Origin of the sequence: Gottfriedia acidiceleris (assembly GCF_050457485.1) — a bacterium.
Lineage (GTDB): Bacteria > Bacillota > Bacilli > Bacillales > Bacillaceae_G > Gottfriedia > Gottfriedia acidiceleris_D.
Genome location: NZ_JBCMJM010000006.1, coordinates 57672 through 115342, shown reverse-complemented (window position 1 = coordinate 115342; position 57671 = coordinate 57672). Strand labels below are relative to the sequence as shown.

At 33.3% G+C, this 57671-nt stretch carries 46 protein-coding genes, 3 pseudogenes and 1 riboswitch (2 of these 50 cut by a window edge); of the genes and pseudogenes, 37 read left to right on the top strand and 12 right to left on the bottom strand.

The annotated features are described in order from the left end of the window. From ABEY15_RS05960 to ABEY15_RS05925, 8 genes are all read left to right on the top strand, one after another. On the top strand, positions 1 to 531 hold the 3' portion of the coding sequence (locus ABEY15_RS05960) for a TMEM175 family protein (RefSeq protein ID WP_429889075.1). 48 nt of this gene lie to the left of the window's left edge; the window shows 531 of its 579 coding nt (coding positions 49–579); its start codon lies off the left edge, out of view; it ends in the stop codon at positions 529 to 531. A 50-nt stretch (positions 532 to 581) separates the two neighbouring features. Beyond that, positions 582 to 929: a VOC family protein gene (locus ABEY15_RS05955; RefSeq protein ID WP_387328834.1), complete on the top strand. Its 348-nt coding sequence runs from the start codon at positions 582 to 584 to the stop codon at positions 927 to 929. A gap of 143 nt (positions 930 to 1072) precedes the next feature. Next, a complete protein-coding gene (locus ABEY15_RS05950; protein ID WP_429889074.1) occupies positions 1073 to 1261 on the top strand; it encodes a hypothetical protein in 189 nt (62 codons plus the stop codon). A gap of 280 nt (positions 1262 to 1541) precedes the next feature. Beyond that, positions 1542 to 1683: riboswitch (cyclic di-AMP (ydaO/yuaA leader) on the top strand. An 88-nt stretch (positions 1684 to 1771) separates the two neighbouring features. Then, complete coding sequence (locus tag ABEY15_RS05945; RefSeq protein WP_069032852.1) at positions 1772 to 1951, top strand: hypothetical protein; 180 nt, start codon at positions 1772 to 1774, stop codon at positions 1949 to 1951. A gap of 187 nt (positions 1952 to 2138) precedes the next feature. Then, positions 2139 to 2822 carry a response regulator transcription factor gene (locus tag ABEY15_RS05940; protein WP_429889073.1) on the top strand — a complete coding sequence of 228 codons (684 nt, stop codon included), beginning with the start codon at positions 2139 to 2141 and terminating at the stop codon, positions 2820 to 2822. Further along, the gene (locus ABEY15_RS05935) at positions 2819 to 4144 is read left to right on the top strand and encodes a sensor histidine kinase (RefSeq protein ID WP_429889072.1); all 1326 of its coding nucleotides are present in this window, start codon (positions 2819 to 2821) and stop codon (positions 4142 to 4144) included. Before ABEY15_RS05940 ends, ABEY15_RS05935 begins: the two co-directional genes overlap by 4 nt. A 111-nt stretch (positions 4145 to 4255) precedes the next feature. Further along, positions 4256 to 7357 (top strand): efflux RND transporter permease subunit, encoded by a 3102-nt coding sequence (locus ABEY15_RS05930; RefSeq protein ID WP_429889071.1) that lies wholly within the window; start codon positions 4256 to 4258, stop codon positions 7355 to 7357. A 396-nt stretch (positions 7358 to 7753) separates the two neighbouring features. Further along, positions 7754 to 8905 carry an SLC13 family permease gene (locus ABEY15_RS05925; protein ID WP_429889258.1) on the top strand — a complete coding sequence of 384 codons (1152 nt, stop codon included), beginning with the start codon at positions 7754 to 7756 and terminating at the stop codon, positions 8903 to 8905. 231 nt (positions 8906 to 9136) lie between these two features. Here ABEY15_RS05925 and ABEY15_RS05920 read toward each other — a convergent pair whose 3' ends face one another. Next, positions 9137 to 9427 (bottom strand): HesB/YadR/YfhF family protein, encoded by a 291-nt coding sequence (locus ABEY15_RS05920; protein ID WP_429889070.1) that lies wholly within the window; start codon positions 9425 to 9427, stop codon positions 9137 to 9139. Between the two features lie 173 nt (positions 9428 to 9600). Beyond that, on the bottom strand, positions 9601 to 10299 hold the full coding sequence (locus tag ABEY15_RS05915) for an FTR1 family protein (RefSeq protein ID WP_429889068.1): 699 nt from the start codon (positions 10297 to 10299) through the stop codon (positions 9601 to 9603). A 154-nt stretch (positions 10300 to 10453) separates the two neighbouring features. Here ABEY15_RS05915 and ABEY15_RS05910 point away from each other — a divergent pair, with 154 nt between their 5' ends. The 6 genes from ABEY15_RS05910 (at position 10454) to ABEY15_RS05885 (ending at position 16453) form a co-directional block, all read left to right on the top strand. After that, the gene (locus ABEY15_RS05910) at positions 10454 to 10789 is read left to right on the top strand and encodes an MGMT family protein (protein WP_429889067.1); all 336 of its coding nucleotides are present in this window, start codon (positions 10454 to 10456) and stop codon (positions 10787 to 10789) included. Positions 10790 to 11018: 229 nt separating this feature from the next. Next, complete coding sequence (locus ABEY15_RS05905) at positions 11019 to 11636, top strand: DUF4004 family protein (protein WP_429889066.1); 618 nt, start codon at positions 11019 to 11021, stop codon at positions 11634 to 11636. A 20-nt stretch (positions 11637 to 11656) separates the two neighbouring features. Beyond that, on the top strand, positions 11657 to 12469 hold the full coding sequence (locus ABEY15_RS05900; protein ID WP_069032861.1) for a polymer-forming cytoskeletal protein: 813 nt from the start codon (positions 11657 to 11659) through the stop codon (positions 12467 to 12469). 251 nt (positions 12470 to 12720) lie between these two features. After that, complete coding sequence (locus tag ABEY15_RS05895; protein WP_429889064.1) at positions 12721 to 14397, top strand: glycoside hydrolase family 13 protein; 1677 nt, start codon at positions 12721 to 12723, stop codon at positions 14395 to 14397. Positions 14398 to 14952: 555 nt separating this feature from the next. Beyond that, positions 14953 to 15411, top strand: a complete 459-nt coding sequence (locus tag ABEY15_RS05890; RefSeq protein WP_098231151.1) for a C40 family peptidase — start codon at positions 14953 to 14955, stop codon at positions 15409 to 15411. A gap of 280 nt (positions 15412 to 15691) precedes the next feature. Next, positions 15692 to 16453, top strand: coding sequence for a prepilin peptidase (locus tag ABEY15_RS05885; protein ID WP_429889063.1), 762 nt, complete (start codon positions 15692 to 15694; stop codon positions 16451 to 16453). Between the two features lie 62 nt (positions 16454 to 16515). Here the strand turns inward: ABEY15_RS05885 and ABEY15_RS05880 are convergent, their stop codons facing one another. Beyond that, complete coding sequence (locus ABEY15_RS05880) at positions 16516 to 17070, bottom strand: thioredoxin family protein (protein WP_429889061.1); 555 nt, start codon at positions 17068 to 17070, stop codon at positions 16516 to 16518. Positions 17071 to 17216: 146 nt separating this feature from the next. Here ABEY15_RS05880 and ABEY15_RS05875 point away from each other — a divergent pair, with 146 nt between their 5' ends. Beyond that, positions 17217 to 19595, top strand: a complete 2379-nt coding sequence (locus ABEY15_RS05875) for a penicillin acylase family protein (RefSeq protein ID WP_429889256.1) — start codon at positions 17217 to 17219, stop codon at positions 19593 to 19595. A gap of 260 nt (positions 19596 to 19855) precedes the next feature. Further along, complete coding sequence (locus ABEY15_RS05870) at positions 19856 to 20728, top strand: patatin-like phospholipase family protein (RefSeq protein WP_429889059.1); 873 nt, start codon at positions 19856 to 19858, stop codon at positions 20726 to 20728. 603 nt (positions 20729 to 21331) lie between these two features. On the opposite strand, the gene ABEY15_RS05865 is transcribed toward ABEY15_RS05870, so the two are convergent. Then, complete coding sequence (locus ABEY15_RS05865; RefSeq protein ID WP_429889057.1) at positions 21332 to 22633, bottom strand: NCS2 family permease; 1302 nt, start codon at positions 22631 to 22633, stop codon at positions 21332 to 21334. Positions 22634 to 22820: 187 nt separating this feature from the next. Here ABEY15_RS05865 and ABEY15_RS05860 point away from each other — a divergent pair, with 187 nt between their 5' ends. Continuing rightward, a complete protein-coding gene (locus tag ABEY15_RS05860; protein ID WP_429889056.1) occupies positions 22821 to 23687 on the top strand; it encodes an SDR family oxidoreductase in 867 nt (288 codons plus the stop codon). Positions 23688 to 23735: 48 nt separating this feature from the next. Here ABEY15_RS05860 and ABEY15_RS05855 read toward each other — a convergent pair whose 3' ends face one another. Then, positions 23736 to 23948 (bottom strand): DUF1540 domain-containing protein, encoded by a 213-nt coding sequence (locus ABEY15_RS05855; RefSeq protein WP_056471273.1) that lies wholly within the window; start codon positions 23946 to 23948, stop codon positions 23736 to 23738. A 172-nt stretch (positions 23949 to 24120) separates the two neighbouring features. Between ABEY15_RS05855 and ABEY15_RS05850 the strand changes: the two genes are divergently transcribed. Then, entirely contained in the window at positions 24121 to 25845 is a 1725-nt protein-coding gene (locus tag ABEY15_RS05850) for a phospho-sugar mutase (RefSeq protein WP_429889054.1), read from the top strand. A 42-nt stretch (positions 25846 to 25887) separates the two neighbouring features. Here ABEY15_RS05850 and ABEY15_RS05845 read toward each other — a convergent pair whose 3' ends face one another. Further along, entirely contained in the window at positions 25888 to 26145 is a 258-nt protein-coding gene (locus ABEY15_RS05845; protein WP_069032872.1) for a YhdB family protein, read from the bottom strand. Between the two features lie 641 nt (positions 26146 to 26786). On the opposite strand from ABEY15_RS05845, the gene ABEY15_RS05840 reads away from it, so the two are divergent. Continuing rightward, positions 26787 to 28208 (top strand): SpoVR family protein, encoded by a 1422-nt coding sequence (locus tag ABEY15_RS05840; protein WP_429889052.1) that lies wholly within the window; start codon positions 26787 to 26789, stop codon positions 28206 to 28208. Positions 28209 to 28361: 153 nt separating this feature from the next. Here the strand turns inward: ABEY15_RS05840 and ABEY15_RS05835 are convergent, their stop codons facing one another. Together ABEY15_RS05835 and ABEY15_RS05830 are read right to left on the bottom strand one after the other, a co-directional pair. Beyond that, on the bottom strand, positions 28362 to 30518 hold the full coding sequence (locus tag ABEY15_RS05835) for a GerAB/ArcD/ProY family transporter (RefSeq protein WP_429889255.1): 2157 nt from the start codon (positions 30516 to 30518) through the stop codon (positions 28362 to 28364). A 26-nt stretch (positions 30519 to 30544) separates the two neighbouring features. Further along, on the bottom strand, positions 30545 to 32008 hold the full coding sequence (locus ABEY15_RS05830) for a spore germination protein (RefSeq protein ID WP_429889050.1): 1464 nt from the start codon (positions 32006 to 32008) through the stop codon (positions 30545 to 30547). Positions 32009 to 32318: 310 nt separating this feature from the next. Between ABEY15_RS05830 and ABEY15_RS05825 the strand changes: the two are divergent. The 15 genes and pseudogenes from ABEY15_RS05825 to ABEY15_RS05755 all read left to right on the top strand — a co-directional run. Continuing rightward, a pseudogene (locus ABEY15_RS05825) lies at positions 32319 to 32927 on the top strand (SpoVR family protein); the annotation flags it as partial. A gap of 395 nt (positions 32928 to 33322) precedes the next feature. Further along, positions 33323 to 33529, top strand: a pseudogene (locus ABEY15_RS05820) (S8 family serine peptidase); the annotation flags it as partial. 130 nt (positions 33530 to 33659) lie between these two features. Beyond that, a complete protein-coding gene (locus ABEY15_RS05815; protein ID WP_429889049.1) occupies positions 33660 to 37838 on the top strand; it encodes a S8 family serine peptidase in 4179 nt (1392 codons plus the stop codon). Positions 37839 to 38143: 305 nt separating this feature from the next. After that, positions 38144 to 39043: a LysR family transcriptional regulator gene (locus ABEY15_RS05810; RefSeq protein WP_429889047.1), complete on the top strand. Its 900-nt coding sequence runs from the start codon at positions 38144 to 38146 to the stop codon at positions 39041 to 39043. A 214-nt stretch (positions 39044 to 39257) separates the two neighbouring features. Beyond that, positions 39258 to 39660 (top strand): annotated as a pseudogene (locus ABEY15_RS05805) (SpoVR family protein); the annotation flags it as partial. Positions 39661 to 40139: 479 nt separating this feature from the next. Further along, on the top strand, positions 40140 to 41384 hold the full coding sequence (locus ABEY15_RS05800) for an efflux RND transporter periplasmic adaptor subunit (RefSeq protein ID WP_429889046.1): 1245 nt from the start codon (positions 40140 to 40142) through the stop codon (positions 41382 to 41384). Further along, positions 41384 to 42103, top strand: a complete 720-nt coding sequence (locus tag ABEY15_RS05795; protein ID WP_335485826.1) for an ABC transporter ATP-binding protein — start codon at positions 41384 to 41386, stop codon at positions 42101 to 42103. The genes ABEY15_RS05800 and ABEY15_RS05795 overlap by 1 nt, the downstream gene beginning before the upstream one ends. After that, entirely contained in the window at positions 42069 to 43232 is a 1164-nt protein-coding gene (locus ABEY15_RS05790; RefSeq protein ID WP_286133925.1) for an ABC transporter permease, read from the top strand. The genes ABEY15_RS05795 and ABEY15_RS05790 overlap by 35 nt, the downstream gene beginning before the upstream one ends. A gap of 271 nt (positions 43233 to 43503) precedes the next feature. Continuing rightward, the gene (locus ABEY15_RS05785) at positions 43504 to 44805 is read left to right on the top strand and encodes an amidohydrolase (RefSeq protein WP_429889044.1); all 1302 of its coding nucleotides are present in this window, start codon (positions 43504 to 43506) and stop codon (positions 44803 to 44805) included. Between the two features lie 27 nt (positions 44806 to 44832). Continuing rightward, positions 44833 to 45666 carry an EamA family transporter gene (locus ABEY15_RS05780; RefSeq protein ID WP_429889042.1) on the top strand — a complete coding sequence of 278 codons (834 nt, stop codon included), beginning with the start codon at positions 44833 to 44835 and terminating at the stop codon, positions 45664 to 45666. An 11-nt stretch (positions 45667 to 45677) separates the two neighbouring features. Next, positions 45678 to 46979, top strand: coding sequence for an ArsR family transcriptional regulator (locus ABEY15_RS05775; protein ID WP_429889040.1), 1302 nt, complete (start codon positions 45678 to 45680; stop codon positions 46977 to 46979). 143 nt (positions 46980 to 47122) lie between these two features. Beyond that, entirely contained in the window at positions 47123 to 48352 is a 1230-nt protein-coding gene (locus ABEY15_RS05770) for a Zn-dependent hydrolase (protein ID WP_429889038.1), read from the top strand. Positions 48353 to 48366: 14 nt separating this feature from the next. After that, a complete protein-coding gene (locus ABEY15_RS05765; RefSeq protein WP_429889037.1) occupies positions 48367 to 49542 on the top strand; it encodes a M20 family metallopeptidase in 1176 nt (391 codons plus the stop codon). Between the two features lie 112 nt (positions 49543 to 49654). Then, positions 49655 to 49849, top strand: coding sequence for a DUF3311 domain-containing protein (locus tag ABEY15_RS05760; RefSeq protein ID WP_056471596.1), 195 nt, complete (start codon positions 49655 to 49657; stop codon positions 49847 to 49849). A gap of 1 nt (position 49850) precedes the next feature. Further along, positions 49851 to 51323: a sodium:solute symporter family protein gene (locus ABEY15_RS05755; protein ID WP_429889036.1), complete on the top strand. Its 1473-nt coding sequence runs from the start codon at positions 49851 to 49853 to the stop codon at positions 51321 to 51323. Between the two features lie 79 nt (positions 51324 to 51402). Here ABEY15_RS05755 and ABEY15_RS05750 read toward each other — a convergent pair whose 3' ends face one another. The 3 genes from ABEY15_RS05750 to ABEY15_RS05740 form a co-directional block, all read right to left on the bottom strand. Continuing rightward, positions 51403 to 51978: a VanZ family protein gene (locus ABEY15_RS05750; protein ID WP_429889035.1), complete on the bottom strand. Its 576-nt coding sequence runs from the start codon at positions 51976 to 51978 to the stop codon at positions 51403 to 51405. A gap of 347 nt (positions 51979 to 52325) precedes the next feature. After that, positions 52326 to 53141 carry an SPFH domain-containing protein gene (locus ABEY15_RS05745; RefSeq protein WP_429889034.1) on the bottom strand — a complete coding sequence of 272 codons (816 nt, stop codon included), beginning with the start codon at positions 53139 to 53141 and terminating at the stop codon, positions 52326 to 52328. Then, entirely contained in the window at positions 53138 to 53287 is a 150-nt protein-coding gene (locus ABEY15_RS05740) for a hypothetical protein (RefSeq protein ID WP_175403458.1), read from the bottom strand. Before ABEY15_RS05740 ends, ABEY15_RS05745 begins: the two co-directional genes overlap by 4 nt. Positions 53288 to 53884: 597 nt before the next feature. On the opposite strand from ABEY15_RS05740, the gene ABEY15_RS05735 reads away from it, so the two are divergent. After that, a complete protein-coding gene (locus tag ABEY15_RS05735) occupies positions 53885 to 54196 on the top strand; it encodes a LysR family transcriptional regulator (RefSeq protein ID WP_429889032.1) in 312 nt (103 codons plus the stop codon). Between the two features lie 92 nt (positions 54197 to 54288). Here the strand turns inward: ABEY15_RS05735 and ABEY15_RS05730 are convergent, their stop codons facing one another. Further along, positions 54289 to 55176: a LysR family transcriptional regulator gene (locus tag ABEY15_RS05730; RefSeq protein WP_429889031.1), complete on the bottom strand. Its 888-nt coding sequence runs from the start codon at positions 55174 to 55176 to the stop codon at positions 54289 to 54291. A 654-nt stretch (positions 55177 to 55830) separates the two neighbouring features. On the opposite strand from ABEY15_RS05730, the gene ABEY15_RS05725 reads away from it, so the two are divergent. Beyond that, positions 55831 to 57069: a hypothetical protein gene (locus ABEY15_RS05725; protein WP_429889029.1), complete on the top strand. Its 1239-nt coding sequence runs from the start codon at positions 55831 to 55833 to the stop codon at positions 57067 to 57069. 153 nt (positions 57070 to 57222) lie between these two features. Next, positions 57223 to 57671, top strand: partial view of a S8 family serine peptidase gene (locus ABEY15_RS05720; protein ID WP_429889028.1) — the start only. 3712 nt of this gene lie beyond the right edge of the window; the window shows 449 of its 4161 coding nt (coding positions 1–449); the start codon lies at positions 57223 to 57225; its stop codon lies beyond the right edge, outside the window.

The window sequence follows — 57671 nt, the reverse complement described above, 5'->3', positions numbered from 1 at the left end:
ATTATTACAATTATGGTCCTAGAAATTAGGATTCCTCACAGTCCGAATATACAAGACTTATTACAACTTTTCCCAACCTTTCTTAGTTATTTACTTAGTTTCATTTATGTAGGTATTTACTGGAACAACCATCATCATATGATACACACTTTACAAAAGGTGACAGGATCAATAATGTGGGCAAATCTTCATTTGCTTTTCTGGTTATCCTTAATTCCTTTTGCATCTGGTTGGATGGGAGAAAACCATTATAAGCCTTATCCAACAATGCTTTATGGTGTAATCCTCTTAATGGCCGCAATAGCTTACTTCATATTACAAGGTATAATTATCCAAAAAGAGGGAAAGAATTCAAAATTAAAACAGGCAGTAGGTAATGATTGGAAAGGAAAAGCTTCAGTGGTTTGTTACTTAACTGCAGTTTGCACGTCTTTAATCTGGCCTTGGTTCGCTCAAATAATTTATGTAATCGTTGCAATTATGTGGTTATTACCGGATCGCCGAATAGAGAAGGTTATGCAAAGTAAATAAACAAAAAGTATTTTTTAATAAATTTATAAAAAGAGAGGGAGTAGATTATGATGATAAAAGGTTTCGGGGGAATATTTTGGAGGACTAAAAATCTGGATGCTTTAAAAAAATGGTACAGTAAAGTGCTAAATGTTGAAATAGAAAATTGGAATGGGACTATTATTAAACCCGATTCTGAAAATGAAACGATCTTTTCTTTCTTTACGGAAGAAGACAATTATTTTCCAACAGAACAGCAAGTGATGTTAAATTTTCAAGTTTATAATCTAGACGAGACGATTAAGCATCTTGAACAAGTCGGTATACCTCTTGCAAAGGAAAAAGAGATTAGTGATTATGGTAAGTTTGCATGGATTAAAGATCCTGAAGGTAGATTAGTTGAACTTTGGGAGAAATAAACAGGACTAAGAAAGGGTTGCTGCGGCGATCCTTTTTTTTATTTGTACTAGTGCATTTTAGTTAACAGGAATAAAAAGATTCTCCATAGAATATTAGTTTTTTAGTAACTCTGTATTAAGTGAATACAGAAGGAGAATAAACTATGTCAGACTTATTTATTTTTTTGCCACTATTAATTCTTATTTTAGTAATAGCTATTATTGTCTTCTTAATTACCAAATTTGCAAAGAAAAAGAATAAAAGCACAGGAAGAATTGTTGGAACCATCTTATTGTTATATGTCACTTTTAATTTAATAATGGGGGTTATTACTTATTTTAAAGGACCTTAGTCAACGATTACATACATTAGAACTGTGAATTTGAGGTCCATAACAAAGATGGACTTATGCCCCCTTAAGAGTAAGTAATATTGCAGATTTTGCTTTCCAAAAATCAACTAGGAAAGATTATCCTAATGGTCATTTATTGGCCCAGCATTTTTAATCAAAAGACATATTAGTTTCTTTAAGTAGTAAAATAGTTTACAATTTAGTAGTTGAATTGTAATTTAAGTAATATACATAAAATTAAATGACCATAGATCGCTGAGTTTTAGTTGAGTGTTTCTTCTATTATTGAGGGACATTTCAATTTTGAAGCGGGGGAACCAATTTTTGTGCAATTGTACTTTGGGGTGAATCCTTTTTATAGGTAGGGCTACTTTTTAGGTCCGAATCCGACAGCTAACCTCGTAGGCGTGTAGGGAGAAGGTTTCCAAAATGATGTCTTATTAAGGCACTGGAGATTTTCCTAGTGTCTTTTTTGCATTCAATTTTGATAAAGTAAGTGGGGGTTAGGTAGTGCTAGAAATGTATATATTTGGCGGGATTCTTATTTTAACTATGTTAATAGCAGTATTTATGACTCGTAAGGATTCTGTAGTAGATGATGAAAATGGAAAATATAAATGTGGAAAGTCTGGGAATAGGAAGAGAATCGTTAGAGAGAGAAAATCAGGTAAAGTCGTGAGAATAGATTGATTAGTCTTGTAGAAAATCATGAATTTAAAATAGGTCGAAAAAATATTTAAAACTTCCTAAAGAGAGTGGTCAATTAAGCCATTCTCTTTTTTATATAGTTAGTCTTGGTTTCATAATTCATATTTAGTTCATAATGAGTTTATATAATATGTACATAATTATTTGTAAATGTAAGTAGGTGAATTTATTGAATCAAGTAAAAGTATTAGTTGTCGATGATGATCCAAATATTCGGGAGTTAATCTCTATATTTTTAAGTGGTGAAGGCTATACAGTTATTGAGGCTGAAAATGGTCAAGAAGCATTAACGTTACTGGAAGAAAATAATATTCAAATAGTAGTAGTTGATGTGATGATGCCTGAAGTAGATGGATACGAGCTGACAAAAGAGGTTAAAAAGTATTATGATATTCCGATTTTAATGGTTACAGCAAAAGGTGAATCTCAAGACAAATTAAAAGGTTTTGATCTTGGGGTAGATGATTATGTTGTTAAGCCGTTTGATCCTTTGGAAATCGTAGCCCGTGTAAAAGCTCTATTAAGAAGGTTTCAATTACTATCTGATAAAAATATTTTTGTAGGTAATTTAACGATTAATCAAGTTAAATATGAAATTTCGACGAATGATCAATCGATTACATTACCATTAAAGGAATTCGAATTATTGTTGAAGCTTGCAAGCCAAGCTGGAAGAATTTTTACGAGAAATGATTTGATTGAGCAAATATGGGGAGTGGATTATGAAGGAGATGAACGCACAGTTGATGTGCATATAAAGAGAATACGAGAGCGTCTAAGAGAGTTAAAGGCTACAGTCGAAATCGTTACAATAAGAGGTTTAGGCTATAAATTAGAGGAAAATCACACATGAAAAGCATGTACACAAGATTGGTTTTAATCTTTATTTCGGTTATTTTGTTGAGTTTAGTCATTACTTTTTTTATTGCTTCAAAATACTTTATAAAACATGTTGAAACAGAAGTACAAAGTGATTTAATTGATGTTGGAGAAAATTTTATTTCCACCTATTCTAAACAAGATAATCAAAATGGAGTAGATGCGACCTTACAAATTCTTAGTAAAAATTTTTATATATCACTGTATGATGAGTCGGGTAAAATCGTTTTGAAAAATACAGCACTAAAAAAGAAGAATATAAAAAAAGAACAAGTATTAAATGTACTAAACAAAAGTGATATACAAACAAAAGGATATCTCATCGGTCTACCTTTTAAAAAAGATGGGCACCAATATGCTTTATTTATTCAGCCCAATATTGATCGTGGGTTTTTTAAAATGCGTAGAGTTTTATTTTTTAGTTTGCTGACAACACTAATCATTGGATCAGTGACATTTTTATTTGTTGCTAAGTTATTAGTAAAGCCTGTAAAAGAGCTAATTCGTGCCACAAAAGAACTGGCTAAAGGTAACTATGACGTTCAAGTAACGATTAAACGTAAGGATGAAATAGGACTACTAGCTTCAAATTTTAATCTGATGACGAATAAATTAAACAAGCTAGAAGAGATGAGAAGTGAATTTGTTTCGAATGTTTCTCATGAAATTCAATCACCGTTAACATCTATTAAGGGATTTGCAAAGGTTTTAAGAAATAAGCAATTAACAGAAGAGAAAAAGGAACATTATTTATCCATTATTGAGGCAGAGAGTGAACGTCTTTCTATGATGAGTGAAAGATTATTAAAGCTAGCTTCATTAGACTCTGAGCAACATCCATTCCAGCCTACGACTTACAAATTAGATGAACAAATTCGAAAAATTATTTTGGCATTAGAGCCACATTGGGAAAGTAAAAAGCTTCAATTAGTTTTAAATTTACCACAAACAGAAATAGTAGCAGATCGTTTACTACTTGAACAAGTCTGGATTAATTTACTTCAAAATGCGATCAAGTTCTCAAGTATAGCTGGGTACATTAAAGTAGATATTTTGGAATTGGATCATACTATTCACGTCATCATTAGCGATAGTGGACTAGGAATAAGTAAGGATGATATTGAGCGGATATTTGAACGTTTTTATCAAGCAGACCGTTCTAGAAATAAAAAAGGAACCGGGCTTGGTCTTTCGATTGTACAAAAAATTATCGAAATGCATCATGGAAAAATAGAAGTTGAAAGTGTTGTTGGAAAAGGAACTAGCTTTACGATTATCCTACCGAAAAACTTGTAAAATTAAATAGTTCAAATTATGTTCTTAATTGTTCATATTCTGTTCATATTGATTTGTTAAACTAGTCACGTATTAGAATTGTAACCAATCGAAAGGGGAAATAGATACATTATGTTTGCAGGCTTAACGAAATTAAGTTTGAAGAACACAATATCAGTTATTATATTAAGTGTTCTTGTTTTAATTGGGGGAATTTATTCTGCCCAAAAAATACAAATTGAAACATTTCCTGATGTTTCATTTCCAGCAGTTGCAGTACAGGTAGTATACCCTGGTGCATCATCTGAGGATATAGAAGCTGAAGTCACAAAACCAATCGAATCAGGTTTAATGAAGCTTGAAAACTATGATCAGTTAACAAGTACTTCAAGTGAAAATATGGCTTCAATCTTTTTAATTTATCCTTTTGGATCGGATATGGATAAAATTGAAAAAGACGTTGATAATGTAATCAATAAAACAAAGTTACCTGATAAAGCAGAAGCGACAGTTCAACGTATTGCGATGGATTCTGCTCCTATTTATCAAGTTGCAATTGCAAATAACGGTCAAGTAAAAGACTTACAACAATCAATTGAAAAAGATTTACTTCCTCAAATTAAAAAAATCACTGGTGTTAGTGATGTAAGTCTTCAAGGAACAAAAGATGAAGAAATTCAAATTGTTGTAGATAATAAAAAAGCAGAAGAAAAAGGGATATCTTTAGATACAATTAAAACGGCAATTCAAGGTCTAGATTATGCAGTGCCATTAGGATCTGTTGAGAATAATGGAAAAACAGTTTCTGTTCGAATGAAAGGTATGTTAAACTCAGTCGATCAAATCAAAAAAACAGTTTTATCTAGTGCAGCTGCTCAAAGTACACAAATGGGTACGATGACTCAAGGAGCACAACTAGGTAGAGGTGCGGGACAAGCACAAACAGTAACGCCAAAAAATGTTACTGTTGCTGACATTGCAGATGTAAAAGTAGTTTCGGTTCAAGACCAAATTTCTAGATATAACGGTAAAGAAAGTTATATTTTATCGGTTTCTCAAACACAAGATTCAAATACAGCGGATGTAGCAACATCAGTTAAAAAAGAAATTAAATCATTTAAGAAAGACAATAATGTAGAAACGCATGTCATTATGGATAACGGTAAAGAAATCGAGAAATCCGTTAGTTCTTTAATTAAAGAAGGTCTATTAGGTGCGTTATTTACAGTAGTCGTTATTCTGTTATTCTTAAGAAACATTAGAGCGACAATAATTTCAATTTTATCATTACCAATTTCAATCTTTGCAACAATATCAGTTTTAAATTCATTAGGTTACACATTGAACATTATGACTTTAGGTGGACTAGTTGTTGCGATCGGACGTATTGTTGATGATAGTATCGTTGTAATTGAAAATATATACAGGTGGAGACAACAAAAAGGTAATCAATATAAGAAAAAAGAGATGGCATTATATGCAACCAAAGAAGTAATTGGTGCCATTGCATCATCTACATTTGCAACTGTAGTAGTATTTTTACCTTTAGCATTTGTAAGTGGTATTATTGGAGAATTCTTTAGACCATTTGCTATTTCAGTAGTAGTTTCGATTTTAACTTCTCTAATTGTTGCGATCATTTTAATTCCAACATTAGGAGCAAAATTCTTATCAAAACCATTAAAAGAACACAGTAATGATACTCGTTTTATGAGAGGTTACGAAAAGTTACTTCGTTCGGCATTAAAACGTAAATGGATTGTTATCTTATTATCAATCGTTTTATTAGCTGGCTCATTATCGATGATTCCTTTATTAGGATTCTCATTCTTACCAGGTAGTGTAAATAAAACACTTCAAGTGACAGCAACTCTTCCATCAAATAGTACTGTGGACCAATCAAATTTAGTTGCTAAAGAATTAGAAAAATACTTCGCAGATTCAGACCTAATTGACAGTGTACAAGCTACTGTTGGTGGTAAACGCGATTTTATGATGAATATGGATGGTGGCAAAAATAAAGCAATCTTCCAAATCAATCTAAAAGATGGAAAGAACATGGATAAAGAACTTTCAAAAATCAATAAAGAAGTTCCTTCAATTGTTGATGCGAAAGTAAAAGGTACAACAATTACAGCAAAAGAACTTTCTCAAAATGGTCCTCCAACAGGCAACAATATTGATGTAAATTTATATTCTGCAAACTTTAATGATTTAAAAGATGCAGCATCTAAAATTGAAAAAGAATTAAATAGTGATGATCGTCTGAAAAATGTTTCTAATAATTTAAAAGATGTACAACCTAAATTAGAAATTACATTAAACGATAAAGCACGTGATGAAAATATTTCAATGTTCCAAGTTATGGGAGCCATTAATGAAAAAATTAACGACGTTGAAATCGGTGATTACGATTTAAACGGCGAAACAAATAAGCTTACTGTAGGTTATAAAACTAAAGCAACTTCAAAAGAAGATATTGAAAAAATTAAATTTATGACTGCAACAGGTCCGAAAGAAATTAAAGACTATGTAACTATTTCTCAAAAGGATGCACCAGTTTCAATCAACCATGATGATGGAAAAATGTTTGCATCAGTAAGTGCAGAAGTAAAAGGTAAAGATACTGCAGCAATTACAAAAGATGTAACTAATCATTTAAATAAAATTGATTTACCAAAAAGCGTCGATATGAAAATTGGCGGCGGTTTAGATATGATTTCAGATGGATTTAGCAGTTTGGGAATAGCAATGGTAGTTGCTGTTGGATTAGTATTCTTAATCATGAGCATGACATTTGGTGGTTTAAGAACACCGTTTGTTATTTTAACATCTTTAATCTTCGTACCAGTCGGAGCCTTCTTAGCGCTATTTATTGGTAAGCAAACACTATCAATGAGTGCAATGATCGGACTATTAATGTTGATCGGTATAGTAGTAACGAATGCGGTTGTATTATTAGACCGTGTCGAACATAACCGTAAAAATGGATTAGATGTAACTGACGCATTAATTGAGGCTTCAAAGACAAGATTACGTCCAATCCTAATGACAGCATTAGCGACAATTCTTGCATTAGTACCAATGGCCCTTTCAAATTCAACATCTGGCTTAATTTCGAAAGGATTAGCAGTAACTGTAATTGGTGGTTTAACAACTTCAACATTCTTAACACTAATCATCATTCCAGTTATTTATAAGTTAGTAAGCAAAAAGAAAAAGACTGAAGAATAATTGAAGAAGAGTGCCTCACATAAATAGTGGGGCACTCTTTTATATTTAAAAAAAAAAGAGGTTATCTAATAAGACATAAATTACTCAACTTTTACCTAATTATTTACAATTTGTTCCCAATGATATCTTAAATATTTTCTTCTAATATAAATTCTATTACCTGCTAATTGAATTACCAAACCTAATTGTTCGATTAAAAAAGTCGTATTTGCGACTTGTGATCTAAGGGGTATCGCCACATGCATATCAAGTCAAAAACAAATCATTACCTACTTATCAAAAAACGCCAATTTTTCTGTAATTTAATGGAAAAGATGGTATTTTTTAAGTGGAATGAGGATTCAAATGCAAGAAACGGGTGTGTGTAGTAGAATTGATAGTACTGGAGGGGGATTGATGAAAGAATATATTTATGTGGAAAACGAAAAAAAAGTGAAATTGAAATTTGGAATTTTAAAAAAAGACATTGTACTTACCATATCACTCTTGTTAGCAATCGTAAGCTGTTTATTCCATCCACCAAAACTAGAATATATAAATTTTAAAGTATTAGTCAGTTTATTTAATCTTATGCTCGTAGTTAAGGCTCTGGAAGAACTTAAGTTATTGGATAAATTCGCCATTGCTATACTGAGTAAATGTCATAATAGTAAAAGTGTTTCAGCAATCCTAATTTTATTATGCTTTTTTAGTTCCATGCTTGTAACGAATGATGTTGCATTAATAACATTTGTACCATTAACACTTATAATTAGTAAGATTATACAAACTTCTATGTTAGATACTATTATACTAGAGACAATTGCAGCTAACATCGGAAGCAGCCTAACTCCAATGGGAAATCCTCAAAATCTTTTCATTTTTACTTACTACGGAATAAGGCCTATACAATTTTTTACAACAATTCTTCTATTAGTGGTTCTAGGAATTGTTCTCTTATTCTTTCTTAATCAAAGATTGCATAGTAAAACATTGGAAATGGATCTTCCATATATTCCTATTAAGAATAAAAAAAAGGCAACATTATGGGGAATACTATTTGGCATCATAACTGTATCCATACTAGGGGTTATAAGCTACAAACTTGCGTTCATCATTGCACTTTCAACCGCATGTATACTTGATATAAAATTATTGAAGAAAATTGATTATTTATTGCTTATTACTTTTATCTGTTTTTTTATATTTATAGGAAACATATCGGAATTAAAGGTAGTACACACATTTGCCAGTGAAAATCTCAAAAGTCCCACATCAATCTTTTTCAGTTCCATAATTTTAAGCCAACTGATAAGCAATGTACCAGCTGCAATCTTTTTATCAAAATTCTCCGTGAATTGGCAGCCTTTATTAGTAGGTGTGAATTTAGGTGGTCTTGGTACGATTGTTGCTTCACTCGCAAGTGTAATTTCATTTAAACTTTTTATTAAGAGAGATCCACAAAAAAGTAAAATGTACCTTATAAGGTTTAGCTTTTATAATTTTTCGATTTTAGCTCTTTTAACTCTTGTTTATTATTTTGCGATGAAATATCAAAATTTCTTTTAATACAAAGTTATAGGTTTAAATAACATTGGGTCATATCTATATAAAAAAACAAATTTCTCAAATTTTAATACTGATATTATCCCCTTATAGTAGACTACCTATCCAGTTGGTTAGATAGTCTACTATAGGGAAGGTTTTTTTATGGTAGTTGAATTAAAAAATCTACAGTCTACTTCAGCACCAAAAATAAAAAAATAGCTTAGGCACAAACGCTACCTAAGCTCCTTTTTATTATTTAGGTTCATAATCAAAATGTAATTCATTATTTTCATTTACAATTACACTTAAATTATAATCTTTAAAATACCATAAATCTGTTTCGTTTATAAAATAGACTACGTTATCAATCGTAATGGATTCTCCGATGTCTACAGGTTGTTCTTTAGTAACACCTAAAGAATAGCCTTTATGTATTGTACTATTTCCACCGTATCGCGCGAAAAAACGAATTGTATCTCCTTCTTTTACATTCATCTCATCTTGAAACCATTTTAATGCATCTTCGGAAATTGTAATTTTCATTGTATCCGACCTTTCTTTATCTTATAAAAATATTATAGTATGAATGTGAAAAACTATACAGAAAAGTGATGTTTAGTGCAAAAGTGTAACTAGAATAAAGAAGAAAACCCAGAGCAAACAGGTTTTCTTCTATAATTGAAGTATTTTAGACAGGCGCATTAGACAAAGCTATCTTATTTTTTGAAAAAAGATAGTATGTTGTTTTTAAATAAAATAAATAGTGAAATGACGACAAATCCATAATAGACGATTTGTTCAACTAGTGGGGTAGCATCGATAAAGGAGAAAAGACCTTCAGAGAATACTTTACCGCCAAAGAAAATTAATAGAATACCTAGTAAAGTGAAAATTACTTTAATATTTAAATTAATTGTAGTTTTGATAAATAAATATGCAATTAAGATAGCTGCAATAATTCCTAGTAAGATCGAGATCATACCAACAAAGGCGATTGTTTGTGCATTTGATAAAACAAACAGAACAAGCTCTAAGCCTTCGCGGATCACAAACACGCTTGCCATTAAAAATAATGAAATACTACTATCCTTAATTTTAACTTCAGATTTTAGCTTATCTGAAATATTAATGCTACTTTGATCACTTAACCAGTAAATAAAGTAGAAGATTAGCAATGCTGCAATTAATTGGATTACACCTTCAATAGTATGTTCAACATTTCCATCTAGTTCACCGAATGTAGTAAATAAGAAAAATCCGGCAAAGATACTAACTACTACTCCAAGTAATGTACCGTAAATTACTGACTTGATTAAATGCTCTTTTTTACTCTGTATTAAAGTGATGAATAAAAAACCGATTACTAAGGAAACCTCAAGGCCTTCTCGTAAAGCTATTAAAAAATTAGCATTCAACTCACTATCATCCTCCCTAATATTTTTAAATCTACTAACTAGACTATTCTTTAATAGTAGAAACGGACACTATTTTATTAATAAATAGGCATAATAAATTTTGTGGTAAAATTAATATAAAATAGCCCAAAATGTGAATTTAGAAGGGGAAAAAATGGAATCTTTTACAAATAGAGCGATTGAAATTATTAAAAATATACCACCAGGAAAAGTAATGACATATGGTCAAGTTGCAAAATTGGCAGGAAGTCCAAGAGGGGCTAGACAGGTTGTAAGAATCTTACACTCGATGGGCCAAAAATACCAATTGCCATGGCATAGAGTTATAAATGCTAAAGGTGAAATAGGAATCCAAGATGAAGAAGGATTTTTAAGACAAAAGCGTTTCCTCCAAAACGAAGGGGTCAAATTTACGAGCGAGAGAACCATTAACTTGAAGGAATATCAAGTAAGTGTAGTTCTTGAGAAAGAAGATGTGGATTTAATTTAGGATATAAGAAAAGGCGCATTCTAACTAGATAGATTTAGAACGAGATTGCTACTCAAAATTCATTAATTAATGGATTTAGGGTATTTTTTTTTCGAAAATGACTATAATTAAAACATTGTTACGCACAATATTGTTGTGAAATTGGATAAATGTTGTGTCGAAAGTGTTACGAGGGAATACTTTACAATGAAACATTGTTTTGTTATACTCGTGTCAGGAGGAATGTCATATGAGTGAAGAATTAATTTCCAAAAAAGATTTACTACAACTTACAGGCATATCGTACGGACAGCTTTATAGATGGAAAAGGAAAAACATCATTCCTGAAGAGTGGTTTATGAAAAAATCAAGCTTTACTGGGCAGGAAACGTTTTTTCCAAAACAGAGAATTTTGGATCGGATTGAAAAAATAAAAGAGTTGAAGGATGATCAATCATTAGATGATATTGCTAGAGTGTTTTCAATCAATGAAGAAATCGTTTCTGATCGTGGGAATGCTACTTTATCTTTGGAGCAAGTCCCTAAACAAGTCGTACAAATATATCAATCACTTTTTCCAAATACTAAATTAGAGCATTTAGGTACGGTTCAACTATGTTCGTTACTTTTTGTAAACGAGTGGCTTTCAAATGGGAGTGTAACAATAGAAGAAATAAAGCAATTTTTAAATTTGGTGGAAACGCATAAAAACCAAATTAACATGGATGAAGCGACTGTCATTTATATTCGAAAATTTGGCATGGGTACATGGATTATAGGAAATCAACATGAAACGTTTGTTGATCAAAAGGATTCGATCTTAATCAATGTTACTCTCTCGAGCTATTTAAATAAATCAATTAAATAAATTATGGAGGAGAGATTATTGTGAGCGTGCAATCAAAGCAGAATGCAATTATTAACGGTTCAGGAACAATTGGTACTGGCAAATATGATGACGTTAGAATTAGTGGAAGCGGACGAATACTTGGTGATATTTTTTGTCATGAAGTGAAAGTAAGTGGCTCAGCAAAATTCAATGGAAAAGTCGAAACTGATTATTTTAATTGCAGTGGGAGCGCTAAATGTCTAAGTGATGTTGATGCAAAAAAAATGAGTGTCAGTGGTTCAGCTTCGATTGATGGAAAAGTTTCTGGTGGAGATGTGAATGTTAGCGGTAGCTTTAAAACAAAGGGCGATTTAAATGTTCAAAGTATTAATGTTTCAGGCTCAATGAAAACAACAGGAATTGTAAAGGCTGAAGTAATTACTGTAAAAGGATCGCTTTCTACAGAAAAAGGATCTGAATGTGAAGTATTTACAGCAAAAGGTCACTTATCAATGAATGGTTTATTAAATGCTGAAAACGTAAAAATTACCCATGGGGGATTCGGCTATTTACCTCATAATGGATTTAGTTATATACCTGAAATTGGTGGAGAAACAATTGAAATTAGTCGATTCGATGACAATAATATTTTTTCACGTGTTTTTACTAAACTATTTAACAATCGATTGAACTTCAAATCAGATGTAATTGAGGGAAGTGCTGTAAAGATTGATTATACAACAGCGAGTGTAGTACGAGGCGATGCTGTAACAATTGGACCAAAATGCGTAATTGACCTTGTTGAATATACAGAAGATGTTCAAATTCATCCTTCAGCAAAGGTAAAGGATGTAAAAAAATTAGAACTATAAGCGGCTTAAGGGATATCCTAAGTTGCTTTTTTTTTGCTTTTTATAAAAAGCGGTTTTTAAATAAGGCAGTTAGTATAGAAAGTTCTAATAAAGTGCAACCTGGCTCTTAATTTCAGTTATTGAACTATAGTTAGTTGAATGTTAAGATAATAATGTGCAAACGGTTGCAATGAAATTGTACTTAATTTTTTTGAAGGCTTCTAATATAGTCGATAATGAAAACGCTTTTATGCATTTGGAGGAGAGAGATTATGACAAATCAAAGTTGGTGGAAGGAAGCGGTTGCCTACCAAATTTATCCACGTAGCTTTATGGATTCAAATGGTGATGGAATTGGTGATTTAAGAGGTGTAATTTCGAAATTAGATTATTTAAAAGAACTCGGTATAGATGTAATTTGGATTTGTCCATTTTACAAATCACCAAATGATGATAATGGTTACGATATCTCAGATTATCAGGACATTATGGATGAGTTTGGCACAATGGCTGATTTTGATGAGTTATTAGAGAATGTTCACGAAAGAGGAATGAAGTTAATTTTAGATTTAGTAGTCAATCATACAAGTGATGAGCATCCTTGGTTTTTAGAATCTAAAAAATCTAAAGATAATCCTTATAGAGACTACTATATTTGGAGAGAAGGAAAAAAATCAGGCCATGAGCCAAATAACTGGGAAAGTATTTTCGGTGGATCTGCATGGGAATATGATGAAGCATCAGATGAATATTTCTTACACTTATTCTCAAAAAAGCAGCCTGATTTAAATTGGGAGAACAAAGAAGTAAGACAAAAAGTCTATGACATGATTAATTGGTGGTTAGATAAAGGTATCGACGGTTTCCGAGTAGACGCGATTAGTCATATAAGAAAGAGACCAGGTTTTCCAGATATGCCAAATCCAAAGAAAGAAAAATATGTGGCAAGCTTTGATATGCACATGAATCAAAAAGGAATTCACAAATATTTGGATGAACTAAAACGTGAAACATTTGATAAATATGACATCATGACAGTCGGAGAAGCAAATGGTGTAACAACGAAAGATGCACACCTATGGGTTGGAGAAAAAGAAGGTAAGTTCAATATGATTTTCCAATTCGAAAGTTTAGATCTTTGGAAGAAAACCGATGAATCTGAAACTTCGATCGCTGATTTAAAAGAAGTACTTACTAAATGGCAAACTGGATTAGAAGGATATGGATGGAATGCACTATTTATAGAGAACCATGATATACCTAGAGCGGTCAGTACATTAGGTAACGATGAAGAAGCATTTTGGAAAATTTCAGCAAAAGCTATTGGAGTAATGTATTTCTTTATGCAAGGAACGCCATTCATTTACCAAGGGCAAGAAATTGGAATGACAAATGTTCATTACACATCAATCAACGATTATAATGATGTAAGTGCAAAAAATATGTATAATACAATGATTGAAAATGGTTCAACTGAACAAGATGTTCTAGACATTTTATGGAAAACAGGCCGAGATAATTCTCGCACACCTATGCAATGGAACAGTACAAAGAATGCTGGATTTACAACGGGTAAACCTTGGCTTAAAACGAATGAAAACTTTAATGAAATAAATGTTGAAATCCAAGAAAAAGATGCAGACTCTATTTTATCATTCTATAAAAAGATGATTACATTACGTAAAGAAAATAAGGCACTAGTTTATGCACCGTATGAATACCTAGACGTTAAAAATGAACCTGTTTATGCATACACTCGAAAGGGTGAAAAAGAAACATTCTTAGTCATTACTAATTTATCATCAGAGAAACAAACATTTACTTTACCGAAAGAACTTACGAAAAAGAATGCACAATTAAGCTTAACGAACATTGAATTAACAGATCACCAATTAGTTGAAAATATGGAATTTAAACCTTTTGAAGCTAGAGTTTATCGCTTAATTTAATTTTTTATAGGGTATTTACTGAACAGACTGTCACATGACAGTCTGTTTTCATTTTGTACAGGATGATTGCTTTCCATGGTGGGGATTTGTGGTAGTGCAAATAAAAAAGCCGAAACTGAAATATAAACTATGAAAACCGCAAATAGGGCTACGAAACACAGGGTAATAAAATAAAATAATCAAAAAAATAGAGAAAATAACATTAAATTAGACTTTGTAACAACAAAAATTAAACATAATCCAGTAAAAACAAATGAAATCTTTTCATTAATTGTTAAAGAATGATCCGACCTAGATTTCACCGTTAAATCAAGTAAGTGCAGTACTATATAAAGGGCTCACAACTTGATGGATTAGGGGCAATTAGTGTTCGTATTTCTCAATCCCCTTAAAAAAGACTGTCGAATGATAGTCATTTTTTGCTGCATATTTTTGGCAAAAATCTACAATGTTTTATAGTATTACAAACACTTCGACAATTTGTAACACTCCTGTAATGGCTTTCAAAATTGTATTTTGTTAGACTAACATTAATCAATGAAGGGGGAGAAAGAGATGAAAAAGCAAGTCCTTATAGCTTTCGTATGCTTACTGAGCATGGTATTTTTTACGACTAAATCACAAGCAGCATCTACATATAACCCATACTCAAAGAAAAATCAGGTAACAAAAATCGCTAAACAATATACTGGAGTACCATATCGTTTTGGTGGTACAAGTACTAAAGGTTTTGACTGCTCAGGTTATGTAGGGTATGTATACAAAAAAGTAGGTACTACATTACCTCGAACTGCTTCGTCAATGTATACTGTTAGCTCAATTGTTAAAAAGCCTGTACCTGGTGATTTAGTTTTCTTCAAAAATACATACAAAAAAGGTATTAGCCACGTAGGAATTTTCATGGGAAATAATAATTTTATTTCAGCGACTTCAAGTAAGGGAGTAGCTGTTGTAAGTCTTTCTAATTCATATTGGAAACCGAAATTCGCTGGCTCAGGTAGTGTAATTAAATAAACATAATAATAATAATAATAATAACTGCAATTTACTTTTCTTAAGAATGGTAGATTGCTTTTTTTTGTACTTTAAGAAATTATAGATTAGCAGAGAGGAGGAGTATTCGACGCAATTACCAATTTTAAGAATAAAGTATAAGTGCAACTACGCCTCTGTCTCCGTCAATCGGCAAGTTTTCTTTATCTTTTCATAAAGTATTCTTTTTTAATAAATAAGTAGATTATGTTCCAATGATATAATGACCTTTAACTAAACTAGTTGAATGACTATATAGGGGTTGGTAATCATAGCAGTAGTCTACTTTATTTTTTTTGTACTAGGCCTAGTATTTGGTTCTTTTTTTAATGTAGTTGGGTTAAGAGTACCTATCGGGAAATCAATTATTTCACCGGGTTCCTCGTGTTCAAATTGTGGACATAAATTGAGTTCCATAGAATTAATACCGGTATTTTCTTTTTTACTCCAAAGAGGAAAATGTCGAAGTTGCGGGATGCTAATTTCCAAACAATATCTATTAATTGAAATATTAACAGGTATATTATTTGTTTTTTCCATCTATGAAACTGGTTTTCATAAAGAGTTAATGATCGCTCTTTCGATAATATCTTTATTAATCATTATTGTTGTTTCGGATGTGAACTATATGATTATCCCTAATCGGATTCTACTATTCTTTTTATTTATTTTTAGTTTTGAGCGAATCTTATGTCCATTGGATCCATGGTGGAGTAGTATAGTAGGAGGGTTAGGAGCATTCGTGGTTTTGCTTCTAATTAATCTGATTAGTAAAGGTGGTATGGGAGGGGGAGACATAAAGTTATTTAGTGTGTTAGGAATCATTTTAGGTTGGAAACTAACCTTCATTGCATTTATGCTTGCATGTTTTTCAGGCAGTATTTACGGGTTAGTTGTAATATTGTCCGGAAAATTAAAGCATCGAAATCCGATTCCTTTTGGTCCATTCATTGCAATGGGTGGATTAGTTAGTTATTTTTATTTTGAAAATCTATTAGAATTTTACGATATAATTTTTTATTAAGCCCATAAATAAAAAGGCTATTTAATTGAAAAATTCATCAACTAAATAACCCGTACTTTTTCTTATGAGAATAATTTCTCTTCTACGCTATTAATAACCGAATTCCAGTATTTTTTGTCTTCAACGAAGTTTGTTCGAATCGCTTTAAAAACAGCAGTTTGTTTTTCTTGGAAATTTGGATCTTCTTTATCTGGAAGCTCTTTTTTCATTTCAACTATAATTTCTTCAATCTCCGCAGAACGTGGACCCCATACTTTTACTTCATTCCCTTTTTCATCCATAAAAACAAAAATTGGAATAGATCGAGATTTACCATTCGTTAAATATTTGTCCATTAATTCTAGGTTTTCATCTCGAATTAGGAATCTAGTATCTATATTTGCTTTTTCCATCATTTTCTGAATAACTGGTACATTAAGTAATGCATCTCCACACCAATCTGCAGTTAAAGTAACAACTTTCCAATGACGATTCTTTAATTGTTCAAGTTTTGCTTGTGTACTTTCAGGAATCGTAACTTCATTATAGATTTTTAGAAGTTCTTCTTTATTTACATTCATTGCTTCTACATATTCTTGAAAAGTCATGCCTTTTTCGAACCAAGAATTTAATGACATTTCCATACACTCCTTTAATGTTAATAAATAGTATTATACCCCATTCGTCATAAGAAGGAATGCAATAAGACTTGCAGAATTAATATACAGTATATGATTTAAATACAGTTTAATCAGGAGGGAGAAAATTGAGTGCGCCTATTGAGATGTCAAAAAATCGGAAGAGCTTTCCGAAGTGGATTAAAGTTACATCTACGATCTTAATCGTAATCGTCTTAATCGTTGCAGGCACCGGCTTGTACTTAACCAAAAAATCATTACCAAGCATTAAAGGAAATTTAACAATCAGTACGTTAAACCATAAAGTAGAGGTAGTTAGGGATGGTAAAGGAGTACCTCATATTAGTGCTAAGAGTTTGCATGATTTGTATGTTGCGCAAGGCTTTGTAACTGCACAAGATCGATTATTTCAAATGGATTTAAGCAGGAGACAAGCGTCCGGACAATTAAGTGAAATAATTGGTGATGCTACAGTGGAGCGCGACTCATATTTTCGAACGCTTGGTTTAAGAAGAGCTGCTGAAGCTTCTTACAGTAAATACGATAAAAATGGACAAAATGTTTTAAATTGGTATGCAGAAGGAGTAAATGCGTACATAAAATACGCAATGAAGGAAAATAAACTACCAGTTGAATTTAAAATTTTACAATATAAACCAACTAAATGGACGGCAATTGACTCACTAGTAATTGGTAAATATATGGCATTTGATTTAGGCGGTCACTGGAATGAGCAAGCATTTCGTTATTATGCTATGAATAAATTTCCAAAGGATAAGGCTTTGGAGCTATTCCCTGCTAATAATGATATAGATCCGTATATTATTCCAAGTAATACTTCAAAAATAGACGTAGAAAAGAGCTTTGCAAGCGCAATTATTCCACCTGTTTGGAATGGAAGTAATGATTGGGTTGTTAGTGGATCTAAAACTAAGTCCGGTAAACCGTTATTAGCAGATGATCCTCATTTAGGATTAGCGACACCAGCAATTTGGTATGAAACTCAATTAAAATCTGGTGATATGAATGTAAGTGGTGTAATTTTTGCAGGGGTGCCGGGAATCATCGTTGGTCATAATGAACATATTGCCTGGGGAGTAACAAACGTAGGTCCGGATGTACAAGATTTATATATTGAAAAACGAAATCCAAATAGTGCAGACGAATTTTTATATGATGGTCAATGGGAAAAGGCACAGGTTATAAATGAAACGATCAAAATTAAAGGTAAAAAGAATAAGGTTTTAGCTGTTATGATTACGAGACATGGTCCAGTGATTTCGGAATTTGCAAGCGATGCTGGAAAAGATACTGTATTCTCTTTACAATGGACAGCACTACAACCAACAACGGAGTTAGAAGCCGTTTTAAAATTTGATGTTGCAAAGGATTGGAATTCGTTTAAAAAAGGATTAGCTTTATTTGAAGCTCCTGCTCAAAATTTCGTTTTTGCATCGGATGACGGAACAATTGCCTACCGAGCGAATGGAAAAATTCCAATCCGTAAAAAAGGTGATGGGCTAATGCCAGTGCCAGGTTGGACTAGTGATTACGGTTGGAAAGGATATATTCCATACGATGACCTACCAACAATCGTAAATCCAAAAGAAAGATTTATTTCATCTGCAAATAATAAAGTAGTGGATGATTCATATCCATACCATATTTCAAATTCATGGGCACAGCCTTATCGTCAATTACGCATTCAGGAAGTATTAAAAAAGAATGACAAACTGACTGTTAAAGATATGCAAAAGCTACAAATGGACGAAATGAACTTACAGGCGAAGGAACATGTACCGAAGTTCATTAAATCAATCAAACAAAATAAAGATCAATTATCATCTGTTGAAAAATCAGCTTTAAAGGAACTTGAAAAATGGAATTTTATAGATGATAAAGATAAAGCTTCTCCTCTCATTTTCCAAATGTGGATGACTGAAATAAATAAAGCATTGTTCGATCAACAAATCTCAAACGATATGATGGATTTATTTGGAGACCGAAAAGTCGTAGTCGATGAATTACTACGTGACAGCTTAAATGGGAAAAAAGTAATCTGGGTTGATGAACAAGGCGGAATTGATAAACTTTTATTAAAAACCTTCAAAACAACAATTAAAAATATTAGCAAAACTGACGGTGAAAATGCAGCTAAGTGGAATTGGGGTGATCACCATAAAGTTGCTTTCGAACACCCATTATCCAGTATTAAAATCTTAAGCTATTTCTTTAATGCAAGAGATCCAATCCCAGTAGGAGGTAGCGCAACTACAGTTAAAGCAGCAGGATACGATGACCAAGGAATCGTAGACCATGGTGCGTCATGGAGAACTGTTGTAGACTTTACAGATTTAAGTAAATCAGTAAACGTAGTTGGACCAGGACAATCCGGAAACCTCGGAAGCAAATGGTATAGTGATCAAATGGAAGATTGGGCAAAAGGAACATATCATACTACTTCTTTGAAAAATGTTAAAGGTGTTAAAGAAATGTTCGAACCGGGAAAAACAAAGAAGAAGTAAGAAGGAAGTATAGAGAACAGACCTTTATGAGGTCTGTTTTCTTTGTTTGAGAAGTAAAAATGTAGTAATTTAATTGTGATTCGCGATTTCAAATTGCAGCTTCAAGGAATTTAATATCACCTTAAAGGTTAAGTCAAGCTAACTAAGATTTGCACACCTTGTCTCGCAATCAACTCTAATTTCTTCCCTTTCGTCACCTCATATAATAAAATATTTAAATAGATTGTCCTAAACTAATTGAATAAAGGGGGGCTGTGAAAATGAATGGAATGGGCTTAGTTCTTGAAGGTGGAGGAATGAGGGGGATTTATACTGCCGGTGTTCTTGATTATTTTCTTGAACAAAATATAGAAATTCCTTATGTGATAGGTGTTTCTGCGGGTGCTTGTATGGGTAGTTCTTATCTATCAAAACAACATGGTCGTAATAAACGAGTAAATACGGAATTTTTACAGCATCCAGATTATATTTCTTTTAAAAATTTAATTCGTAATAAGCAACTTTTTGGCATGGACTTATTATTTGATATTATTCCTAATGAGTTAGATCCATTTGATTTTGATTCTTTTTATAATGCGGAGCAAAAATTTGTAGTTGGTACGACTGATTGTGTTACAGGTGAACCTGTCTATTTTGAGAAAAATCAAATTGTCGAATCAACAGATATGTTAAATATAATTAGGGCATCAAGCTCTTTGCCATTAATGGCTCCAATCATTAAGTTTAATGATCATTTCTTGATGGATGGTGGCATTGCAGATCCGATTCCGATCGGTAAATCTGAAGCGGATGGCAATCTTAAAAATATAGTTGTTTTAACTAGAAATGCTGGTTATCGTAAAAAGCCTTCAAAAGGAACTTGGTATTTGCAAAGAAAGTATAAAGATTATCCAGGACTTGTTCAGGCCGTACTAAAGAGATATGAAGTTTATAATAAGCAGTTAGAATATATAGAAGAGCAAGAAAAAGCTGGAAATATATTAGTCATTCGTCCTGTACAAAAGTTAAAGGTTGGACGAATTGAACGGAATAAAGGGCGTTTATTAGAGCTTTATAAAGAAGGTTATGAAGATGCTAAGCGACTTCGTGAACAAATTTTAGGTTTTATATCGTATGAAAAAACGACCTGTTAGTCAGGTCGTTTTAATATGTTAAAAATTAATTAAACTATTTAGACTGATTGAAAACGCTTGTCTTTTAAAGTACGAAGCGTATTATAAAAGCGAAACAACTAAGAAAGCGAGCGTTTGCATCAGTTTGATTAACCTGATAAATTCAGGTTTTTTTTATGGGGGAGGGAGAAAATAGATTAATCCTTATCATTATTATTATTTTTGTTATTATTGTTCATCATGTTTTTCATCATCATTTCAAACATTACCATATCGACACCTAAACACGGATTCATACAGCCACAGTTACTTCTTCTTCTAAGGCAACAGCATCTGCAATTGCAGTGACAATCATGGCGACGGCAATCGCAACGATCTCTATCACAATCATCAAAATCACAGCGTCTTCTTCTGCAATCGTCACAATCACAGTCATTACGTCTACATCTACTTGAGTTCATATTGACTTGATCTTGGTTGTTCCACATCGTAGAACACCTCCTTGAATAATCTACATAAACAAAGTATGCAGAGATGTCCTATCAAGGAAAGGCTAGTACCTAAATAAAAAATAAAAAAGCACATTAATCTTTTTAAAGATCATGTGCCTTAAAATATTTATTATTAATGTGGGAAAAAAACCAATTGGATTAAGAATAAAATACCAAATATATAAATAACTGGTTTAACATTTTTTGCTTTCCCTTTAACGACTTTTAATAATGGATAGGTAATAAACCCAAGAGCAATACCTGTAGCAATACTTGATGTAAGTGGCATTGTGATAATAACTAGAAATGCAGGGAATGCTTCTTCAAAGTTATCCCACTCAATATGACGAACACTACCCATCATTAAGCAACCTACTACGATTAATGATGGTGATGTAATTGCCGCTACATCAGAAATTGAATTAACAAGTGGGCTAAAGAATGCTGCAAAAACGAAAAGTAATGCAACAACAAGTGCCGTTAAACCTGTTCTACCTCCAGCTGCAACACCTGCAGTAGATTCGATATAAGCTGTTGTAGGTGAAGTACCAAACATAGCCCCAATTGTTGTACCAAATGAATCAGAAAGCATCGCACGCCCAGTACGTTTTTCATCTTTCTTATCTAATAAACCAGCTTGTGAAGCTACACCTAAGAATGTACCTGTCGTATCAAAAATTGTAACTAATAAGAATGAAAAGACAACTGAATAGAGCCCATAATGAATGACATCTGAAAATGCAGTTATTGGATTAGCAACAATAATATGCTCAGGTAATTTAGGTAAAGAGAAAATACTTCCTTTAATGTGTAATTTACCGGCTAATCCTGCGATGATTGCTGTTGAAACCATTCCGAAGAATAATGCTCCGTTTACATTTAAGGCAAATAAGATCACTGTAATGGCAATTCCGATTAAAGTAAGAACTACTCCAGGCGAATGAAGATCACCTAAGCCTACAAGATTATCTTTGTTAGCAACGATTATACCTGAAAGACGTAAACCTATAAAAGCGATAAATAATCCAATTCCAACACTAATTGCATGTTTTAATGTATTTGGAATTGCTTCTATTAAATGAGTTCTAAATTTAGTTAAAGATAGAATCACGAATAAAATACCTGTAACAAATACAGCTGAGAAAGCCAATTGATATGAAATACCATGTGCTTTTGAAACAACTGAATAAGCAAAATATGCATTCATTCCCATTCCGGGAGCAATTGCAATTGGGTAGTTTCCGAACAATGCCATAAATAATGTTCCGACTAAAGTTGCAATGATTGTTGCAGTAAATGCTTGGTCAAATGGAACGCCAGCAGCAGATAAAATTATAGGATTAACAATTATTATATAAGCCATTGTTAAAAAAGTGGTAAAACCAGCAATAACTTCTGTTTTAACTGAAGTGTTAGCTTCTTTTAATTTAAACATAATAGTTCTCCTTGTTAAAAAATACGAATGATATACTCAACAGTTATTAATATTATTCGTTTTATTGTAAAAGTGCAATAGTTTTTGTGAATTTTACAGCTTTTAACAAATTCAATCATGTTTAGTATTCCTAAAAGTATGATTTGGGTATGCTAAATCTGAATTATTTTAAAGGAGGATGTAGTAAATGAGTCAAAAACAGTTTCCGACTAAATTTATTCCACAACATCAAAATAAGCAACCAGGTATTGAAAAGGAAATGACACCAATACCTATATCGGATGATCCGAATTACACTCCAAGTGGAAAATTAAAGAATAAAGTAGCCATTATTACTGGAGGAGATAGTGGGATAGGTAGAGCAGTTGCGATACTATTTGCGAAAGAAGGGGCATCGGTCTTTATTCCATATTTAGATGAAGATGTCGATGCGCAAGACACAAAGAAATACATAAATGATTTAGGTGGAAATTGTGAAATAATGAGATGTGACATTAGAACAGAGGAAGTTTGTAAACAAATCGTTCAAAATGCGATTCAAACCTTCGGAAAAATTAACATTTTAGTAAACAATGCTGCTGTTCAATATCCACAAAAAAATTTGGAAGACATTACGGAAGAGCAATTAAGACGAACATTTGAAACGAATATTTTTTCAATGTTCTTTTTATCAAAAGCTTGCCTTCCACATCTGAAGCAAGGGGACTCTATTATAAATACTGCGTCAATAACTGCTTATAAAGGACATGATCAATTATTGGATTACTCTGCAACGAAAGGAGCGATTGTCACATTTACTCGCTCACTTTCTACAAATCTTGCTCAAAAGGGAATTCGTGTTAATGGTGTAGCTCCCGGGCCGATTTGGACACCATTGATTCCAGCAAGTTTTGACGAACAAGAAGTAGCCAAGTTCGGTAGCACAACTCCAATGAAACGAGCTGGACAACCAGTAGAGCTCGCACCAGCATATCTTTATTTAGCCAGCAATGAAGCTTCCTATATTACAGGACAAATGATTCATGTTAATGGTGGAGTAATTGTGAACGGATAAACTAATAAAATGGTGCCAGATACAAAAAATGTAAATGGCACCATTTTATTAATATTTAGGTCGAAACGTGTGACAGCAAGTTTCACCACTATGTACAGCAGAAGTAGTTATCTCACCATCTAAGACTGCATTTTGAATCGTTAAATCAAAGTCATTTGAGTATTCGTATGCTTCGGTTTGAACAAGAATTGAGTCTGCTTGGCAAAAGTTTCCCTGCCCCCAAAAATTACAATTTGCAACACTACATCTAATTTCTGGCATGAACTCACCCTCCTTTTTTTTATTTTCTACATACTTTTAAATCTCATGCAGATTTAAAGTAGTAGCAATGTAGAATTTTTAGAGAGAATATTGTAAACTTTTATCAAGATAGAAGGAGTTAGGAAGACTTTTATCGAATAAAACTCTGATTAAGTATAGGAGGAGAACAAATATGAATTGGGAAACAACTTATGAAAAATGGATTCAATCACCGACATTAGATCAAGAACTAAAAGAACAATTAATTAAACTTGAGAATAATCAGCTTATACTTAAGGAAAGTTTTTATCAAAATTTAGAATTTGGAACTGGTGGAATGCGCGGGGAAATCGGACCTGGAACGAATCGTATGAACATTTATACAATTCGTAAAGCATCTGCTGGTTTTGCAAAATATATTGAAAGCTTTGGAGAAGAAGCAAAAAACCGTGGAGTTGCAATTGCTTTCGATTCTCGTCATAAAAGTCCTGAGTTTGCAATGGAAGCAGCTAAAACACTTGCGACCCATGGTATTAAGGCGTATGTATTCAATGAATTACGTCCTACACCAGAATTATCATTTGCAGTACGTGAGTTAAACTGCTTCGGTGGAATTGTCATTACGGCTAGTCATAATCCACCTGAATATAACGGGTTTAAAGTTTATGGTGATGACGGTGGTCAATTACCTCCAGCTGCTGCTGACCAAGTAATTGAATACGTTAATTCATTTGAAAATGAGTTAGAAATTGAAGTATCTTCAGAAAAAGAATTAGTTGAAAAAGGCTTAATACATAGATTAGATGAAGAAATGGACAAATTATATGTAGAGCAACTAAAAACTGTTGTTGTTAACAATGAATTAGTTCAAGAACATGGTAAGGATTTAAAAATTGTCTTTACTCCATTACATGGCACAGCATTACTACCTGCAACGATGTCATTAAAAGCAGTTGGCTTTGAAAATGTAACAATTGTTGAGGAACAAGCAAAAGCAGATCCGAATTTTACAACTGTAAAATCACCGAACCCTGAAGAACACGCAGCGTTTGAATATGCAATTCGTTACGGTAAAGAGATTGATGCAGATGTATTAATTGCAACTGACCCTGATGCTGACCGATTAGGAATCGCTACAAAAAATGAAAAAGGCGAATATGTAGTCTTAACTGGAAACCAAACAGGAGCATTAATGCTTCATTATTTATTAAGCCAACAAGATGTACCTTCTAATGCACTATTACTTAAAACAATCGTTACATCTGAATTTGGTCAAGTAATCGCATCAAAATTCGGTGTTAAAACAATCGATACACTTACTGGATTTAAGTTTATTGGTGAAAAAATTAAAGAATATGAGCAAACGAACGAATACTCATTCTTATTTGGTTATGAAGAAAGCTATGGCTATTTAATTAAACCATTTGTTCGTGATAAAGACGCAATCCAAGCAACAGTACTTGCTGCAGAAATAGCTACTTATTACAAAACAAAAGGTATGACTTTATATGAAGGCCTAAATAGCCTATATGAGCAATATGGCTATTATTTAGAAGGACTAAAATCATTAACATTAAAAGGGATTGAAGGTACAGAAAAAATTCAATCGATTTTAACAAATTACCGTCAAAATCCACCAATGGATATTAATGGCTTAAAGGTTGTTACTGTTGAAGACTATAAACTTCAAGAGAAAACGACTTTAGAATCAGGAGAAAAAGAACAAATCCTTCTACCTAAATCAAATGTATTAAAGTATCAACTTGAAGACGGTTCTTGGGTATGCTTACGCCCATCTGGAACTGAACCAAAAATCAAGTTCTACTTTGGAATTGTTGGACAATCTCGTCAAGATAGCATCCAAAAATTGGATAGTTTACAACAAGCATTTATGGAAAAAATTGAAGTATTAGTCTAAAAAAAGAGCGACTATTTAGTCGCTCTTTTCATTTATTTTTAGTTAAAGCTCTAATGATGAGATAAAAGATTGTTCTTCGGCGCTTTCTTCCCTAGTGGCATGCTCAATATGTTGGAACATACCTTTTAGTTTTTCATCAATGATCGCTAAGTCCCTCTCGTATTTAAAGGCATGTAGAAAATGTTCGATACGCTTTGAAAAAAGTTCGTCTTTCGTATTTACCATTAACACGAGAAGCTTATCCCATTGACAACAATAAGTGTAATACAATGCTAAATCATAATCGGATTGTACTTGCATTGTGAACCTCCTTTTTAGAGGGTACACATAGTTTATGGCGAAAAAAATTAATTAGCCATGAGAGAATTTAACAAAAGGTTACGGTAGAGGTTAGGTAAAAAAAGGATGATTAGGTACAGTAACAGTAGGGAAAACAGGAAGAGTAGTGAGATAAGTCGTATAAAAAGAATATTTTATTGATTTTGATCAAATTATGAAAGAAATAACTTCATTCAAAATGGGATAAAATTAGTCTAATCAAAGTTTAATTGCGTCCCTAATTTAGTTTATAAACGATAAAAAAATCTTTTCCTACACTTAAGTATACTTCCATAAGAAACAGGAATAATAATATTAATTCAATGGTTGATAGAAATACTGGAATAATTGTGGTTTCCTAAAACGCAAAATACAGGTCTTAATAACAATTAGTATTAAGAGATAAAAAATAATGGAATTTAAAAAAGAAGTTATATCAATTGAATTGTACAAATAAAATTAACTACCGTATGAATTTGAATTTTTTTCATACGTTTTTTTGTGTTTATGATTTTTTAAATAATTGAATTAGTCATATGAATATAGTAGAGATATGACTATTTTTACATTAATTCAATTTTCAGTTCATAGAATAATATAAGAAGAGACAGGAGGAGAGTGTGATGAAGGCGAGTGATTATAGAGCGTTGGAATATGCTATTGACGAAATTACAGAGATTGCGAGAGGATTTGGGCTAGACTTTTACCCAATGCGCTATGAAATCTGTCCAGCAGATATCATATATACATTTGGCGCTTACGGTATGCCTACAAGATTCTCCCACTGGAGCTTTGGAAAACAGTTTTATAAAATGAAGCTTCATTACGATTTAGGGTTAAGCAAAATTTATGAATTGGTAATTAACTCTGATCCTTGTTATGCATTTTTATTAGATACAAACTCTCTCGTTCAAAATAAATTAATCGTTGCACACGTTTTAGCTCATTGTGACTTCTTTAAAAATAACATTCGTTTCTCAAACACGAAGAGAGATATGGTTGAAAGTATGGCAGCTACTGCTGAAAGAATTAAACACTATGAACATATATACGGAAAACAAGAAGTAGAAAATTTCCTAGATGCAGTACTCTCAATTCAAGAGCATATTGATCCATCATTAATGCGACCAAAACTGGCTTATGATTTAGAAAGTGACTTCCCAATAAAAGAGAAAAAAAGAGTTACACCATATGATGATTTATGGAATATGGATCAAAGTAAAGAAAAGAAAAATGATTCAAACTTGATCCCAATTAAACGTAAACAATTCCCACCACAACCCGAAAAAGATATCTTATTATTTATCGAAGAATATTCTAGAGAACTAGAAGAATGGCAACGTGACATCCTAACTATGTTACGAGAAGAAATGCTTTATTTCTGGCCGCAGCTTGAAACGAAGATTATGAATGAAGGCTGGGCAAGTTTTTGGCATATAAGAATTATGCGAGAACTAAATCTCGACTCAAACGAAGCAATTGAATACGCAAAACTAAACGCAGGCGTAGTTCAGCCATCGAAAACAAGCATTAACCCGTATTATTTAGGACTAAGAATGTTTGAAGATATTGAAGAGCGATATAACAATCCAACAAAAGAAATGAAAGAATTAGGTGTTAAACCTGGCAGCGGTCGAGAAAAAATGTTTGAAGTACGTGAGCTAGAATCTGATAGTTCATTTATACGAAACTACTTAACTAAAGAACTCGTAATGAGAGAAGATATGTACTTATTCCAGCGACAAGGTAAAGAATATAAAGTCACTGATAAAGCATGGGAAAATGTTAGGGATCAACTTGTAGTTAGTCGGGTAAATGGAGGATTCCCTTATATTGTTGTTCAAGAGGGCGATTATTTAAAAAATGGAGAGCTTTATTTGAAGCATTCCTATGAACATATGGAACTTGATGTGAAGTATGTTGAGAAGGTTATGCCTTATATTCATCAGTTGTGGGGTAGAGGCGTTCATTTAGAGACGAATATTGAGAATAAGTCTGTGTTGTTTAGCTATGATGGGAAGAATATTCATCGGAAGTATATTTGAGAACGCCTTTTATAGGCGTTCATTTTTTTTTTTGATGAATTTTTAGAAAAATATGAACAACTCCCATTTCAAATCAACGATTAGAAATGGAGATTATCCACAATCTAGAAGACACCACTTTATAAACATGGTGTCTTTTTTCATATTGCCCCGTTAATCAATAGTTCCAGTTTGTCGGATTTCAACATCTGCCTTTACAAAAACTTTTACGTGAGGATAATACATTTCCCATTTTTTCTCATTAAATCCTGGATAATGTTCTCTATATTTTGCTCCTAAACCTAGAGGGTCTACTTGATGGTTCTTAAATTGGGTAACGATATTTAAGGCATCTTTTTCTAATATCTGTTCAATCTGTTTTTGAATCTTTTTTTTATCAACAGCTACCCTTTGTTTCTTTGAAGGAGCGAACTCTTTAAGACTTGGTCTCATTTTTAGATGAATTATAAATTCTGGTCTACCATGTACAATTTTTACTTTATACTTTACGTTTGAACCGAGAGTTTCAATAACGACCTTATCACCATTTTCTAAAATAAATTGGTGCAAAGTATTTTTGGAGCTTTCAACCAAAGCCTTAAATATGAAAAGATCTTTAAGTGAAATAGATGTAACATATTGATCATTTTTAAAAAATGCTATTCCGGTGATCCCGATGTTATCGTTTTCATTTTTAATTAAAGGTAAATATGGATCCTGTCCAATTTGAAATAATTGAAATAAAAAGGTATGTAAATCAGTTCGGGGAAGTTGGCCAAATTCCATATTTTGCACCAGCATATTATTGACATGAATTGAAACATTCTCTTTTTTATATTTCTTTGATTTAAATAATTGATTAGCATCGCCATCAACAATTCCCAATTGAATAAGGCTCCCAATTGAAGGGTCACGATGTAAGGTGTCTACAAAATCATTAATCCCTATTTTTGCCAGTTTTTTGCCATAAAGAGCTACACGAACCTGACCACTTACTAATGGATTTTGAGTTTCGTTATTTAAGATCGAACGAATCTCTTTACTGGATTTCCCTATAGCTGTTCTGACTTCTGTAGAAGAAGCTTTGTCTTTTTTGAAAATGGGATATACAATAGTTCCCTTTATGTCCTTTTTTTCTGTCAGATCATACCCTAACCCTTGTGACATATCGATTTTATTGACAATGTAGGAGGTAGGGAAAAGGGTGCACCCTGACAATAATAAAATAAGAAACAACAAAAGTGCTGACCGATTAATCATTTTGATTACCCATTTTTTAAAAGTAAAAACAAATAAGAGTATTGGAATATAGCCGTAAAATATCCATAAATTCATTTGAGTGATATATTTATTAAGCAGATCTTTGAAGGGATCGTTTATTATTTGACAAATGACTACACTTAATAGGCTAAGAATGATTAATATATGCTTTTGCTTACTACTAAAAATTTTTTTAAAACCTCTACTGGAGCACCATAATAAAAGTGCGATTAATGTACTAACGATAATCAAATACATGGATATATATAAGTATTCAAATCGCTCCAAGAAAGGCAGTGTAATTACTTTTGTTAAAGACAGTTCTGGCCAAATTGTCGTTTTTAACAGTCTTTCACTATAGAAGGTAAAGGTAACAATAGCAGAAAAAGTATATAGTAAAGTAGTAAATAGTACTCCTAAATGAGCGAATTTTTTTGAGGCTTTAGGATTCCTTATAAATGGATAGAACATCAGTAAAGTTTCAGTTCCAGCCGTTGTGGACATTGAGCTTTTAATAGAATCCGACAATTCTATTAATGAATGGTTCATTATTGGCAGTAAATTTGAAAAGTGAGCCATTTTTAACGGGAAAAAATAAAGGAAAATTAACAAAATTTGCGGAAAAATAAACGATAAAAGAGACATCCCGACAACAACCCGAAATCCTCCAGAAACACAATAATAAACTGATATTAAAATTAAAGTAGAAAGAATCCATGATGGTATGGTAGGAAACATCCATACTTGAATGATCTCTATAAACTTAAGTAAAACATAAACGCTTGCTAACCAATAATATATCATAATAAAAAAACTAAAAAATTTGCCTAGTACATTTCCGAAAATATTTGAATGAACATCGATAATATCTCCATCGACTTTTCCTAAAAGTTTATACATCACCCATATTAACACTTGTACTAAACAACCTGCAGCTAATACACCAATCCAGGCATCATATCCTGCTTTCGTGGCAATGCTTCTTTGAAAACTTAAAATGCTAACACCAACCTGCGAATTATAAATAACAAAGAAGACTAAATAAGGAGAAATCTGATGTCTTATATTCACTTTCAATTTAATTTCTCCTTTACGGTTTATTCATAAAAATCGCTCAATGGCTCTGGGTTTTTTCCATCTCCAGTTGACTTTCTCTTTTTTTGTGGACTCAATGATGTTGGGTTTTCTTTTTGCATCGAAAAAGGGAGCCTGACCCATAAATCTTGAAATGAAGTCTTACGTATTGGATACTGGCTTAAATAGGGACGCCCGAGTGAGGTTAGCCGCAGTAAATGAAGCAATGCAAATTGGTAGCCTAAAAACACTCCAAACAAACCTAGCCATTGAGCAAGTAAAATGACTGGAAACTTAATAAATCGAATAGTATTACTAAATTTATACACAGGAGCCGTGTACGAAGTTAAAGCTCCAAGTCCTACTAAAATAAGCAAAATATTACTTGTTAATCCAGCTTCCACAACAGCCTGCCCAAGCACAATACCACCCACTACACCAAGGGACATTCCAATTTTAGGTGGCAGGCGGATTCCAGCTTCTTTTACCATTTCAATCATTAATTCTAAAAAAAGGGCCTCACCGAATGGGGGAAAGGGAACTGTTGCCCTTGATCCGACAAGCGTTTCAAGTAAACTGGCAGGAATCAACTCATAATGATAAGTCATAATTGCTACATACAGCGGACTTACGAATATCGAGATATAAATAGCACCGAATCGTAATAAACGAAAGAAATTTGAAATAATCCAGGAATAACTATAATCTTCCATTGCAATAAAGGATTCCATAAAGGTAACTGGAAGAATTACTAGATTGGGTGATCCATCTACTGCAATGATAATTTTACCTTCTGTAAGACCCGCAGCAACTCGATCTGACCTTTCGGTTGAGATCGATTGAGGAAATAAGGAATTAGAATTGTCCTCAATCATGGAAGAGATATAAGAACTATCCAGAATATGGTCATATTGAATATCATTTATTCTTTGTATTACGGTGTTTACATTTTCCTGATCGGCAATCCCATCCATATATAAAACCGCTACTCTTGTTTTTGATAGCTTTCCAACCTTCATTTCTTTGATGAGCAGTTCAGGTACAGGCAATCTCTTTCGAATAAGATTAATATTAATGTCTAATTCTTCAATAAATCCAATTTGAGGTCCTATGGCAGATACTTCCATAGTCGTTATGCCAACATCACGAAATTTACTGTTTGCTATATTAATTAATAAACATTCTTCGTCATGTTGATGTTTTTGAATAGCTACTGCCCCAATTAATATGTTTTGGATAATTTTATTTTTATCCTTAGTCAAAATAATCTCTTGAACGGGAATTTTATTCTTTAATCCTTCGAGTGATAACCAGTCCTGCAAATAAGGCAATACATCTTTATGTAAAATGTCTGATGAGATAAGGGTGCGATAATAAGAAAGCCAAAAAGGTGCATTGTCACTTAATGAAGTATGCTCATGAACAAAATCATTTGATTTAGATAATTGTTCAACCCAAGTTTGTTCAATTAAATTATCTGGTTCCATTGCCTTATCTCCCTCAAAACTAATTTTTTCTAATTATGTGTAAAAAAGGGAATTTTATACAAATTTCACTCGATAAATGCTTACTTTAAATATTTGCTTCTTTTTCTTGTTTTAGATGATTTCCCTTTTCCAGTAAATTCGTTATGATCAAGACCTAGCCCCGCCTAGGAACACATATGAACTACAATTGGAAATTGTACCTTAAAATTGTTTCTTAGTTCAGCCAGCATTTGTTCCGCCATTCGAGTAGCGATACCAGGGATGGAATCAAGTCGTTCTCTTTCTTCTTATTTGAGATCTTTAAGAGAAACAAGGTTGGGCAAGTTACTGGCACATCCGCATCATGCGTGAACTAAACCTTGATTCAAATGAAACAATTGAATACGCAAAGCTTAATGAAGGAGTAGTTCAGCCGTCGAAAACAAGCATTAACCCGTATTATTTAGGACTAAGAATGTTTGAAGATATTGAAGAGCGATAAAATAATCCAACAAAAGAAATGTGTGAGTTAGGTGTTAAACCTGGCAGCGGTCGAGAAAAAATGTTTGAAGTACGAGAATTAGAGTCTGATAGTTCATTTTTCCGAAACTATTTAACTAAAGAACTCGTAATGCGTGAAGATATGTATTTATTCCAGCGACAAGGTAAAGAGTATAAGGTCACTGAAAAAGCATGGGAAAATGTACGAGATCAACTTATAGTTAGTCGAGTAAATGGAGGATTCCCTTATATCGTTGTTCAAGAGGGCGATTATTTAAGAAATGGGGAGCTTTATTTGAAGCATTCCTATGAACATATGGAACTTGATGTGAAGTATGTTGAGAAGGTAATGCCATATATTCATCAGTTGTGGGGTAGAGGGGTTCATTTGGAGACGAATATTGAGAATAAGTCTGTGTTGTTTAGTTATGATGGGTAGAATATTCATCGGAAGTATATTTAGGACCACCTTTTTTAGGTGGTTTTTATTTTGCCAATTATAGGAATTAAAGTGGAACTACGCCTATGACTTCGCCAATCGGCGAGTTTTTCTGTATAAATAAATAAGTTTACCATCGGAAATATAAGAAAATCTTATATATTGCTGTTATTATCAAAAAATCTAATTATATTCGAAAATTCTGATAATGTATACTGATAATAGCAAATGGGGAAGGAGCTCGAATGAGGTCGAAATTTGATAGATTTTTAGTTCAGTAAGTTTCAGCTAGAACACATAAGAACCTGATCAATTTCTATCAAAATCTTATATTTTGTTTTTCTTCTGAAATCAAAAGCATTAAAAGCAATCTATAGTATTACAGTTTTAAAAGCCGAACAGAACATGGAATACATGCATCCGGAAAAATTATTGGACAAGGTAAAAATGATAGTGATTATGCTACGAATGGAATTGCTCCAGATGTAGATCTTTATGTATACCGAGTTTTAGGTCCTGGTGGAAGTGAAACGTCGGGTGAAATCGTTACAGGAATCGAACAAGCAGTATTTAGATGGTGCAGATACCATGGACCTATCTAGGTATTTATGAAGCTTATATCGTTTATACGAACCAAGATAATTCATCGGAAAGTATTGGTGCGTAACGAAAGAGTTATAGAAAGCAATTAGTCATCTTATAAAAAAATAAATGGATGGGGAGAACTGGGGAATGAAGAAAAAGCAAACTAAATTACTAGTTGGCGCGCTTACTACTAGTATCGTATTTTCACAATCACAAATGGTTAACGTATTTGCACAAAGCCCAACAAAATTAGATGAAGCTGTAGCAAACCTTAACACTAATAGTGACACTAACACTAACGAAGATAGCAAATTGAATCTAACTGCAGAACAACGTCAAGCTCTTAAGAATATTGACAAGTTCAATGCAAGAGGACTTCATTTATCGGACGACGTGGACTTAGATAGTTCAAAGACTGTATCAGTTATCGTAGAGTTCAATAACAAACCGAAGAAAGTTGCTTTACTTGAAGCAGCTGTAAATGGACAAAATCTATCTCCTACAGAAGCACAAAGCAATGTAGATGATGATCATGCAACATTTCAAACTGATTTAGAGAATACTGTAAAAAATGGAACGTACAAAGTAAAACGTTCATTCAAAACTGCATTCAATGGAGTATCACTACAAGTTCCTGCTAACAAACTACAAGAATTAGTCCAATCAGGAGCAGTAAAAGCAATCTACAGTAACCAAACTGTACAGTTAGATGAACCTAAAACACCTGACGCACAAGCTACTTCAACTGAGGCAGATACCCATGGAATGGCAGCAGAACGTTCTTACCTTAAAATAGACCAATTACACAAAGAAGGTTTTACAGGTAAAGGTATTAAAGTAGGTATCCTTGATACAGGGATTGACTACAATCACCCAGATTTAAAAGACGCTTACAAAGGCGGTTATGATTTCGTTAACAATGATAATGATCCAATGGAAACAACTTATGATGATTGGGTAAAAGCTGGTAAGCCAAGTATTAATGGCGGTGCTGAACCTTACTACACTGAACATGGTACTCACGTAGCTGGTACAATTGCAGGTCGCGGAAAGGCTGACAGTCATCTTTCAACTACAGGTGTTGCTCCGGATGCTGATATCTATGCTTATCGTGTACTTGGACCAGGCGGTGGTGGTACAATGGACGCAATCATCAGTGGTATTGATCGAGCAGTTACAGATGGCATGGATGTAATTAACCTATCTCTAGGTGCACCATATAATGATCCATTAACGCCTCAAAGTATGGCACTCAACTATGCAGTATTAAGTGGTGTAACAGCTATCGTTGCTGCAGGTAACTCTGGAGATGCAATGTACACTGTTGGAAATCCTGGAAATGCTGCTTTACCATTAACGGTTGGTGCAAGTGATGTTCCAACGATCATTCCAACAATCAAAGGTAATGACGATGGTGTGAGCTATAGCATGCAATTATTAGCAAGAGGATTTGATGATAAAATTTCGGATTTGCTAACAAAATCATACCCAATTGTAAACGTTGGATTAGGACAATCTTTTAATTATTCTGGTGCAAACACTCGAATAGATGGAAAAATCGCATTCATTCAACGTGGTACAAATACGATTAACGATAAGATTTTACAAGCGAAAAACCGTGGCGCTGCTGGAGTAATCATTTACAACAACGTTGATGGTTTAATGCCTTTCTATTTATCAGAAGGTGAAGATTTCATCCCATCATTTAATTTAACAATGGCAGATGGACTTGCATTAAAACAACAAATCGCAAGTGGTAAAACAACATTCTCTTTTAGTGATTTAAGTTCAATCACAACAAAAGGTGATGAGTTAGCATCATTCAGTTCACGTGGACCATCTCGAGTAAATTATGATATTAAACCAGAAGTTACAGCACCAGGTGTAAGCGTGCTATCAACTGTTCCTGGATTCATTCATAGTCCGAATAATCCAACTGATTATAATCATGCATATGATCATATGTCAGGAACTTCAATGGCAACTCCGTTTGTAGCAGGTGTTGCAGCATTATTAAAACAAGCTAACCATAACTTACAACCAGAAGATATCAAAGCTTTATTAATGAATACAGCTGACCCATTAAGCAAGACTTACTCTGTATATGAAGTTGGTGCTGGACGAGTTGACCCGTACCAAGCTTTACATTCTTCAATTGAGATTAAGGTGAAAGACACAACACCAGTTGTTGTTAATGGAGAAACAAATGATATCGAAGAAATTACAAGCGCACTAAGTTTTGGTAACGTAGCTTTCACTGGTAAGGATTTAGTTGAATCTCGTTCTTTAACATTTGAGAACAACGGTTCTAAATCTAAAACGTTTGATGTAAAAGTTTCTTATCAAACAAACGTAAGAGGCTCAAAGGATGCAGAAAAGAATGGAGTAACAGTTACTACAGACAAAACTGTTAAGGTTCCTGTAAATAGTAATGTGACAAGAAAAGTAGACCTTTCAATTCCAACGACAGCTGAAAAAGGTATTTACGAAGGATATGTAACTTACACAAACCAAGATGATCCATCTGAAACATATCGTGTTCCATTCGGAGTGCATTTTGTTGAAGAAGGCATTAAAGACTTTACTCTTTCTCGTAACTCAATCACGAATGACCGAAATCAATTAAAGAGTCCAATTATGCAACCAGCTTTAACTGCAACAATGACATTAAATTCTCACATGAGATCTTTATACGTAGTCCTTTCTGATGCAAAAACAGGTGAAGATTTAGGTATAGCGAATACGTTTGATGGAATGGGTTTTGAAGAAGGTAAAACATATTTCTTCCAGCCGTTCGTAGGAGCTATCTATCCGTTTGCTGATAAAGAACATAAAACGATCAGCAAAGTTGCAACATTACCAAGAGAAGGTCATTACAAATTAAAACTTGTTGGTGTAAATGATGATGGTAAAGAATTTGTTAATGCTCAAGATTTATTCATTGATAATACTGCTCCTGATAAGTTCGAAATGAAAGTACAAGGGGAAAATGAAAGAAGTCCTTTCGTTGAATACAAGAAAGGTGTAACGGCAATCCCTGTTACAGCTTCTCTCCATGACCAAATGGTTGATCAAATGAGAGCAGTTGGTATCGATGTTAACCAAGGTACAGTGGGTATTCCTTACGCTTGGAACAGTAACTCAATCAACGGAAAACTAACATTAGATGAACACGGGAACGGGTCAGACAGTGTTGCAGTAACGCCAAATTCACCAATTACACAAGTACTATTTGTTGGTGGAGACCAAGGAACGAATGCAAATGCTCAAGAACTGTACTATCTTGTTGAAGACAATTATTCATATGTATATGGTGATCCACAAGGTCCACTTAGACACAAACAAATGATTACACATGTTGGAGATACAAGATCTTCTACACTAACTGCTTATAATGTAACAAAAGTAAAATCGGCTGTTTATACTTTCTCTGCTAATACACTTGATACAAATTTTGAAAGCATTAAGTTAAATCCTGCAGCTGAGGCTTTAGGTGGAGTTTTATCAACAACAACAACTACTGCTAATACAGTTAATGGTCCAGTCGTTACAGTCGTTGCAACAGTTACGTTTGACGGAACTAAAGAAGTAACGGGCGACATCCCAATGGTTGATGTAGCAGTTAAAATTCAAGATATCCAAAAGCCTGTTAACGGTTCAAGCTTATCACTTGCTTCAACAAAAATTACAAGCGTTGATGGTGTCGTGACAAGACCTTGGGGAACATTCCCGACAATCGTTATTTTACCGAAGTTCTCTTCTCTAGGTGGTTATGTATATGCTCAAGGCTTATTCAAGAATGGCAAGTTCGATGAAACTGTAGGTAGAGATTATACTTTAACTGGAATGAAAGCGTTCGTTCAAGACAAAGACGGAAAGAGATACGATGGTGCAATTGCTAAGAATGGTCAATATGTAGTAAATGGATTACCACTTACTCATGATGACATGTCAATCGTATTTGATGTTCCTGGTCACTTTAATACGTACACTAGCTTCCATGGTATGTACCAAACTTTAGATGGTGAAGAGTATGGAGTAGCTGGTTACATTGGTAGAGATGTTTATACAGCTACTGCAGGAGACGTTAATAAAGATAATGTAATCGACATCATGGATGCACTGGCTATCCAAACATATTGGGGAACAAATAAACGTAGTGCAGATATTAACTTCGACGGAAAAGTTGACGTAAATGACTTTGCATATGTGTATTACAACTACGGACTTGGTAACCCAACAAATCCAAATGCAAATCCAAAAGCTAAGAAAACGTACAAAGGTCAAACGTTAGAAAGTATCATCGTAGAATTAGGTTTAAATTAATTTAATTGGTAACCTGGGTAGCTTATGCTGCTTTAGGTTACTCCATTTTTTTAATACTCAGGTTATAGCACCACCTAAAGCAGTTAAAAAGTATAAAGGTGCAACTTTAGAATCAGTTAAGAGTCAATTAGGTTTACAATAATAGAAAGCTCTGAAAATTATTTTTCAGAATTTGTATTCGCACTGTAAGTCTGTTCTCAAACTTTGAGAACAGGCTTTTCATTATATTTAAAATAATTGTAAAAAATATAATAAAGAAAATATAGTTTGTAGTATACTAATAACGTTGTTAGAAGGAGAAGATTATGAACATCGAAAAATTGGAATATCTAGTCGAAGTCGCCAAAACGGGATCCTTCTCGATTGCTTCACAAAATCTCTTTGTGAGTCAATCCGCTATTAGTCAATCGATTGATAGTATCGAAAAGAAATTAAATGTAAAATTGTTCGAGCGATCCAGAGGTAGAGGTCATAGTGCCATACTTACGAATGATGGAGAAGAGCTTGTTTCGATTGCGATAGAGGTATTTAGTAAATATCAAGAACTAGTCGAAAAAGCACAATTAATTAATAATGCAAACGATAAATTGAAAATATCTACGACTCCGGGTTTTTTTGCCGTACTTTTAAACCCATTATCAGCCATTCGAGATGACTATCCTAAAATTAGTATCGAGATTTTTGAAAAGCCGGGTCAAGATATTATTGAAGATATATTAGAAGATCGAAGTGATATCGGTGTAATCCCTTTTATTAAGCATTTACTAGAAAATGATGATCGCCTAGTTTACCATAATTTATTTGAAGCAAAAATGAAATTAATGGTAAATAAAAACTCTCCATTAGCAAAAAAAACATTTGTTACACCACAACAAATCATAAACGAAACACTGATTACTTATAATGGTGAATTCATTCATTGGTTTAAAAAACTTTTCTTTAGGGAGTTTGGCAAAATGAATGAGTTATTTACCACTACAAATACTGATACATTAAAAAAAGCGGTTGAAGAAAACTTAGGTGTATCATTTGTTATAGCCTTCAACGGGGTTAATTACAATTTGAGTGATGACGTTATAATGTTGGATATTGTAGAATATGATGCTGTAAATCTTCAATATGTATGGATTATGTCTAGTGATAAGGATTGTTCAAGAATGATAAAAGACTATATATCGAAATTAAAGGAAGAACTAAATTCATAATGTATTTTATAAAGTGGGTGATACTGATTCATCCGCTTTTTTTGCATGAGAAAAGGGTGTCTGTGTTGGTAGGGGATAATGTATTTATTAGTTTTATAGATTTCTTTTACATGAATTCAAAACCTTTACTTAAATATAAAGTGAATTATTTATCCAAAAATAGATTACAAATAAAACATGATGGATATAGAGTAGGATATTGAGGTTTAATACTAAAAAAATTGAAGTACATGAATTAGAGTCTGATAGTTCATTTATACGAAACTACTTAACGAAAGATCTTGTCATGTGTGAAGATATGTATTTATTCCAGAGACAAGGTAAGGAGTATAAAGTAACTGATAAAGCATGGGAAAATGTACGAGATCAACTTGTAGTTAGTCGAGTAAATGGCGGATTCCCTTATATTGTAGTTCAACAAGGGGATTATTTAAAAATGTGGAGCTTTATTTGAAGCATTCTTATGAACATATGGAACTTGATGTGAAGTATGTTGAGAAGGTAATGCCTTATATACATCAGTTGTGGGGTAGAGGGGGACATTTAGAGACGAATATTGAGAATAAGTCTGTGTTGTTTGTTATGATGGGAAGAAAATTCATCGGAAGTATATTTGAGACCACCTTTAAAAGGTGGTTTTTTTATTTGATTAACAATTTAATTTAAGTGAAAAAAAGTTAACTCATTTTTTATTTCTTAATAGTACAAGTATAAACCCCTTCAAAAATATAGAAGTGGTTTATTTATTTGTGCAATAAATTAAGCGTTTAAAATGCTTTGAATATGACCAATTTTCTCTCCCTATTAAAAAGCATTGATTTTTATTAAGGGAAATTTAAGGTACACAATCCAAAATGAGCTTATCAAATGAAATTAGGAGGAGTTAAAAAATAAATAAAACAAGCTCTAATACAAACGATCAATAGTAGAGTAAGTTTTCTGTATAAACGAAAGACAAGCCCTGATTTTCTTAAAATGGTTACAAGATAGTAGAGGTTCTGAGGATATGTGAAATTCCGAAAACTCATTTACCTCAATAAAGAATAATCGGGTATATATTCATATCAATCTCATTGTTGGAGAGGAGAAAAGTAAATTGAAAAAGTGGGTTATTATTTCAGTTATTGTTGTTGCTGTTGGAGGAGGAAGTGGTTGGTTCATATATAGTAAGAGTCAAGCAAATCAAGCCCAAAATGTGATGGCTACAGCACAAACAATTACGGCACAAAAAGGAAAGTTAGAAGTAGCTGTTACTGGATCGGGTTCGGTAACTGCAAATACTGATGAAGATGTTACTCCGGGAAATACAATTCTTGTTGTGGATAGTGTTAGTGTTTCATCTGGAGAATCAGTAGATAAAGGTGACACACTTGTGACATTTAAAAATGGTGATGTTGTTACGGCTCCAAAAGATGGAGAAATTACAAAGGTTTATGTAAGTAGCGGTAGCGGAGCATCGCAAGGAAAAGTACTAATGCGTATGGAAGATGAAGATGGAGTTACATTACCGATTACAAGAGAAGATAGTGGCAGTTCCTCAAATGATTCAAGTTCTGGAAATACTGGAGGTAGTAGTTTAGTAGCGGATACTGTATATGTGAAGGAAGGCTCAGTTGTAAAAGCTGGTGAAACACTAGTGAAATTTACAGATGGTAGTATTTTACAGGCACCAGTTGCTGGAACAATTACAAGTCTTGCTGTTAATAGTGGAGATTCGGTACAAAGTTCTGCGACATTTGCACATATAACAAATTACAGTTCTTTGGAAACAACAATTAGTGTTGATGAATTAGATATCACAAAGGTAAAAGTTGGACAGTCAGTAAAAATAACAGCAAGTGCTTTTGAAGGTGAAACATTCGATGGGATTGTAACGAAAGTAGCAAATGAAGGCACATCGACTAATGGCGTTTCAACATTTGATGTAACTGTAAAAATTAAAAATCCAAAAGGTTTGAAAATTGGTATGTCAACAGAAGCAAGTATTTTAATACAGAGTAAAGCAGATGCGCTATATGTTCCAGTAGAAGCAGTATATAAAAATGGAAATGAAAAATATGTACTAGTTCCTTCATCTAATGATTCTGGAGAATCTACAAAGAAAGTTACCGTAAAAACTGGTATTTCAAATGATACGAATGTAGAAATTACAAGTGGATTAAGTGAAGGAGAGTCTATTGAAATTCCGAGCGTTCAATCTAGAAGTAATTCTAATGGATTTATGATGCAAGGTGGCGGATTCCAAGGTGGTGGCTTCTCTGGCGGCGGCTTCTCTGGTGGTGGTTTCGGAGGAAGAAATTCTGAAAGAAATCAAACAGGTGGCGGACAAGGAGGTAAATAATGACTAACTTTGAGCCGATTATTCAAATAAAAAACATGACGAAAATGTATGAACTTGGCGGAGAAACAGTAATGGCTCTTCAGAGTGTATCGCTTGATATCCAAAAGGGTGATTTTATATCAGTCATCGGTCCATCAGGTTCAGGGAAGTCAACATTTATGAACATGATTGGATGCTTAGACCGACCAGATTCTGGTAGGTATTTGATTGATAATGAAGATGTAGGGCAAATGAAGAGCTCGCAATTAGCGACTATACGAAATGAAAAAATAGGTTTTATTTTTCAAAATTTCAATCTTATACCAAAGTTAACTGCGGTAGAAAATGTAGAACTTCCTCTCATTTATAGAGGGATGAAAACAGCTGAACGAAGAGAAATTGCTCTTTCGGCGTTAAAAAAAGTAGGATTAGTAGATCGAGCAAATCATTTACCTACTCAATTATCAGGGGGTCAGCAGCAGCGTGTCGCAATTGCGCGTGCCCTTGCTGGAAGCCCTCCTATTTTACTAGCAGATGAACCGACTGGTGCTCTTGATAGTAAAACAAGTAAGGAAATTTTGGAGATTATGAATTTGTTAAATGAGCAAGGGCATACGATTATTCTAATTACACATGATTTAGAGGTAGCAAAACAAGCAAATCGTGTTGTACGAATACATGATGGCCAGCTATACGAGAATGGTGGTGAATGGTTTGCAGACACTGAGAATGGCGCTTAAGAGCATTAAAGGAAATAAAGTAAGAGCATTCCTAACGATGCTTGGTATTATTATCGGTGTATCCTCCGTTATTGTGATGGTTGCGATTGGACAAGGATCAACGAAAGAAGTGCAAGATCAAATTGGAAGCTTAGGTACAAATGTATTAACAGTAAGTGTTACTGGCTCAGATGTAACGTTTAAAGAAGATGATGCCAATCAACTTAAGGACGTTAGTGGTGTAGAAGCGATTGCTCCGACTGTTTCTGGAAGAGTAACTGTAAAAAACGGACAAACGAACGCACAAGTGTCAGTAACAGGAACAACTTCACCTTATTTAAAAGTTCGTGATTTGGAGCTGCAATCAGGCAGATTTATCGCAGACTTGGATAATGATAATCACTCAAAAATAGCAGTACTTGGTTCAAGCACAGCACGAACATTATTCGGTTTTGGAAATCCAGTTGGTCAATACGTTAAAGTAAATGGAACATCATTTAGAGTTGTTGGGGTACTTCAATCAGTTGGTAGTTCATTAGGTTCAAGTGGAGACAGTACGATTTTTGTTCCGCTTAGCACAGCTCAGCGTTTGGCATCTACTACTTCAATTGGATCTGTCTATGTAAAAGTAGAAAATGAAAATATGATTAATTTTACGTTGCGTAGAATCGAACAAAAGATGTTTACGATTATTGGCGATGAAGATAGCTATAGCGTTTCTAGTCCAGAGGATTTAATGGAAACTGCTTCATCTGTTAATAAAACGATGACATTAATGCTAGGTGGAAGTGCTGCAATCTCACTTATTGTTGGTGGTATCGGCATAATGAATATTATGCTTGTATCGGTTTCAGAACGTACAAAAGAAATCGGTATAAGAAAAGCAATTGGAGCAAAGCGTGGAAGTATTCTTCTTCAATTCCTCATTGAATCAATGGTATTAAGTTCACTAGGAGGAATAATAGGCGTTGTGATAGGAGTAATTAGTGCCAAAATATTCACTATAACGACAGGAACAGCAATTGCATATTCGGTTCCGGTTATGCTGTTATCATTTGTATTCTCTTTATTAGTTGGAATTGTATTTGGTGTTTTTCCAGCAAATAAAGCGTCAAAGCTTGATCCTATTCAAGCGCTTCGATATGAATAAAAAGAATAAAGAGGTTGTCCCAAAAGTAAAACTTTTAAGGGGCACCTCTTTTTGTGTTTAAAAAGGGGAATCATTCTTTATGATTAAATAAAGAGACTTTAGTAAGTTGGCTATCTAATAAAATAGTATTTTAGGTTTCTATTCAAAAATATCAGAATAGTCTATAATTATGGTCGTAACCTGAATTCAACCGTAAATAATGAGAAAAGTGAAAGGTGAGTATTTTTTGGCTTGTTGTTTAATTTAATAATTCTATTAGGAGGTAAACGACGTGGAAGAATTAATCTCAGAATTAGTTGAAAATATGAAAGGAAGTTTAATCAATATTAGGCGTGATCTCCACTGTTTTCCTGAGATAGGATGGACAGAATTCCGAACCTCATCTTTCATAGCAGATTTCTTATTTGAATTGGGATTTCAAGTGAAAGTAGGAAGGGAAATAATTGTTCCAGAATCGAGAATGGGTGTCCCGGATGAAAAAACGATACAAGAAGCCAAAGAACGAGCATTGTCATTTGGGGCAAATTCATATTGGATTGAGAAAATGGAAGACGGATTAACTGGTGTAGTAGGCATTTGGGATACAGGGCGAATTGGTCCAACACTTGCCTTCCGATTTGATATCGATGCATTGGAAATAGCTGAGGATAAGGGATCAAATCATGTTCCATGGAATCAAGGTTTTCATTCGAAAGTAGAAGGCTATATGCATGCTTGTGGACACGATGGCCATATTGCAATTGGGTTAGGAATGGCACAGTTGATTTCAAAAATGAAAGAGAAGCTTTCAGGAAAAATTAAACTCATATTTCAACCTGCAGAAGAAGGTGTGCGTGGTGCGGGTGCGATGGTTGACGCGGGAGTTTTAGAAGATGTTAATTATTTCTTAAGTGGCCATATTGGAGTTACGGCAACAAAACAGAACCAACTCGTCTGTAGTGTAACAGATTTTTTTGCGTCAACTAAGTTTGATTTAGAACTGGAAGGTGTGCAGGCCCATGCAGCATTAGCACCACATGAAGGTAGAAATGCATTACTTGCGGCATCTACTATTACATTACAATTATATGCAATTTCACGGCATGGATTAGGGGATTCAAGAATAAATGTTGGAGTTATTCATGGTGGAGAAGGTCGAAACATTATTCCAGCACATGCTAAGCTAAAATTTGAAACAAGAGGAACGACCAATGAGGTTGATCAATATATGCAGAATGAATCATTGCGTATCATTCAATCAGTTGCTCAGTTGTATGGGATTAAGGAACTTACCGAAGTAGTAGGACGGTCGATTATAGCAGACTGTGACTCTGATCTTGCGAATCTTGTATATGGTATAGGATCAAAAGTTAAACAAACTAGTGAGACTGTTCTTTCTCAGCCTTTTCTTGCTTCTGAAGATGTAACGTATATGATGAAAGAGGTTCAAAAGAATGGTGGAATGGCTACTTACCTATTATTTGGAACTGAATTGGCGGCGGGTCATCATAATTGTGCATTCGACTTTAACGAACAAACAATTGCGTATGCAGTTGAAGTTTATGGAAACTTACTTATACATTTAGCCGGATAATGCACTAGAGAGAGAGGAGAAAGGAATATGTTTTTTCTAGCATTAATCAGTTCTTTTTTGAATGCAGTAAATGCGTTGTATGCAAAAAAAATAACAATGCAAATGAAGGATAATAATAGCTTTATTGTAACATCTTTTCTAGTGGTCACCATTTTGTTAGGTTGCGTAATGCCGTGGTATTATTCATTTTCTGTTTCTCCAACTACAATAGGTTTATTAATCATTGTGATTATTTTAGATGCATTGTCTAATGTATCATTTTTCTTAGCACTAGGACGAATAGAAGTATCTCAACTAGCAGTGTATACTGCGTTGACTCCATTATTCACGTTTATTCCAAATAGCATATTGCACGGATTCGATATACATATTTTAATTCCGGTCTTGCTTATTGTGCTTGGTGTATATTTTCTGAACGTAAGAGGTAAAAACATGTTATCTCCATTAGTAGAAATAAAAAAACCAGGGAATTTATTAGGGGTTGCAGCTGCAGTTTCTGCTGGGCTCAGCATGGTTCCTACACAACAATTGCTCGTTCATCAATGGATAAACGCCCCTACACTTTATTTTTTCAGAGCTAGTGGAATTGCCCTAATTATCTATTTAATCCATCGTCCGAAAATTTGGTATCCTAAACTGAATATGCACCTTTCGATTCGTGGGGTGCTTGCGATTACTCAATGGATCGCATTGTTTGCAGCCTTAAAGATTGCCAATGGGACTCTAGTTGTAGCTTTAGCTTATACATCACCAATATTTGCATTGTTTTTAGCAAGAATTTATTATAAAGAAAAAATTACAGCAGCTAAGTTGATTGCCTGCTGCATTACCATTTTAGGAATTTTATTTATTTTAGAGTAGTGGAGGAAATGATGAAAAAAATCCGTTTAGGTTTACTTGGATCTGATGATTCGATTGACGTTATTCAATCTGTTATAAAGGAATACCCTGAATTTGCATGTACTCCTATTATCTATTGGCGAGAAGAGGAAATACCTGATCTTTTAAGTCCTGTTGCAAATGATTTTGATATGTGGCTCTTTTCAGGCAAGGTCCCTTATGCAATAGCAAAAAGCTGGGGTGGTATAACAAAACCCATGTTTTTTACGCCCCACACTGGACCGAGTCTCTACAAAACTTTGTTACAAATATTCTATCATAACCGGATTGCTATGGAGCAAATCAGCTTTGATAACTTCCATTATGATGAACTCAAAAGTACTTTAGATGAAGCAGAAATTAAAGCTGATCATTTATTTTTGAAATATTATGAAGGGGAAGTTGATGCAAATGTACTTGCAGGATACCACTATGATTTATGGAAAATTGGGAAAACGAAAGCAGCAGTTACATGTCTTCGATCGGCACATATCGAACTTGAGAAAATGGGCGTCCCTGTTTACCGTGTACTTCCTGCAAAGTCAGCTATTGAGTCTGTACTAAATTTAGCACTTCGAACTTATGAGATGTTACATTTTAAAGAAAGCCAAATTGCAGTTCAAATGATTGAGATTGACTCTTATTTTGGTTTGGCGAAGGATACTTTTTCAACTGATGAAATTTACAAAATAGAAATTAAAATGGCAGAGAAACTTCTTGTTTACGCAAATAAAGTTCAAGGATCACTTAAATCTGCTGGTCCAGGTAGATATGTCATTTTTACAACCCGAGGGCTTTTACAAGATATAACGAATGAATTTTCTATTATACCGAATTTGGAAGATCTTGAAGAATTAAAGAAAGAAGTCATTACTTGCGGTATTGGGATTGGCAAAACGGCTTACGAAGCAGAAATTCATGCCGGCAGAGCGTTATTTCATGCTAGGGAGTATGGAAAAGGTAGTTGGATGGTAGCTCTCGATAATCAAACGATTGCGGGCCCATTGGGAAGAGAAGAACAAATCACCTATTCCTATGTTTCAAAAGAGCTGCAAAAGTTAAGTGAACAAACTTCTCTAAGTATTTCTACACTTAGTAAGCTGGAATCAATTCTTAAAAAGATTGGAAAGAGTGAAATTGGAGCTCATGAGCTGGCACAGTATATGCAAATCATGCCGAGAAGCGCGCGAAGAATTTTAAAAGAACTAGAGGAACAAGGAATTGCTCAGGTAATAGGAGAGGAAACACCTTATTCACGAGGAAGACCTAGAAACATTTATAAAATATCCCTGTGACGATAAGTAGATAAACTTATCGTTTTATTATTTTAAATTTAATATTCTGAATATTGTTACTTAACAAAATAAATATTTAATGATATAGTTATGGTCATAGCCATAAATAGACCTAAAATATAAATTTTATAATAGGAGGAAAAATGATTAATCAGGAACGATTATGGAATCGCCTTATGGAATTAGGGTCCATTGGAAAACAAGAGTCTGGAGGAATTACTCGTTTATCTTTTACTGAAAATGAGAGAAAAGCTAAAGAACTGCTTTCTTCCTTTATGAATGAAGCAGGATTAAAAGTTTACGAAGATACCGTTGGAAATCTTATTGGACGTAAAGAAGGAATTAATCAAAACGCACCAGTTGTACTGGTAGGCTCACACATTGATTCTGTCTACAACGGTGGAAATTTTGACGGACCACTCGGCGTTCTCTCGGGGATTGAAATACTCCAGACGATGAATGAGCAGAGAATCACCACAGTGCATCCAATTGAAGTTATTGTCTTTACTGATGAGGAAGGTGCAAGATTTAGCTTTGGAATGATTGGCAGCCGAGGAATTGCTGGAACTCTCACCTTGGAAGAACTTCAAAATAAAGATCAACAAGGGATTACTGTAGCAGAGGCAATGAGCGAAGCAGGTTATGATTCATTATTAATTGATCAGTCAGTCAGAAGTGTTGGATCAGTAAAAGCCTATGTAGAATTACATATTGAACAAGGTAAGGTACTTGAGAACGATAATTTATCAGTAGGTATTGTTACAGGAATCTCTGGCCCTTTATGGCTTAAATTCATAATTGAAGGTAAAGCAGGGCATGCGGGGGCAACTCCAATGAACGATCGTAACGATGCCTTAGTTGCTGCCTCCGAGATTATTCAGCTAATTGAAACTGAATCAGCTAAGACAGGTTCAACAGTGGGAACAGTTGGTCAATTGCAGCTGTTTCCTGGAGGAATCAATATAATTCCTGGGAAGGTTGAATTTACCTTGGATCTTCGCGATGTAAATGAATCAATTCGTGATGAGGTTGAAAATCGAATATTAGAAGGGGCAAAAATTTTATGTGAACAGCGTGGTGTAGGATTACAAATTGAAGATTTGCAACGTATTGCACCTACATTATGTTCTAATGAAATTCAAGATTTAGCAAAATTAGCTTGTGAAACGATTGGTGTGGAACCATTTTTTCTCCCAAGTGGAGCTGGGCACGATTGTATGCAACTTACAAATCTCTGTCCAATAGGGATGTTATTTATCCGTTCAAAAGATGGAATAAGCCATAATCCAGCTGAATGGAGTTCGAAGGAAGATTGTGCAGATGGTGCAAATGTACTTTATCATACTGTACTTCAGTTATCTAATAATGAATAAAGGGGGATACAATCATGCAAACAATATCATTAGATAGTTTAGTAGCGCAAACAAAAGAAGAAGTAATAAAGTGGAGAAGGCATTTCCATCAGTATCCGGAGTTATCTTTTCATGAAGAAAAAACAGCTCAATATGTGTATGACACACTTCAATCCTTCGGAAATTTAGAGATATCTCGTCCAACAAAGACGAGTGTTATGGCTCGTCTGATTGGTTCTCAGCCCGGCAAGGTGCTAGCAATTCGTGCAGATATGGATGCTTTACCCATCGAGGAAGAAAACACTTTTGAATTTGCCTCTACAAATCCAGGTGTGATGCATGCTTGTGGGCACGATGGTCATACAGCAATGCTTCTAGGCACAGCAAAAATCCTTACTAGTTTAAAAGACAAAATCAAAGGTGAAGTTCGCTTTTTGTTTCAACATGCTGAAGAGTTGTATCCTGGTGGAGCAGAGGAAATGGTACAAGCAGGAGTAATGGATGGAGTAGACATGATAATTGGTGCTCATCTTTGGGCTCCTATGAAACTAGGAACAGTAGGGGTAGCTTATGGACCGATGATGGCTGCTCCAGATACCTTCTATATTACTGTTGAAGGTAAGGGTGGACATGCAGCACTTCCTCATGACACGATCGACTCGATTGCTATAGCTTCCCAAGTTGTAACGAATCTTCAACATATCGTTTCTAGAAATACTGATCCGCTTGATAATCTAGTAGTCTCTGTTACTAAGTTTATTGGAGGTACAACTCATAACGTAATCCCAGGTTCAGTTGAAATCTGTGGAACCGTTCGTAGTTTCAACGCCGACCTTAGGAAATCGGTTCCTGACCTTATGGAACGAATTATAAAAGGAATAACTGAGGCTCATGGGGCACAATACAAATTTGGTTATGAGTTTGGATATCGACCGGTTATTAACGATGAGCAGATTACGAAGGCTATTGAAGAAACTATTCTAGAAGTGTTTGATGAAAAGACTCTCGACCTTATGAAACCAAACATGGGTGGTGAAGATTTCTCTGCTTTCCAACAAAAGGCACCAGGCACTTTCTTCTATGTGGGAGCAGGAAACAAAGAAAAAGATATTACTTATCCGCATCATCATGCACGTTTTACAATAGACGAGGACGCTTTGGAGATTGGTGTAAACTTATTTGTTCATGCCACATTTAAGCTTTTAGATTAATAGGCTTATGATTAAGTAGACCCTTATTTTACAAGGTTCTACTTAATCTAAACTTTTATTTTCTGAATATTTAAACTAATATAAATTTTAAATTGAAAGTGGGGAACAATTTTTGAAAATCTATCATTTATTAGCACTTATTCCATTTATTGCTATTCTGGGCTTTTCATCTTGGGCAAACCACGTTGAGCCATTTGTATTAGGAATGCCTTTTCTCCTTTTTTGGGTTGTACTATGGACTGTTTTTTCAACACCAGTTATGTGGATTATCTTTAAATTAGATTCGGCTAATAAGGGGGACAGATAAGATGAATAGTGCATTAATTATAATTTTTCTTTTTCTTGCAGTATCGATTTTTCTAGGGGTACAAGCTAGGAAAGGAAAAGACATGAATCTTGAGCAATGGAGTGTTGGAGGAAGAGGATTTGGTACTATTTTCGTCTTTCTGTTAATGGCTGGTGAAATCTATACAACCTTTACGTTCCTAGGTGGAAGTGGTTGGGCTTATGGAAAAGGAGGTCCAACCTACTATATAACTGCTTACGGTGCTCTTGCTTATATTATGTCTTACTGGTTGCTTCCAAAAATATGGAAATATGCAAAAGAAAATAATTTAATGTCTCAACCGGACTTTTTCGCAAGTAAATACAAAAGTAAAGCCCTTGGCGTTTTAGTTTCACTTGTTGGTGTATCTGCTGTAATTCCCTACTTAGTTCTACAATTAAAAGGATTAGGAAGCATCGTTTCGGAGGCTTCTTATGGATTGATTTCACCAACTTTTGCGATTTGGATAGGTGCTATTTCAGTTACTATTTATGTAATGATATCTGGTATCCATGGATCTGCATGGACTGCAGCGTTAAAGGATATTATGATTCTTGGTGTTGTTTTATTTCTAGGAATCTATCTACCTTTTCATTATTATGGTGGATTCCAAGCGATGTTTGAAGCAGTTGATAAAGCTAAACCAGGTTTTCTAAGTCTCCCAAAAGAGGGATTAAGTGTATCCTGGTTTAATTCTACAGTTCTTCTAACAGCCTTAGGATTTTATATGTGGCCGCATACTTTCGGTTCTGTTTATTCAGCTAAAAGTGAAAACGTATTTCGTAAAAACGCGATTATCATGCCTTTATACCAACTTGTTTTGCTTTTTGTGTTTTTCGTTGGATTTGCAGCAATTCTTCAAGTTCCTGGACTACAAGGTCCGGAAGCTGATCTGTCTTTATTAAAATTAAGTAAACAATCTTTTAACCCGTGGTTTGTTGGAATCATTGGTGGAGCAGGGGTATTGACTGCAATCGTGCCAGGTTCGATGATTCTAATGGCATCTGCTACTTTAATATCAAAAAATATTTATAAAGTATTTGTACCTTCTGCTACAGAAAAGCAGGTTGCAGTTTTAGCTAAATACTTAGTTCCTGTGGTGGCTTTATTCGCAGTTTATTTCACATTTAATGGTGGAACGACATTAGTAACTCTGCTGTTAATGGGATACAGTCTAGTTACTCAATTGTTCCCAACACTTGTCTTTAGTTTAATGAAAAAGAACTTTGTAACGAAGCAAGGCGCATTCGCTGGTATTTTTACTGGAGCTGCAACAGTTACTTATGTCACTATCAGTAATACAACAATCGGTTCATTATTCCCAGCACTGCCTCAATATATTAAAGATTTGAATATCGGTGTTATTGGCTTAGTTGTAAATCTAGTATTTTTAGTTGTTGTTAGCTTACTTACTAGAAATATAGCGGTTCAAAGCAAAAAAGAGATTGTAGCATAAATGAAAAATATTACGAAGGGGTTGATTGTTTTAATCACCCCTTATTTTTTGTGTAGGCATTCTTAAAAATCTAGAAGGTTTATGAGGTTAGTTTTTTTTTCCTGAAGTTTTCATTACTTATAAAGTACCTAGAGCTTACTATATAAATAGCTAGTCCTATAATTGTTCCAAATGTATTGAGTATTAAGTCATCAATATCACATGATCTATAGTTATAGCCAAGGAATAGTCCAGAGGTAGCTTGAATTAATTCAATTGCTAGACTTAGTGTAAAACCTATTACTATCGTTTTTATTTTTGATATTTTAAAAAATAGAATAGGTAATGCAAATCCTAGTGGTATGAATAATAAAACATTACCAGCTACTTGTTTTAGAACAAGTGGTATTGAGCCAGAATTGAAGGTATCTATGATGGATTTAAAGGGAATAAAATTATGAGTATGTCCCAACTGATCTTCTATCATTATTTGAATTAAATATTTTTGATAGGGGAAAGGAAAAAAAGTGAAATTAATAAGACAGGTAAAGTAAATACCAAAGATCATCCAATAAAGAAGTTTTAGGAGAGTAATTGAACCTTTTAAAAATTGATAGCCAAAATATAGGATAAAAAAAGTAGAAATAATTATGCTAGGATATAAGAAATTTAACAATCAATTGTACCAGCCTTTCATTTTAGCAGACTTAATAAATTAGGGACTCTGAACCTTGAATATTACAACTTACAATATTTAGCTCCGTTTCCAATTGTTTTTATTACACCTAGAGAATATCATACTTGTATAGTTTTCCTTCATCATTTTTATGTCAAATTTTAGAAACTTATAAATTAGTTCTTATTGAATCTTAAAATAAATAAAAACCCTTCCTATAAATATAGAAAGAGTTTATATGCGGAGAGGATTGTTTCTTTATTATTCTATTTTTAAAAAGTTTTGGGAGAAATAAAATTATAAATTAATGTGACCACTTTGAAGAAAGCTTCTAGATTGTTCTTTGTTTATTTTGCTTGAACTAGAGGTGTCCCACCTTGAACAGTAACCCAACCCCATTTTTGTCGTGCATCCATTTCCATTTTCTTTAATAATTCTGGAGTAAGTGATTGTGATAAAATTTTATTTGCTTTAGCATCTGCTTCCGCATTTAGGATTTTTGTTTGATTTTCAATCTTAGCTTTTTCTTGGTCAGCTAATGCCTTTTTTACATTCAATTCAGAAGTTGCTAATTGTGCCTGTGACTGTGCCATACCTGCAGGGGAACCTACGTGTGTAAATCCAAAAGTTCCGACTTCAATACCTTGTTTTGCAAGTTCCTTATCTAGTGCAGTATTGATTTCTTCAGTAATATCAGCTTGTTTTGAACCTTTAATGTCGTTCCAACTATATTTGTGAGTAATTTTGTTAACAACATTTTTCATTGTAGGTTTGACGATGTTATTTTTGATGTAACTAATATCTTTTCCACCTACTGATTGATAAAGATTAGCTACGTTTTTAGTTGAAATTTTCCATGTTAAGTTTGTATTAACAGGTAGTTCTTGCTGATCTCCAGTACCTACTGACCATTCTTGATCAGCATTACCACCTTCGTGTTTGTCACTTGATAAAACTAATGATTGTGTATATGTAGGGTATTCTTGTACTGAAACTCCCCAACCAGTCCAATGAAAACCTTGGGGGACTTCAGTAATTTCACCACTCATATGTTTTTCAATACCAATACTACCAACACTAATATGGGACATACCGCCTATCGCGTAAATAATACCTCCAATTATAATAACTCCGCCTGCAATCAGACTTCTTAAACCGTTCACTCTTCATCTCTCCCGATTTCTTTTTTTATGTTTTTAATATGATTATTAAATAATCTACCTATTTTGATAAAGACTTTATAAAACAGTAAGAAGAGAACGATTCCAATAATAATAACTAAAATTCCGAATTGATAAAAGAAAACCATTATCATTCCTCCGAATGTGCAAATTAGATTAACTATGTTTCTATCATTTCTTATATGCAATTATAGTTTGATTTAAGCTATATTAATAATTAAATTTTGCTTAGAAATATAGTGTGTTATCAGTTTTCATTGAAAAAATTTATAGCTTTTAACAAAATTACCCCAAATGCATATTGATCATTAAAAAGATTTCAAGAATAGAGAATCCCTAAGAAAACCTCTAACTAAAGGTGGCTTTTCTATTTGAATAATAATATATTGGCCTATTTAACATACATTTCTTTTGAAATTAACAGGATCAAGCTGGAAAATTCAATAAAATCAAGGCGAAAATAACCCAAGTTTAAATCAAAGGAAAATCAATTTTTATTGTAGAATGTTTCTTTTAATTAGAGTTATAAAATTTGAATTTGGTCTGTTGGTATTTAGGAAGGAGATAACATACGCATCTATAAATGATTTAATCAGTGAAAAATCATCATTTAATCAGAAAAACCAATATTGATACATTTTTACAAAATTAATATCACATCAACAATTAATATAATGAAACTATAACGAAAAAGAGAAACATCATAGATTGTTAGGAGGGACTATATGAATATTGAACAATTAAGACATCTTTGTGAAGTAATAGAAAGTGGTTCCTTTAAGATTGCAGCTCAGAAGCTACTTGTTAATGAATCCGAGATTAAAGAATCAATTATTAGTTTAGAAGTTGAATTTGGTATAAAGCTAATTGAGTGTGAGGAAGAATCCAAAGTAGTACCTTCATTTGAGTGTTTACAAATCATTTCACTTGTAAAGGAAATCGTAATGAATTGTCAGGAAATCGAAGAAGATATAAAAGCCTTACATAAAAAATCTTTAAATAATCGTAATATGATGTATGAGACCAGTCTGTTTTAATAATACCTATAATAGAATTTTAAAATGAAAGACCAAATCGTTAATAGATTTGGTCTTTTATATTTATGTTATAGAAATGATTTAATATTTATTTACTTTAAACAAGCTTCAATATATTTTATAAAGTTTTTAGAGGTTTTGTTAAGCGGTTTACTCTTAAGAGAAACAGTCCAAAGTTCGTCACTAATATACGCAGGTGATTTTAATGGAATAGACTTAATTTTGCCGGTTAAAGCATCCGGATGATTTTTCAATGTTACATTCCGTCCAAAGGTAACCCCTAACCCATTTTTAATAGCGTTTCTTATACTATCTGTATTATTGGAAATAAAATGTATTTTAATATTGTTCACTAATTTACGGGAATGTTCTAAAAATGCATGACTATTGTATAGGACAAAATTTTCACTAGTTAATTCTTGAGTTGAAATCTCATCTAAATTAAATAATGAAGATTGTTCACCAACGAGAACGCAATACTTGGTCGTCGCTAAATGTTCATAAAGCAAATCTTTGTCCTCTTTAAGGGTTTCTTCATCTGAAAATAAGAAAGCAATATCGGGCTGAAGAATAGGAAGTTGATTTAGAATTTCACCAGGATCATATTCATAAACATGAACATCAATATCAGGGAAATCCTTTTTAAAATTAATGATTGATTCATTTATGTTATATATTATCCCTGGGACTACTGCAATTTTTAAATTAGTCTGATTCGTATTACGTTGAATAGCAATCTTTTGCTCTAAAATTTCAAATTCATGTAAGACTTTTTGTGCTTGTTTAATGACTTCTTTTCCAGCTTCGGTAGGTACTGTCTTCATCTTTAATCGCATAAATAACTTCAAATTTATTTTCTTTTCCAATTCCTTAAGAGCTTGACTAACAGCAGATGCAGATATATGTAAGTTTTTAGCTGCTTTGGAAATTGATTCCTCTTTTGAAATTTCAACAATATATTTTAAATGTTCGATATTCATTTTGTACCTCCTTTGGCATGATCGAAGTAAGAATCGATTATACTGCATGTTTTTAACATATTAAATTGTTGTACATTATTTTTGCAATGGAAATATTGACCAATAATGATGAGTAAAAGCGGTTTTTTATTATTTGAAAATAATTAATTAAGTGTTTGAAATTAAGGAATCCTTAATAGGTTATAAACTAAAACGCGTTTTACAGGTTAAATTCAAATAACTAAAATATAGAATATATAATATTACAGAGGATAAAGTTAATATTTTCTGAATTTTAGAATAAAGGTTTGGAATTATGTTTAATTTAACTTGAAATTATGTTTGGTTTTTTATTCTATAATAATTTTTTAATTTTATCATCTTTAAAACGATCTAATCCACTAATTCATAATTTAGTCAGTTTATGTGGACAAGAAATAGTGGAGTGGGTATGTACTGGAAGAAAGATCGCTTATCGGTGTTTCGACAAGATTAAAAATAGAGATAAACTACAAAATCTTCACTTTGCTGGTTAAGACAACATCTTAGTACTACAAAAAATTTTGATCGCAATAAACTATAAATCAAGATGCTGTAAACCAACTTAAGAAATGGTTTATAGCATTTTTGTATTTTTAGTAAGTACAAATAAATAAATCTTGGGTGGGGTGCAATATGAATGATTTTTTAATTTATGAATTTACAAAGCTAATGAAGAGAAATAATTGGAATCTTAAAGAGTTAGCGATCGAATCAGAAATACATTATAGCGATATGAGTAGAATATTTAATAATAAAAAAGTACTATCTCTACACTATTTGGATGAAATCACAAAAACGTTTGAATTACCTAAAGGTGCATTTTATAAGGAATATGTAAAACTATGTTTTAACGAAAGAAATCTTTTAGATAAAAGAAGAAGCGATGCTTTTATCTATGAGTGTGCAAAATATGGCTTTGAATCCGAATTATCTTATATTTTATCAGTAATGATAGAAGAAAATTCTAGAGCAATTCGAACTAAATATTTTCAAAGCTTATTTTCAATTGCAGAAAAATTATTTTTAGAAGGGTATGAAAAAGAATCATTACCTCTGTATGAAATCATTATCGAACACATGCCTAATACAGCGACTGAAGAAGTGGCGATCAGTTATTTTCGAAAGTTTTATATGACTCGTCTAACAAACGACGGGACTTTAGATTTAATTCGAGTATTAGAATATATTTCCTATATGCCACCAGAATATCAAGAGCTAACAATTTTATGGATTACAGCCACTTATTATATGTTAAAACAATGGGATGACGTTTTACATTATGCGAAACGATTAGAAAAAACGGCAAAAATAAAAGATCATGTAGGTCGTGCTTTAATGTACCAAGCATTTGCTTTAACTAGATTAGGTAGCAATATAGAGGAAGTTTTGAGCTTGATTGAGAGATATGAAAAAATAAATGATTATTATGCAGATATTGCTGTTGGAAATCGATATGTCGCATATATTGATTTTGGTGACTTACATGTAGTTGATTCATATTACGATTGGCTCCAAAACCGCGATGATTTTTATGTTGGGGTTCCAAGAATTATAGAAAGCTATGTTAAGTTAGGAAGATTGGATGAGGCGACAAAGTTTATCGAAAAGTACCAAAATCAAATCATTAAGATGAAGGACTCTTCTAATTTATATATTCAGCATCTTTATTTAGACTATTGCTATGCACATGGATTGTTAAAATGTGAAACGAATAAATTAAATGAAGGTTTGGATGACTTATTAAACGTAGCTTTAAAGGTGAAAAAAGCAGAGATCCATGAGAGATTTCAAAAATGCTTGTTAACTGTCTGGCATTATCGAGATTTTTTAAATAAAGAATTAGAAGGTAAATATATTCAGATTCTAAGTTAAGTAGAAACGTATAACGAACAATGTTCTGAATTGTCGAAAAAAATAGAAAAATTTAGATGAGTTGATAAATTTTGTCAAAATATCGAAACTGTAAACTCTCCGTATAATCAGTTTTGTGGTGCAATACAAAGACAAGAGGAGAGAAAAAGCAGGATGAATCGGTTTATCAAAGGTACAGCTATTTTAACGTTAAGTACTGGCGTATTATTCAATGCATTTCCAGTACATCATCAGCCAATTGTAAAAGCTGCGGCTCAATCATCGATTGAAGAAGTTCTATCAAAGCTAACACCTGAACAACGCGAAGCTTTAACGAAATTAGATGCTACTAGTCAAGAAGGATTACAACTACCTTCTTCAGTAGATTTACAAAGTACAAAAAATCTATCAGTCATTGTCGAATTGAAAGACAGGCCTGCAAAAGTGGCCGTGATTGAAGAAGCTGCAAATGGCAACAGTTTATCTCTTGCAGATGCAAAGCAAAAAGCAGAAGATGCTCAAGAAGCATTTAAAGATGATCTGCAAACGATTTATAAAGATGATATAAAGACAAATAAGAATCTTTATAAAATAAAACGAACATACAAAAACACATTAAATGG

Bases quoted from the DNA above. Each gene is read 5' to 3' on its own strand.
- ABEY15_RS05955 (WP_387328834.1), top strand. From the start codon at position 582: ATGATAAAAGGTTTCGGGGGAATATTTTGGAGGACTAAAAATCTGGAT.
- ABEY15_RS05950 (WP_429889074.1), top strand. From the start codon at position 1,073: ATGTCAGACTTATTTATTTTTTTGCCACTATTAATTCTTATTTTAGTA.
- ABEY15_RS05935 (WP_429889072.1), top strand. From the start codon at position 2,819: ATGAAAAGCATGTACACAAGATTGGTTTTAATCTTTATTTCGGTTATT.
- ABEY15_RS05930 (WP_429889071.1), top strand. From the start codon at position 4,256: ATGTTTGCAGGCTTAACGAAATTAAGTTTGAAGAACACAATATCAGTT.
- ABEY15_RS05925 (WP_429889258.1), top strand. From the start codon at position 7,754: ATGAAAGAATATATTTATGTGGAAAACGAAAAAAAAGTGAAATTGAAA.
- ABEY15_RS05920 (WP_429889070.1), bottom strand. From the start codon at position 9,427: ATGAAAATTACAATTTCCGAAGATGCATTAAAATGGTTTCAAGATGAG.
- ABEY15_RS05910 (WP_429889067.1), top strand. From the start codon at position 10,454: ATGGAATCTTTTACAAATAGAGCGATTGAAATTATTAAAAATATACCA.
- ABEY15_RS05905 (WP_429889066.1), top strand. From the start codon at position 11,019: ATGAGTGAAGAATTAATTTCCAAAAAAGATTTACTACAACTTACAGGC.
- ABEY15_RS05895 (WP_429889064.1), top strand. From the start codon at position 12,721: ATGACAAATCAAAGTTGGTGGAAGGAAGCGGTTGCCTACCAAATTTAT.
- ABEY15_RS05890 (WP_098231151.1), top strand. From the start codon at position 14,953: ATGAAAAAGCAAGTCCTTATAGCTTTCGTATGCTTACTGAGCATGGTA.
- ABEY15_RS05880 (WP_429889061.1), bottom strand. From the start codon at position 17,070: ATGTCATTAAATTCTTGGTTCGAAAAAGGCATGACTTTTCAAGAATAT.
- ABEY15_RS05875 (WP_429889256.1), top strand. From the start codon at position 17,217: ATGTCAAAAAATCGGAAGAGCTTTCCGAAGTGGATTAAAGTTACATCT.
- ABEY15_RS05870 (WP_429889059.1), top strand. From the start codon at position 19,856: ATGAATGGAATGGGCTTAGTTCTTGAAGGTGGAGGAATGAGGGGGATT.
- ABEY15_RS05865 (WP_429889057.1), bottom strand. From the start codon at position 22,633: ATGTTTAAATTAAAAGAAGCTAACACTTCAGTTAAAACAGAAGTTATT.
- ABEY15_RS05860 (WP_429889056.1), top strand. From the start codon at position 22,821: ATGAGTCAAAAACAGTTTCCGACTAAATTTATTCCACAACATCAAAAT.
- ABEY15_RS05855 (WP_056471273.1), bottom strand. From the start codon at position 23,948: ATGCCAGAAATTAGATGTAGTGTTGCAAATTGTAATTTTTGGGGGCAG.
- ABEY15_RS05850 (WP_429889054.1), top strand. From the start codon at position 24,121: ATGAATTGGGAAACAACTTATGAAAAATGGATTCAATCACCGACATTA.
- ABEY15_RS05845 (WP_069032872.1), bottom strand. From the start codon at position 26,145: ATGCAAGTACAATCCGATTATGATTTAGCATTGTATTACACTTATTGT.
- ABEY15_RS05840 (WP_429889052.1), top strand. From the start codon at position 26,787: ATGAAGGCGAGTGATTATAGAGCGTTGGAATATGCTATTGACGAAATT.
- ABEY15_RS05830 (WP_429889050.1), bottom strand. From the start codon at position 32,008: ATGGAACCAGATAATTTAATTGAACAAACTTGGGTTGAACAATTATCT.
- ABEY15_RS05815 (WP_429889049.1), top strand. From the start codon at position 33,660: ATGAAGAAAAAGCAAACTAAATTACTAGTTGGCGCGCTTACTACTAGT.
- ABEY15_RS05810 (WP_429889047.1), top strand. From the start codon at position 38,144: ATGAACATCGAAAAATTGGAATATCTAGTCGAAGTCGCCAAAACGGGA.
- ABEY15_RS05795 (WP_335485826.1), top strand. From the start codon at position 41,384: ATGACTAACTTTGAGCCGATTATTCAAATAAAAAACATGACGAAAATG.
- ABEY15_RS05780 (WP_429889042.1), top strand. From the start codon at position 44,833: ATGTTTTTTCTAGCATTAATCAGTTCTTTTTTGAATGCAGTAAATGCG.
- ABEY15_RS05775 (WP_429889040.1), top strand. From the start codon at position 45,678: ATGAAAAAAATCCGTTTAGGTTTACTTGGATCTGATGATTCGATTGAC.
- ABEY15_RS05770 (WP_429889038.1), top strand. From the start codon at position 47,123: ATGATTAATCAGGAACGATTATGGAATCGCCTTATGGAATTAGGGTCC.
- ABEY15_RS05765 (WP_429889037.1), top strand. From the start codon at position 48,367: ATGCAAACAATATCATTAGATAGTTTAGTAGCGCAAACAAAAGAAGAA.
- ABEY15_RS05755 (WP_429889036.1), top strand. From the start codon at position 49,851: ATGAATAGTGCATTAATTATAATTTTTCTTTTTCTTGCAGTATCGATT.
- ABEY15_RS05740 (WP_175403458.1), bottom strand. From the start codon at position 53,287: ATGGTTTTCTTTTATCAATTCGGAATTTTAGTTATTATTATTGGAATC.
- ABEY15_RS05735 (WP_429889032.1), top strand. From the start codon at position 53,885: ATGAATATTGAACAATTAAGACATCTTTGTGAAGTAATAGAAAGTGGT.
- ABEY15_RS05730 (WP_429889031.1), bottom strand. From the start codon at position 55,176: ATGAATATCGAACATTTAAAATATATTGTTGAAATTTCAAAAGAGGAA.
- ABEY15_RS05725 (WP_429889029.1), top strand. From the start codon at position 55,831: ATGAATGATTTTTTAATTTATGAATTTACAAAGCTAATGAAGAGAAAT.